Below are 52474 nucleotides of genomic sequence, written 5' to 3' on the forward strand. Positions count from 1 at the left end.
TCCACCTCGAAATTGGTGGACACCTATGCTCCTCGCTCCAGTCGATCACCGCCAGACGTCAAAGATGGACGGCTTACAATTATTCAGAAATCCCGTGGCGATGCCATCGTCGTTAGCACGATGGGTGCAATGAACGCCATGGATAAGATTTCATCTGACCCGCTCAACGTTGCCTGCGTCCCCCTAATGGGTGGAGCGGCCTCCTTGGGGCTGGGCCTGGCCTTGGCGCAACCAGAGCGGCCCGTCTTCGTGCTCGACGGAGACGCGAGTCTGTTGATGGAGCTGGGGGGCTTGGTAACCGTCGCACAAGCAGCACCGGGCAAATACGTCCACTTCCTCCTCAACAACAGCACTCAATTCTCGGGCCTTGGCAATCTCGACACACCGGGCGCCCAGAAGGTGGACTTCGTTGGCCTCGCCAGCTCGGCGGGCTATCGGGCGTCATTGCGTATTGACAACCCGGAGGATTTCGAGAGTCAGATTAGCTCTATTCTGAGCGGTCCGTCGCCGGCCTTCGTTGAGTTGGTGGTAACGAAGGAGGCGCCTACGCTGGGTACTTCCAAGCCTTCCGTGGAGATGACCGATGCGCGATTCACTCGCATGGGTGACGAACTGCGCCGCATTCGCAGTCATCTCGTCTGAAGGTAAACGGATTCCCGTGGCGGGGCGTTATGCCCGCTACGGAGCCATGGTTCACCGTATGGCACTGGACACATCGATCCGGTTCTGACCGAGCTACCTTTTGCGCCCCATTTGTAACGCTGCGGCGAGGAGAGGACGTCGAATCGTTGTCGCAGTGTGATGCGGCGCACGCTCCCTTCCGGCCGCGGTCTGCCATCCATCCCGTGAATCGGCGGCAAAGCTGAGCATGAAAAGCGTCGCGAAGGACGTGCAAAAACAACTAAACAAAGGCCCCGATTGGTCTGAGCAAACGCGACAAATTAGTCGCTACGAGGCTCTCCGCTTTGGAGAGCCTCGACTTCGAACGCTTCTTATTTTTTATCTGCGCGCGGGGAAGAGCCGTTCACGTTCTTGATTGATGAGCCCACTGGCAGAGGACCTTGAACGCTCAGCGAAAACTCGTAGTTTTCCGGGCGGATGTAGAACGAAGTGCGCTCCCTCAACACACCGTCGTTTCCAAAAGACTCGCGCTCCATGACGAGAAGGGGCGCCTTGGCAGATAGTCCCAACAAGTGTCCCACGGACGCGCCCGCCGAGCGCGCGCGAATGCGTACTTCCGCCTTCGTCACGGGCATGTTCAGGACATTCTCGAGCAGCACGTAAATGGGATTGCGATTCACCTGCTCCCAGGTCAGGCCGCTTGCCTCCGGCGGGAGTGTCGATACGACAAGGGCTATCGGTTCGTCGTCGACCAGGTACAGACGCTTCAGTTGGAAGCAATCGGCATCGGTCGCCCCGAACGCTTGTCTTACGGCCTCCGATGCAGATGCAGGCGTGAACTCGAGCAATTTCGTCTTCGGCTCGACGCCTTGCGCGATGAGCGCGTCGTAGAAGCCTCGCATCGGCTTTAGGTCATGCAAGAGCTTTTGCCGGGACACGAACGTGCCTTTGCCTTGTTTGCTGACAACGTAGCCTTCAGCCAGCAACTGCGCAATGGCCTGCCGGACTGTGACGCGGCTAACGCCAAAGCGGTGGGTGAGCTCGTTCTCCGCGGGCAGCTTGCTGTCGGTCGCGAAAACTCCCGAGTCGATGTCCGTGCGCAGCAAGTCGGCAATCTGCATATAGAGCGCCGTCGCGCTTTCGCGATTGAGAAGCGCCTCGCTAGCCATGGTTCGAGATCGATTTTCAGCGACTGCCGTAATGCCATTCTCGATCGACTCCGTTGCCGGAGGTGGTAGGGCCGTGCGTCGCCGCGAAGCACCGCGCTTTTCAGAGTTTCCCTGCATCAAGGTCCGTCCCAGAAAGGTCAAACGACACGCTTTTTCAGTTCAAAAAAGCATCTTCAGACTCAGATTCCAGCCCGAAGCGCTTTTTCGCTTGCACCGTGTCAGGCGCCATTGTATCAATATGGTAAGACATCTGCATACAAGTTGCAAATGCACAGCGCTCACCCAGACGCGAGCGAAATTAGGAGACACGGCAGCATGCAAACATTCGACTACGTCATCGTCGGCGCCGGCTCGGCCGGCTCTGTCCTTGCAAATCGGCTCAGCGAAAACGGCAAATTTACTGTATGCCTGCTGGAGGCTGGACCGAAAGACCGCTATCCGTGGATTCATATTCCCATCGGCTATGCGAAGACAATGCAGCACCCCAAGTACAACTGGCGGTTCTACACTGAGCCCGAACCGGAACTCGCGAACCGGAAAATCTATCAGCCGCGCGGTCGGACGCTGGGTGGTAGCAGTTCCATCAACGGCCTCATTTACATCCGTGGACAAAAGCGTGACTACGATGAGTGGCGCGACCTTGGAAATCCGGGCTGGGGTTGGAACGATGTTCTGCCGTACTTTCGGAAGCTTGAGACGAACGACTTGGGGGCCTCGGCAACCCGCGGTGACAGCGGACCGATGCATGCGACAAGCGTACCGCCTGAGCACGAACTGGTGGACGCGTTCATTGGTGCGTCGGAGAACCTTGGTGTGCCTCGCACCAATGATTTCAATGACGGGCGCCAAGAAGGCGTGGGCTATTTCCAGGTCAGTACGAAGAACGGCTTTCGTTGCTCGACAGCAGTTGGCTACCTGAAGCCGGCGAGAAGCCGCGCGAATCTCCACATAGAGACACTCGCGCAGGCAACGAAGGTTTTGTTCGAGGGAAAACGCGCGACTGGCGTCAGATACATCCGAGAGGGCCGCACGCTCGAAGTCAACGCTGCGCGCGAAGTCCTGTTGTGCGCCGGTGCTATCCAGTCACCGCAGCTGCTGCAATTGTCTGGTGTCGGCCCCGCGTCGCTGCTTTCCGAGTTTGGCATCAAGCCGGTTCACATCTGTCCGGGAGTCGGCGAGAACCTTCAGGATCACCTGCAGGTGCGACTGATGTACGAAGTAACGAAGCCGATTACAACCAATGACGCGGTCCGCAGCCTGACGGGACGTGCGAAGATGGGGCTGCAATGGCTTTTGCGCCGCAGCGGCCCGCTGGCAGTCGGTATCAATCACGGTGGAATGTTCTGCCGCGCGCTGCCGGAAGAAAATCCGACCCCTGACATTCAGTTCCACTTCGCGGCGCTGTCTGCTGATAGCACGGCAGGCGACGTTCATGATTTTCCTGGTTGCACTTACTCTATTTGCCAGCTCCGCCCTGAGTCGCGCGGCTTTGTCAGAATTCGCTCGCTCGAAGCTTTGGAAGCGCCTCGCATTCAATGCAACTACCTCTCGACTGAAACGGACCGACGCACGACTGTCGCCGGTGTGAAGTTCGCGCGCAAGGTTGCCGCGACTGAGCCGATGGCCTCATACATGAAGCGCGAATATCGACCCGGCCCGAACGTGCGCACGGACGACGAAATTCTGCAGTTCTGCCGGGAGTACGCGACCACGATTTTCCATCCTTCTGGGACGGCAAAGATGGGGCCGGCCGATGATCCGATGGCGGTGGTTGACGAGGAGTTGAAGGTCCGGGGCCTGGAGGGTTTGCGAGTGGTTGACTGCTCGATCATGCCGACGCTCATCTCCGGCAATACGAACATTCCAACGGTCATGATTGCGGAGAAGGCCGCCGACATGATTCTCAACGGCGAGCGCCGTCGCGCCGAGCCTTCTTACTTCGTCGACAAAGTGAAGATTAATAAACTCGGCAAACGAGAAGTGCACCAGAGTTGACTGGCTAATCAGTCGGTAAATCAGGGAGGTGCTGCAACGACGGCACCCCATTGAGCAGAACGCGGGCAATCGTGACTCGCGTCAGTCCTTTCATGAAGTGGAGACATCATGAATCCCAGCAAGCAAGCCCTTAGGCGTGTCGCAGCAGCCAGTGTCATCGGCGCCATCATTGAGTGGTATGACTTCTTCCTTTATGGGGTGGTCGCCAGCATCGTCATCAATAAACTCTATTTTCCGGTCGGTGACCCGGCGACTTCAACGCTGCTTGCCTACGCAACCTTCGCAGTTGGTTTCGTGGCGCGGCCGTTGGGCGGTGTCGTCTTCGGTCACTTTGGTGACAGAGTCGGCAGAAAGAGCATGCTGGTCATCACCTTGATGATTATGGGCATCTCCACCGTCGCAATCGGCTTGGTCCCGACATATGCCATGATTGGTTACTGGGCACCGGCACTGCTTCTCTTATTGCGCGTGATTCAGGGCATCGGTCTGGGCGGCGAATGGGGAGGAGCTGTGCTGATGGCATACGAGTACGCGCCCCCCGAGAGTAAGGGCTTTTATACGAGCCTGCCGCAAATCGGTCTGTCCGTCGGTGTGCTGTTGTCAGCAGCCATCATCGCGTCTCTCTCGGCCGTCTTGACCGACGCACAATTTATGGCTTGGGGATGGCGCCTTGCGTTCGGGCTTTCGTTTCTCTTTGTGATGTTCGGGCTGTGGGTCCGTCTCAACGTGATGGAAACGCCGGAGTTTGCGAAGGTCAAAAGCACCCACGGCGAGACGAAGGTGCCGTTCTTCGATATGTGCAAGCGCTTCCCGGGGAATATGCTCCTGGGTCTGGGTGCTCGTCACATTGACGGGGTGTTCTTTAATATCTTCAGCGTCTTCACCATCAGTTACCTGACGGGCCACATTGGCATCAGCCGGAACGAAGCCCTGGTTGGGGTGATGATCGGTGGCGTCGTGCTCACCATTTTCATCCCGATTTTCGGTCGCATTTCGGACTGGCTCGGTCGCCCGCGGCTGTACGCACTGGCTTCACTGATTACCGCAGCATCTGTCTATCCTGCTTTCTGGGTTTTCACGCACGCAGCTGGCAACACGATGTTGCTTTGGGCGGCAATCGCGATTCCCTACGGCATCTTTTATGCAGCAGTCTATGGCACGGTATCTGTTTTCTTGTGCGAGTTGTTTGACGCAAAGGTGCGCTACACCGGGATCTCGTTTGTCTATCAGTTCTCCAGCGTCACGGCAGGTGGTCTCACGCCGATTATCGCAACAGTTCTCGTAACACTCGCAGGTGGAAGCCCTTGGTTGGTTTGCGCCTATGTGGCCGGGTCGGGAGTCATGTCGTCTGTGTGTGCGGTCATCATCGGTCGCCGTGCCGCATTAGCAAATCGTGAGCATCAAAACGAGGAGAGCGTGAGCCGCCGTCGCCAGCTTTCGTAGATATTGCACGGTATTTAAAGTCCCGCTCCTCCTTAAATCCCCTCGAGTCGCGGAAAGAAGGGCACGGTTAGCTGGCCGTTGTCCTTCTCGTTCGCCTGTGCGACCGCATCTGTAGGCTCATTCGAAAATTGCGTCAATTTCCAGGAGCTTCTGTGTATCCCGAGCTATTTCTGTATATCAACGGCGAATTTATCGGTATCGATGGACAGCGCAAGTCTGAAAGCGTGACCAATCCGGCTTCGCGTGAGGTACTGGGACGTTTGCCTCACGCGAGCGCTGCAGACCTTGAACACGCTGTGGCTACGTCACAAGCGGCCTTCCTGAAATGGAAGAAGAGTTCGCCGCTCCAACGTTCGGAAATTTTGCGTCGTGCTGCAGTGATCGCTCGGGACCGTGCTGACGAAATCGCGAAAGCGATTACGTTGGACCAAGGTAAGCCTTTGGCGGAGGCGCGCGCTGAGGTCATCACATGCGCAGACCACGCCGATTGGCACGCAGAAGAGTGCCGTCGCATCTACGGACGGGTCATTCCTTCGCGCGATTCCGCTGTTCGGCAGGTGGTCGTGCGTGAACCTGTCGGGGTTTGTGCCGCGTTCACGCCGTGGAATTTCCCGTTCAACCAGGCGATCAGGAAAATCTCGGCCGCAATCGGTGCGGGTTGCACGATTATCCTGAAAGGTCCGGAGGATTCGCCCAGTGCGGTCGTAGCGCTGGCAAGGCTCTTTCACGATGCTGGATTACCCCCCGGAGTGTTAAACGTCGTGTGGGGCGTACCGCATGAAGTCTCCGACTACCTTATCAAGCATCCGTTGGTCCGAAAGGTGTCATTCACCGGCTCCGTCGATGTAGGTAAGAAGCTTGCCGCGCTTGCCGGACTTCACATGAAGCGTGTGACGATGGAACTCGGAGGTCACGCCCCCGTGGTTGTCTGTGACGATGCCGACGTAGATTCGGCCGTACAGACAACGATGCGGATGAAGCTGCGAAATGCGGGTCAAGTGTGCGTGGCCCCCACGCGGCTGTTCGTTCAATCTGGCATATACGACACGTTTCGCGACCAGATGGTCGCCGCCTTCGAGACGACCAAGCTCGGTCCCGGCATCGATGCAGCGACCACGATGGGGCCTCTCGCCCATGAGCGACGTGTTTCCGAAATGGAGAGGTTTGTTGCAGACGCGAAATCGAGGGGGGGCAACATCCTAACAGGTGGATTCGCACCAGACCTCGGAGGGAGCTTTTTCGCACCGACTTTGGTCGACAATCTCGATGACAGTGCGGACCTGATGCGGTTGGAGCCCTTTGGACCGATCGCGCCGCTCGCGAAATTCGACACCCTGGAAGAGGTCATCGTCCGAGCCAACAGCCTGCCGTTTGGACTTGCCGCATTTGCGTTCACCGAAGGTGCCAAATCGGCTCACCGCCTCGCGACCGAGCTCGAAGCAGGCATGGTGAATATCAATCACGCAGGTATGGCACTCCCCGAGACACCGTTTGGCGGCATCAAGGATAGCGGTATGGGTAGCGAGGGTGGCATGGAAACGTTCGACGGCTACCTTACGACGAAATTTGTCACCCAAATCTAGCCGCGGATTTCGCTTACACGTCTGCGAGGAATCGTCCTTCATGTTGATAAGCCCTGGCCCGTGCCAGGGCTTCGGCTGCCCGGTTCGTTCTGATCGAAGGAGATATTCGATGGAAAACGCGTTCAACCCTGCGCTGGTGCAGTTCTATGTCGATCGTTGTCTCGCACTCGGCACGCGGAACCAGGCGGGCGAGGATGTTTCCGAGACCCTTAAGGAAACTGTCGACGAGGCGTTTGCGCATTTCGACAATCGAGGCGTAGCGACGCCTGTCGAACATAAGCGGCGATTCGCTGTTCAACTTCGCACCATCGCTGGCCTCCTCGGCCAGTCCATGCCTCTGCAGGCCAAGATTCTCATGGACGCATACGTGCGCGCATCCGCCAAATTGACGCAAACCTGAACTCGCCTGCGCTCAGGACCTCGCACACGACTCAACATCATGAGAATCTTGATAGCAGAAGACGATACTGTCATCGCTGATGCGCTCGTGCGAGCGCTACGTCAAAATGGTTACGCGGTCGATTGGGTCGCCTGCGGGAGTGATGCGGACACCGCATTAGCGTCTGTCGAGACGTTCGACCTGCTCATTCTGGATATTGGACTTCCCAAGATGTCCGGCTTGCAGGTCTTGACACGGTTGCGTAACCGGAACTCACATCTTCCGGTGTTGATTCTCAGCGCCGCGGAGAGCACTGAAAGTCGCGTTCGAGGTCTGGATCTCGGCGCTGATGACTTCGTGGCGAAACCCTTCGCATTGGATGAGCTTATGGCACGGGTGCGCGCCCTCACTCGAAGGGGTGTTGGAGGCGGTCCGTCATTAGTCAGGATTGGCTTGCTCGCGTTCGACACAGTCGGACGGGTGGCCAGGGTGAACGATCACGTGCTCGCTTTGTCTTCACGTGAGGTTGAAATTCTCGAAATCTTGATTCAGCGAATTGGACGTCTCGTATCGAAGGACCAACTCATAAGTCACCTATGCGGTTGGGGAGAGGACGTCAGTCCGAACGCTATCGAAGTCTATATGCACCGTTTGCGTAACAAGCTCAAAGGGAGCGGCGCAAAGGTCGTTACGCTAAGAGGCCTGGGTTACTGCCTCGAGGCCGATACAGCAGACATTGCTGCCTGCACCGAGCATGGCAGCCGCGCCAAGTTCGATGCGATGACACAGTCGGCATCTTGAGCCATCGCACCGGACCGACTTTTCCAAGTGCGGCGCGTTGAAGCGATCTAGCTCAGGCGAGTTCTCATTCTTGCCGGTCTATCGAGTCCTCACGGGCATGTGATGGCACCGACTCGTCGGACAATCCCGCGAAAACCTTGTCTTTTTCCTTTCCGACGACGCGCCGGTGAGGTTACGCAGTGCCTCCCGCTTCTTTCTTGCCTCACCCATAGGTGGATTCCCTGAATTCGCCGTGCTTTCCCTTGACCCCCTCCACCGCTGGTGACACGATTCAATGTGCCATTAATTGGAACGCGTGTCCCATAAATCAGGACGCAAAAATGGATGTCGCCGCGGGCGGGAAAGATTGGACCTAGAGCGCGAGGCACCGGAGACAACGAATCAGGCGAGGCTACTCATGCAGACATATGACTACATCGTGGTTGGTGCGGGATCGGCGGGGTGCGTACTAGCGAACCGGTTGAGCGAATCGGGCAAGCATTCGGTACTGCTGCTGGAAGGCGGCCCGGTCGATGATTCGTTTTGGTTGCGCATGCCGCTCGGCTATGGCAAGACGATTTACGAAACGCAATTTGCCCGGCACTTCTATACCGACCCCGAGCCCACGATGGGCAATCGCGAGATATTCTGGCCGCGCGGCGTCGTGCTCGGCGGATCGAGCTCGATCAACGGGCTGATCTTCATTCGCGGTCAGCACGAGGACTACGACGCCTGGGCAGATGCAGGTTGCACGGGCTGGAGCTTCAAGGACGTGTTGCCGTATTTCCGCAAATCGGAGCACAACACGCGTGGCGAAAGCACCTGGCACGGGGCGAACGGCCCGCTCTGGTGCTCGGACATCAACGAGCGTTTCGAGCTGATGGAAGCATTCTTCGATGCAGGGGCGGAACTCGGCATCCCGCGCAATCCCGACTTCAACGGCGCACAACAGGAAGGCTGCGGCTATTACCAGATGTTCATCAAGGAAGGGAAGCGCTGCAGCACCGCAGTGGCTTATCTGCGTCCGGCGATGAACCGCGCCAATCTGCGCGTGGAGACGCAGGCTCACGTCGAGCGTGTGGTATTCGAGGGCAAGCGCGCGAGCGGTGTGGAGTTCACGCAGAATGGCGCGAAGTTCCATATCGCGGCGCGGCGCGAGGTGATTCTGTCGGCGGGCGCGCTGCAAAGCCCGCAGCTTCTCCAACTGTCGGGCATCGGCGCGGCAGGGCTGCTGCGCAGGCATGGCATCGATCTGGTGAGCGATCTTCCTGGCGTCGGCGAAAACCTGCAGGATCATCTCCAGTTGCGCTCGATCTATCGCGTCACGAAACCCATCACGATCAACGACGGCATGCGCACGAAGGCGGGCCGCCTCGGACTCGGCCTGAACTATCTGCTGCGCAAGCGCGGACCGCTCGCCTACACTGCGACGCCCGGCGGCATGTTTGCGCGCGTGCTGCCGGAATCGAAGACGCCCGACGTACAGTTTCATTTCGGCGCGATCTCGGCAGAAAAAACGCGCACCGATCCGCACAAATTCTCCGGATGCACATTCTCGGTGTGCCAGTTGCGGCCCGAATCACGCGGCCGGCTCGCGATCAAATCTGCGGATTCGCGCGAGTCGCCTTCCATTGTCGCGAACTACCTCACGGCGGAAGTAGATCAGCGATGCGCGATCGAAGGGCTGCGCCTCATCCAGCGGCTCGCCGACACGCGGGCCATGAAGCCGTATCTGCGCGACACGTTCTCGCCGAAGGCGCCACTGGCGACGGATGACGAACTGCTCGCGTTCGCGCGCGAAACCGGCGGCACGATCTTCCATCCGTCCGGCACCTGCAAGATGGGCGTTGACGACATGTCCGTGGTCGATCCCGAACTGCGTGTCCGAGGCGTGGGCGGGCTGCGCGTGGTCGATTGCTCGATCATGCCCCTGCTGGTGTCGGGCAACACGAATTCCCCGACGGTGATGATCGCGGAAAAGGCCGCAGATATGATTCTGGCCGCCGCGTCGCGCGGCGATGCATCTTCGGTTGGATTTGACAACGACGTCGAGCGCTCCACTGCCACGATGTCCTGAAGTCGCACATCGAAAACGCCGGCCCCGACGATGAGTCGGGCCGGCGTAGCAACTGCGACAGCACAATCCGCTCGTCACGCGACGCGCGCCATTCCCGCCTCCCTGATCGACGCCGCGAGCGCCTGCGCTTGTCCACCCGCGAGGCGCGCATTGATATCCATCGACGTGGTCCAGAAGTAGGCGCCTGTCGCGAGACTGCCGATCAGTGAGACACGCCGTTCTACGACGCCGCGCGCCGTTACGAGACAGCCGGTATCGAACTCAAGCGCGACGCCGCCGGCGGCATCTTCTCGGGCGAGGCCACGCTGCACCAGCATGCGTATCAACGGGTCGCGTGTCTCGCGAATCGACGTGCTGAAGCTCGTCGCGTTGACGACCCAGTCGCATTCGAGCGTGTCGAAGCCGCCGGCGTTGCGCGAGCGGCGCACATTGAACGGTCCGTCCTTGCACGGACGATAAAGCCCCGCGAAGCCATCGACGATCGACAACTGACCGGAGGCGAGCCGCTCGTGAATCTGCTCGGCGTTGCGCAGCGGAAAGGTCGCGCGGCGCGCCATCCAGAGTGAGCGGAAGTCGCGCAGAAAGCGCTGCCGCTCGAGGTCGCCGAGCGCGTGCCACAAATGCTCGATGCACTCGTTCGTCGATGCCGCGACGGCCTGCCACAGCCGTGGCCCCGAACGTGCGCGCGCGAGCTCGTCGGTGAGCGCGGCGAGCGCATCGCCGTCGCGCAGGCCGATGACATCGGCGGGATCATATGCGCCGCCGGCGGCGACGAGCGCGCTGTGCAACATCGCGCCGAGCGCTTCGAGCGTTGCCCCGTCTTCGCCTTCGAGCACGCTATCGAGCGCAGCCGGACACAACGCAGTCAGCGACAAAGACGGGTTGTGCGGACTTTTGACGGACGGCAGACGGCCGTTGCGCGACACTGCAACGATCCGTCCACGATGGCCGCCGCGAGCAAGCGCGACGATCGCGTCGACGGCGCTCAGGCTCGTCCCGACGATGCACACGCTATCGTCACGCCCGATCCGCGACGTGAGTTCGCTGACGGGATAGGGCGAGTTGAAATAGCGTGCGTCGCCGTGCAGATCCGCGAACGCGACGGACGGCAGATTGCCGTTGCATAGCACGACGCGCTGCGCGACATAACCGTTGCCGGACTCCGTGACGACGCGCACAGTCGTCCCGGATGCAGGCGCTTCGATATCGCAGACGCGCGCGCGCACGTGTTCGAGCGCCACGCCGAGCTCGCGCGCCTTGCGCTGACAGCGGCGGTAGACGTCACGCAGATAGGCGCCGAACAACGGACGCGGAAAGACGTCTTTGGGGTCGATCTCGCTCACGCCGAAGCTGGCGAGGTAGCTAGCCGAACGCGCGCGCAGCCATCGCACGAAGTCGTCTCGCTCGTTCGCGATCGCCGACATCGAGCTGGCGGGAATGTTGAGCAGATTGCTGTTCGCGTCGGTCTGATAAGCCTGGCCGGGACCGATGCTTTCGGAGGGCTCGAATACGAGCACGCGCAACGTGTGCCTCGGCGGCAACTCCAGCGCATGCAGCAACTGATACACAAACGACGTGGCGACCGAGCCGCCGCCGATGACGGCGATCGTCGAAATGGTTTCGTTCATCACAGGCTCCACGGAGTGCGGCAATACAAGGCGGACGGCGCGGCGCGCGAGATCGCGCCGCGCCCGATAGTGCATCAATCAGGTTTGCGTGACGAACTTCGTGTTCAGGTAGCCATCGAAGGTTTCCATGCCGCCTTCGCTGCCGAAGCCGCTGTCCTTGATGCCGCCGAAGGGCGTTTCCGGCAGCGCCATGCCCGAATGATTGATGTTGACCATGCCCGCTTCGAGTTCGGTCGCGAGCCGATGCGCGGTCTTCGCGTTTTCTGTGAACGCGTAAGAAGCGAGGCCGAAGGGCAAGCTGTTCGCGCGTTGCAGGACTTCGTCGAGGCTTTTGAAACGCGCGAGCGGCGCGATGGGACCGAACGGTTCGTGCGTCATCAGTTTCGCGTCGTCCGCAAGGCCGGCGACGAGCGTGGGCGCGAAGAAGCTGCCGCCCAGATCGGGTGCGTAGCCGCCGGTCAGGACGCTGCCGCCGCGCGCTTTCGCATCGTCGACGAAACCTTGCATTTCGGTCACGCGGCGATCGTGCGCGAGCGGGCCCATCGCGGTATCCGCGTCCATGCCGGCGCCGATCTTCACGCTTTCGAACGCAGCCACCATGCGATCGCGGAAGGCATCGAAGACCGCGTCGTGCACGAACAGACGCGTCGGCGCGACGCATACCTGGCCCGCGTTTCGCAGCTTGGCCTTCATCGTGACGAGCACGGCTGCGTCGAGGTCCGCGTCCTCGCACACGATCACGGGCGCGTGGCCGCCCAGTTCCATCGTCATGCGCTTCATGTGTGCGCTCGCCAGCGACGCCAGCTTCTTGCCCACCTCGACGGAACCGGTGAAAGAAATCTTGCGCACCGCGGGGTTCGCGATCAGGTGGCCGGATACTTCATGCGGCACGCCCCATACGATGTTCAGGACCCCGGGGGGAAGACCGGCATCATGAAACAGATGCGCCAGCGCAACCACCGCGCTCGGCGCATCCTCGGGCCCCTTGAGAACGATTGTGCAACCCGCGCCCACCGCTGCCACGATCTTGCGAATGGCCTGATTGAACGGGAAATTCCACGGGGTGAAGGCGGCACAGACACCGATCGGCTCGCGCAACACCATCTGCCGCACCGCCGGATCGCGCGACGGGATGACCCGTCCATAGATGCGACGGCATTCTTCGGCATGCCAGTCGGCGTGGTCCGCGCATCCGATCACTTCGGTTTTCGCCTCCGCGAGCGGCTTGCCCTGATCGAGCGTCAGCGCGCGAGCGATGTCATCGGCGCGTTCGCGAGCCAGAGCGCCGACGCGCCGCAGAATCTCCGAGCGCAACATGGGCGAACTCTTCTTCCACGACGCGAACGCCTTCTGCGCGGACGCCACCGCGTGATCGAGATCCTGCGGGCTCGCGTGGGGCAGGCGACCCAGAACCTCTCGCGTGGCGGGATTGATGACTTCCTCTGACCGGCGCGCACCGCTCGCGCCGATGAATTCGCCATTGATGTAGAGGAATAGTTCGGGGTACATGCGCGGCTCCTGAGTTTAAGAGATTGACTGGTTTATCGTCCTAAATTGCAGGACTTCACTCCCATTAAACGAAATGATCGCGCTTTGCACGCCGTGCTGTCAAGGCGAGTCGATGTCCGGTCGACGCGTGTGGTGCTCGGGATTTCCCGCAATGCGGGTTATTTCGCTTGCGGATTGCGCAGCCTGGTGCCAGCATGATCAAAACGCATATTGCGACATATGTCCTAAAGGATAGGACGGAAAATCAAAGTTGTTGTGTCGCAAAGCCGGGAAAGACTGGTCATTTCAAGAACGTCTGGAGACAACGATGAAATCTGCCATTCCCTTGTCACCCGATGACGCGCTGTTTCGCAAGATCACGCGGCGCATCGTCCCGTTTCTTTTCGTGTGTTACGTCATCAATTTCATCGATCGGGTGAATATTGGCTTCGCGAAGCTGCAGTTTCTGCAGGACCTGAAGCTGAACGACGCGGTTTATGGCATGGCCGCAGGCATCTTTTTCGTGAGCTATATGGCGTTCGAGGTGCCGAGCAACCTCATGCTCGCCCGCATCGGTGTGCGCAAGACACTTATGCGGATCATGTTTCTATGGGGCCTGTTTACCGTGATGCTGATGTTCACGAAGAGTGCGACGATGCTCTACGTGCTGCGTTTTCTGCTCGGCGCGGCGGAGGCAGGCTTCTTTCCCGGCATCATCCTGTACCTGACCTACTGGTTCCCCGATGCGCGGCGCGGGCGGGTGACGTCGCTCTTCGTCATTGCCATTCCGCTCGCAGGCGTCATTGGCGGGCCGCTCTCGGGCGGCATCATGAGTCATTTCGATACCGCCATGGGTTTGCGTGGCTGGCAATGGCTGTTTCTGATCGAAGGCGTGCCCGCGATGATGCTCGGCATCATGGCGCTGTTCTTTCTCGACGATCATCCGAAAGACGCGAAGTGGCTGACGCCCGCTGAACGGACGCGCGTGATGGCCGCGCTCGCCGCCGACAGCACCAATGGCGCAAAGGAAGGCGCGCACGGCAGCATGCGCGACGCATTGCGCAATCCTCGTCTCTATCTGCTCGCGTTCATCTACTTCACGATCTTCATGGGGCTCAATGCAGTCAGCTTCTGGATCCCGAGCATCATCCGGCAAGCCGGTGTGCAGAACATCGGCACGATCGGACTGATCAGTGGCGGCATCTCGGTTTGCACGGCGATCGGCACGCTGCTCGCTGGCTACAGTTCGGACCGGCACGGCGAACGTCGCTGGCACGTCGCAGGGTCGGGATTCGCGGTGGCGGCGGCGTTCCTGCTGCTTCCGGCGGCTGCGGGCAGCATCCCGTTGACCGTGTGCTGCCTTGCGGTGGCGTCGGTCGGTTTGTATGCCAACCTCGCCACTTTCTGGACGATTCCGCCGACCTATCTGCGAGGCGATTCCGCCGCCGGCGGGATTGCGATGATCACCGCGCTGGGTGCAATCGGTGGCGTGTTGAGCCCGAACATCGTCGGCATGCTCAAGGAAGCGACCGGAAGCCTATACAGCGGGCTCGCCGTGATTGCCTCGATCATCATCATCGGCATGATCACGCTGCTCTGCGCGCTGCCGTCACCGCAACGCGAAGCGGCTCGCGCTGCGCGTATGTCGGCGATGAAGTAGCGTGTCCGCGCCAGGAGCGTCCATGCAGATCGCCAATCAAATGGTATGGATCGAAGGCGGCATCTTCAGGATGGGCAGCGAGAAGCATCATCCCGAAGAAGCGCCCGTCCGACGCGTGCGCGTCGACGGATTCTGGATCGATCCGACACCCGTGACCAATGCGGCGTTCGCCGCGTTCGTCGACGCGACCGGCTATGTCACCGTGGCCGAGCGCGTCCCCGATCCCGCGCTTTATCCCGGCGCCGAGGCCAGTGCGTTGACGCCCGGCGCGCTCACCTTTCATCAACCGCCGGGTCCGGTCGACCGATACGATCCTTACGCGTGGTGGCGTTATACGCAAGGTGCCTCGTGGCGCAGCCCCTGTGGCGGCGCGAGCGGCATCGACGCGCTGGGCGATCATCCCGTCGTCCATGTCTCGTTCGAAGACGCGGCCGCCTATGCGCGATGGGCAGGCAAGGACCTGCCGACTGAAGCCGAGTGGGAATACGCGGCGCGCGGCGGGCTGGATCAGGCAGCGTTTGTCTGGGGCGACGACTTCATGCCGGAAGGCCGCATGATGGCCAATACGTGGCAAGGCGAATTCCCGTGGCAGAACCTTGCGCTCGACGGCTACGAGCGCACCTCGCCGGTCGGCGTGTTTCCACCCAACGGCTACGGATTGCACGACATGGCGGGCAATGTCTGGGAGTGGACCGAAGACTGGTACGTCGATCAGCCGCGCGCGCATTCGAAGCCCTGTTGTGTCGTCGGCAATCCTCGAGGGCCGGCGGCCGCAGCGAGTTTCGATCCGTCGCAACCCAATATTCCCATTCCCCGCAAGGTTGTGAAGGGCGGCTCGTTTCTGTGCGCGCCGTCTTACTGCGACCGTTATCGCCCGTCCGCGCGCCAGCCGCAAATGATCGATACCGCGTCATGCCACATTGGCTTTCGCTGTGTCGTGCGCGGCGCCGCAGTTATTGAACTCAAGGAGATCTAGATGGCAGAACGCAAAGCCTCAGACCGCAGTTCGCTTCCATTACCGGAGGAGCCGTTCGATGGAAAGGTCGGCAAGACCTGGGCCGATTCGAAGCAAAGCTTCCCGCAGCCTGTCAAGCCGCCAGCGGGCGCGCCGAACGTCGTGCTGATCCTGCTCGACGACGTCGGCTTCGGACATCCGAGCACCTTTGGCGGCCCCGTCGCGATGCCCACGCTCGATCGCCTCGCCACGCGCGGGCTGCGTTACAACCGCTTCCACACGACGGCGATGTGCACGCCAACGCGCGCCGCGCTCCTGACGGGGCGCAATCATCACAGCGTGGCGAACGGCGCGATCACCAATCTGGCGACAGGCTTTCCCGGCTACAACTCGATGTGGCCGCGCGATTCCGCATGCATTGCCGAGACCTTGCGCGCCAACGGCTACGCGACCGCCGCGCTCGGCAAGTGGCACAACACGCCCGAATGGGAAACGAGCCCGGTCGGACCGTTCGACCGCTGGCCGACAGGCCTCGGCTTCGAGTACTTCTACGGCTTTCTCGGCGCGGACGCGAACCAGTGGGATCCCGTGCTCGTGGAGAACACGCGGCCCGTGGTCCGGCGCGAGACGAAGAAAAAGGAACTGCATCTCGACGAAGACCTCGCCGATCACGCGATCTCGTGGATCAGGCTGCAACGCTCGGTGAATCCGGACCGGCCGTTCTTTCTGTACATCGCGCCGGGCACCGCGCATTCCCCGCATCACGCGCCGAAAGAATGGATCGAGCGCTATCGCGGTGCGTTCGATCACGGCTGGGACGAGCAGCGCAAGCGCACTTTCGAGCGGCAGCGCGAGCTCGGCGTCATTCCGCCCGATGCGCAACTCACGCCGCGCCCCGCCGAGATTCCCGCGTGGGGCGAATCGACCGATGACGAAAAGCGTCTCGGCGCACGGCTCATGGAAGCGTTCGCGGGCGCATTGTCGCATTGCGATCACCAGATCGGCCGCGTGATGGACGAACTGGCCGCGCAGGGTATCGATGACGATACGATGGTCATCTTCATCGCGGGCGACAACGGCCCGAGCGCTGAGGGCACGCTCAAGGGGCAGGTCAACAAGTGGGGCAATCTCAACGGCATGCCGCAGACGCTCGCCGAGCAGCTCGCGCGCATCGACGATATCGGCGGGCCGATGAGCTACACGAACTATCCGGTCGGCTGGGCGTGGGCCGGTTCCGCGCCGATGCAATGGGTCAAGCAGATCGCCTCGCACTTCGGCGGCACGCGCAACGGCATGGTGATGTCATGGCCCAAGCGCATCGCGGATCTCGGCGCATTGCGCGAACAGTTCCATCATTGCATCGACATCGTGCCGACAATACTCGAAGCCGCCGGCATTCCGATGCCCGAATCGGTGAACGGCGTCGGACAGAAGCCGATGGAAGGCGTATCGATGTCGTACAGCTTCAAGGAGCGCGATGCGGCATCGAAACGCCGAACGCAGTATTTTGAGCTGCTCGGCAACCGCGCGATCTATCACGAAGGCTGGGTCGCGGGCGCGCGTCATCGCGGGCGGCTGCCGTGGCAGATCGGCGGCGGCGGCGCGACGGGCGAGTTCGATTCGGACCCTTGGGAGCTGTATCACGTTGACGTCGATTTTTCGCAGGCTCGCGATCTCGCGGCCGAGCATCCGGAGAAGCTGCGCGAATTGCAGCAATTGTGGTGGGCCGAAGCGGAGCAACATAACGTGCTGCCGCTCGACGACCGCTACGGCGAGCGGTATCACCAGGGTCCGGCGCTTGCGCGGGGGCGTACGCACTTCGTCTATCACCAGGGCGTATACGGCATTCCCGAAGGCAGTGCGCCGAACCTGAAGGGACGCTCGCATCGCATCGAGGTCGAGCTGACGATGCCGGAAGAGGGCGCCTCGGGCATGCTCGTGACAGCCGGCGGACGCTTCGGTGGATACGCGCTGTACGTGAAGGATGGTCGCCTTTATTACGTGCACAACGTATCGGGTCTGGAGCGGCATACGGTCGTCTCCGATCGACCGCTCATGCCGGGGCGACAGCGCGTTCGCATGACGTTCGGCGTCGAACGGCCGAAGCTCGGCGCGGGTGGCGAAGTGCGTCTCTCGATCGACGGCGAAGACGCTGGTCACGGCACGATCGCGCGCACTGTGCCGATCCAGTACTCATATACCGAGACGTTCGATATCGGGCTCGACACCGGCACGCCGGTCGATGAAACCTACGCGTGTCCGTTCGAGTTTCCCGGCGAGATCCACAGCGTGACCATCGACGTTCTGGACGATCTCGACGAGCACGACCGCAAGCAGGAAAAGCTCGCCGTGGAGAAGGCGCGGCACGAAAACGAATGACATGGTCATCGCAATGAAAAAGGGGGAACCGCGCGGTTCCCCCTTTTTATTTCGTCTCGGCCGGCTTCAGTTCGTTGTCTGCTTCTCTTCGTAATAACCATCGGCGACGCGCTTTGCGAGCGTCTTGCGATCGACCTTGCCGACCGCCGTTTCCGGCAGCGAATCGACGAACACCACGTCGTGCGGCACATAGATGCGCGAGAGCCGTTTCCTCACGGCATCCTGCACACGCTCGGCGTTCGTCGTATTGGCATCTTTCGCCACGACGAATGCAACCGGCACTTCGCCGAGATCCTTGTCCGCGCGTCCCACGACGCAGCACGCGAGCACATCGCCTTGCGCGACGATCACGCTTTCGATCAGCAACGGCGACAGGTTCTCGCCGCCGCGAATGATCACGTCCTTGATACGGCCCGTCACGTAGAGATAGCCATCGTCATCGAAGCGGCCTAGGTCGCCGGTGCGCAGCCATCCATCGGTGACGGTGCGGGCCGTGGCATCGTCCGCGCCGAGATAGCCGGTCATCAGGTTCGGGCCTGCGATGCAGATTTCACCCTCGACGTTGGGCGCGTGGCTCATCGAGCCGTCAGCGACGCGCAGACCTACCGTCTGTCCCGGCAGCACCTTGCCGACCGAGCCGATGCGTCGCGCAGTCGGCGGATTCAGCGTGCTCGTGCATGTCGCTTCCGAGAGGCCGTACGAGATCACCAGCGGACAGCCGAGCTTCGCTTCGACCTCGCGATGCAGCGCTTCGGTGATCGGCGCCGAGCCGCATCGCGCCATGCGCAGAGTCGCGAGCACATTGGCATCGAAGTGCTGCGGGAGCATGCGCGAGTACATCGTCGGCACGCCGGTAATGATGGTCGGCCTGAAGCGCGCGATCAGTTCGGGCATGTCTTCCGCGCGGAATCGCGGGCAGAACGCGATCTTCGAGCCGGCCAGCAGCGGCGCGAACAACTGATTGTTGACGCCGTTCGTGTGATAGATCGGCATCACGTGCAGCAGGCAGTCGTCGCTCGACAGCGCGCTTTGCTCGAGCACGCCGAGCGCGTTGTTCAGGAGCGCCGCCTGCGTGAGCTGCACCACTTTCGGACGGCCAGTGCTGCCGGAGGTGAAGAGCAGAAGCGCGGGACAATCGGGTGCGACATCGACGGGAGGAAAGTACGCCGCCTGCGTCAAGCGCGCGAAATCGAGCGTCGTGGTGGTTTCGGGAATCGAGAGCGATTCGACGAACGCAGCATTGTCGGCGTCATGCACGAGGAAACGCGCGCGCGTTTCGATCAGCCGTACGCCGACTTCCTCGGGCGCCAGTTTGGGTTCGAACACGCAGGGACACAGACCTGCGCGGATCGCCGCGAGCAGCAGTACCACGGCATCCAGCGAGCGGGACATGATGATTGCGACGACATCGCCTGGTTGCGCATCGCGGCCCGAGAGGTTGGCCGCGACGGAGCCTGTCTCGCGCGCGAGATCGGCGTATGTCAACGTCCTTGCGCCGTCGTTAAGCGCGGGAAGGTCCTGCACGCCGCGCGCGTGCCAGTACCGATCGAACGCTTGCGCTAATGTCGTCGGCTTCGCGTCGAGATTCAAAGCGGTGGATATCTTCACAGTCGTTACCTGAGTCGGATGGCAGCATCTCGTTCGAATTGCCCTTGCGGGTCCAGCGTGGCGAGCGCTTCCCGTTCGCGCGCGGTGGGTAGGGCGGTGGGCACGGCATCGATGGCATCGAACGAAAATCCGGTACGCTCGCGCACTTCCTCCAGGCTCGATTCCGGATGCCACGATTGAAGCGCGAGCTTGCCGTCGCGCTTCACGAACACGGCGATAGGCGTGACGACGCCATGCATGCCGCCCCACGACGTGACGAAGTCGAGCTTGTCGACGAGCGTTCGCTTCGAATGCTCGGTGCGCCATGTGCAGGCGCGCTTCGCCGTGGGAAGCATGACCGCACCGCCGCCGCCGCCGGGCAGACGCACCTTCGGATGCGACCAGTCACCGATGCACGAGTTGTTCGCGTTGCCTTCGCCATCGAGCTGCGCCGCGCCGAGGAACGTCAGGTCCATGCGGCCGCGCGTGCAGAGATCGTAGAAGTCTTCGTTGGCGAAAATCGACGCCGAGCCTTGGGCGAGCAGCGGATCGGAGCTGGAAATCGGAATCGAAGAGGGCGACGGATCGACGCCGCCCGCGACGTTGATATAGACGAAGTCCCAGTCATACGCGCGTTTCGCGAGCAGACACGCGAGCATCGGCGGCGTCGAATTCACGCCGCTGAACGTGATCTCGTCCGGACGGATGAAGCGCGCAAGGTTGGTGACGATATACGAGAAACCGCTCCAGTTTTCAGCCATTTTGACGTGCCTCCGGCGCCGCGTCGATATGACGGGCGAGTGCGTCCGCGCCGTCTTCCAGATACGCTTCGACCGCGGGATAGTCGATCGCATACGACGGCCAGCACGAGCCCGGCCATGCGCCGTTCTTGACGATCGCGTAGTTCTGCACCATGAAATGCGGCACGACGGTGAGTTCGGGCTGATCGGCGAAGTTCTCGTCGGACACTTCCTCCGCGACGACGAGCACGCTCTTCGATGCGCGGCTCATGATGCGGTCCCAGTGATACGTGCCCGCAATGCGCACGTTGCCGAGCCGGTCCACGCTCGATGCGTGAATCACCGCGAAGTCGGGCGATATCGCCGGAATGACGTAGGTCTGCTGGCCGCTGCCGTAGGGATCGTCGATGCACTTCCAGTCGTTGACGCGAACGAGTTCGCTGCCGTGCACGCCGCCGCACGGCATGAAGGGCACGCCGAACGCGGCCGCGCGCAAACCGGCGGTGAGCGTCGCGCACGCGTGCTCTTCGAGCTTCAACCGGCCTTGTTCGATCGCGCGCCTGTACCACGGCGCGAGCCCGAAATTTCCTTCCATCGCGACGATGCCGCAACGCGCGCGCGACGCGACGCCGGCGCGGCACAGAATATCGATGTCGTAACCCGGCGACTGCTTGATGATCTCGATGTCGCGCTTTTCCTGGCGAATCAGTTCGCGCACGAACGCGAACGGCCCGCGATGCAGGAAGCTGCCGCCCAGCCCCAGTGACGCGCCGTTCGGCACGAGCGCCACCAGTTCGGCGAGCGAGCGTTCCTTGTCCTTGCTGGCAAATCCCGAACTCATGTCGATGTCTCCTACGCCTTCTTCGACGAGGCCAGATACGCCTCGATGCGCTTGTGAATGCCGGGCACGGTTGCCGAGCGCACGAGCGCGGCGAGGTCCGTGTCGGCCTGCTCGGTGTCGAGCGCTCGGCGCAGCAGGGCGCGGCTTTGCGCAGGCAACGCACTCACGCGCGCCAGCGCTTCCTCGATCACCGTGATGTGTTCTTCCGGACCCGCAACGCGTTCGATGAAACCGTTCGCGCTCGCGTGCTCGACATCGAAGGTCGCGGCCGTTTCGAGTATGCGCTGCGCCTCGCGCGTGCCGACGATGCGCGCGAAACGCGCCGAGCCGAGCACCAGACCGAACTTCAACCCAGGCATGCGGAACGTCGAACCAGGCGCTGCGACGCGCAGGTTGCACGCCGCGATCAAGTCGACGCCCGCGCCGAAGTTCCGTCCATGCGCGAGCGCCACCGTGAAGCACGACGAACTCGCGATCCTGTTCAGCAAGGTCTCGATGCGGATGAAGCGCAGCACGAGATCGCCTTCGCTCTGTGCTTCCACTTCGCTCATGTCGAAGCCCGCGCTGAAGCATCGGCCTTCGCCCTGAAGCGTGATAAGCGGCGTGTGCGCGGCTTCGGCTTCATCGAATGCCTGAATCAGTTCTTCTACGATACTCGCGGACAGCGCATTCAGCTTGTCCGGCCGATTGAGCGTGATTGCCCAATGCGTCGATTGCCTGTCGATGATGATATTGCTCACGCCTCGACCTCCGACTTCTTCAGCAATTCGGCGTTGTGCTCGCCGAGACCCGGCGGCCGCATGCGGATTTCAGGCGTCTGCCCGGAGAATTTCACGGGTGATGCGAACGTCTTCGTCTGCACGCCGTTGGGCAATTCGAGCGGCTGTACCCATTCCATATGCGCGACTTGCGTGTCCGCAAGCACTTGCGAATACGTGTTGATCGGCGCGCACGGCACGCCCGCTTCGCGGAAGCGCGCGATCCAGTGCTCTGCATCATGATTCGCGAAGATCGCTTCGAGCGTGTCGCGCAGTTCGACCTGATGCTGCGCGCGCAGCGTAGTGGACGTGTAACGTGCATCGCCTTCGAGCTCGGGACGCCCGACGACGCCGCACACCGATTTCCACAGCGCGTTGTTGCCCGCCGCCATGCCGAAATACGTGTCGCGCGCCTTGAACGCCTGATAAGGCGCGTTGCGCGGATGCGCGGAGCCGAGCTTCTGCGGATCACGGCCCGTGCCGAAGTATTCCGACGTCTGCAGTGCCGCGATGGCGAGCGTGGCGCCGAGCATCGGCACATCGATATGCGTGCCTTCGCCCGTTTGCGCGACGCCGCGCAGCGCGGACACCACCGAGAACGCCGCATAAAGGCCCGCCGAGAAATCCGCGAGCGGCACGCCGCATTTGACCGGTGCGCCGTCGGGTTCGCCTGTGATGCTCATGATGCCGCTCATGGCCTGTACGGTCAGATCGAAGCCGCCTTCCTGCGAGCGCGGACCCGTTTGCCCATACGCGGAGATCGAGCAATAGACGATGCCGGGCTTCATCGCGCGGATGGCGTCGTAGCCGAGACCGAGACGGTTCATCACGCCGGGACGATTGTTCTCGATCAGGACATCGGCGGTATTGATGAGCGCCTTCGCCTGCTCGATGTCATCGGGATTTTTCAGATCGAGCGTGACCGAGCGCTTGTTGCGATTGAGCGAAGCGAAGTTCTCGCTGTAGCCGTCGGTGATCGGCGGCCACGCGCGCAGCGTATCGCCGCCCTGGGGATGCTCCACCTTGATGACGTCCGCGCCCATGTCCGCGAGCAGCATGCCGCAATACGGCCCCGCGGCGACATTGCAGAACTCGATGACCCTGATTCCCTGAAGCGGCTGATTCATTCAATTCCTCCGGCAGTCTGTTGGTACGCGGCGGCGCATTCGCCCGACCTCGCTTGCGACCATTGTGACGCGCCGACACATGCATGTAAACCAAAAATTGGAACTTGCATCCTATAAAATAGGATATGAGTCTCCGTGAAAACACCGATTCCGCGGTTCGGGGTCAGTGGCGTGCGGTTCGTCGCGCAGGCAACCGAAGCCTGCAAAGCCAGTATTTGCGAGCCTTCCGCCGATTGGCCCAGTGTAGAATGAGCTTTTAATCCTAATTTTTAGGACCATGGACAAGACGTTGCTCAAGGGCCTGATGTTGCTGGAGGCGCTCGCCGACCAGAACGGCAAGCCGGTCACGATTCCGGTGCTGGCGGAACAAGTCGGGCTCACGAAAAGCAATACGCATCGGACTTTGCAGACGCTCGCGCACGCGGGTTACGCGACTCGGGACGAGTCCACCGGCAACTATCGCAGCACATTCAAGCTGTTCGAGCTGGGCGCCAAGCAGATGGCGACCGTCGATGTGCGGCAGTTCGCGGCGACCCATATGCGCGCGCTGGCCGATCTGACGCAGGAGACGGTGCATCTGTCCATCCTTGATGGCGCCTCGGTTGTGTACGTCGACAAGATCGACAGCGCGCAGCCCGTGCGCGCCTATTCCGTGCTCGGCGGTCATGCGCCCGCGTATTGCGTCGCGACCGGTAAGATCCTTCTCGCGCATCAGAGCCAGGACTATCTGACGCGCTATCTGACTCGCCTTGAAGCGCATACGAAGGCGACCATCACGGATCTGCCCTCGCTCAAGGCCGAGCTCGCGCGCGCGGTCGCCAACGGCTACGCGCTGAATCGCGGGGAATGGCGCGAGAGCGTGGGCGGTGTCGCGGCGCCTATCTTTGATGCTTTCGGAGTCGTCGTTGCCGCTATCGGCATATCGGGACCGCTGGAGCGGCTGAGCGCCAAGCGCATGAAGGAACTTGCGCCGGCGGTTCAGGAAGCGGCATCGAAGATTTCGCGCGCGATGGGCTATCGGAGGTAAGGGAGCGGAAGCAGGCGCTGCTCGCGCCTACGTTCATGAAACGGCCGGCGCGGATGTTTCGCCTGTCGGCTGCTTGTCCGCACGCACGATCACGAGCGTCGCGAGCAGCGCGAACAATGCGCCCATCACGAGCCATGCGCCGGGCATCGCCTTGTTCGACGTCGTGTGGATCAGCATCGTGCAGATGGCCGGCGTGAAGCCGCCGAAGACGGCTTGCGAAAGGCTATATGCAAGCGAGAAACCCGTGCCGCGCACGTTGGCCGGAATGATCTCGGTCAGCGTAACGACGAGCGCCGCCTGATACGACGCGTACAGAAACGCGAATCCCACTTCCACCAGCAGAAGGCTCATGAACGATGGCGCCGCGACAAGCCAGGTCATCGCGGGCCACGCGACGATCGCGATCGTCAGCGACGCGCCGACGAGCAGCGGCTTGCGACCGATGCGATCGGACAACGCCGCCATTACGGGGATCATTACGAAGGTGGTGAGCGCCACACACGTCGTGACATAGAAGGTGTCGATCGATTTCAAGCCGAGTTCCGCGCGTCCGAAAGTCGGCGTGTACGCGGTGATCAGATAGAACATGATGCTGGTCAGGCTGACGAGCATCGTCGACCACAGAATGATGCGCCAGTTGAGCGCGAGCGACCTGAAGATTTCCCTGACGCTCTGCGGCTTCTGCGCCTTGAATACATGCGATTCCGTGACCGAGCGGCGAATCCAGAACAGCACCGGCACGATCGAGCAGCCGAGCAGGAACGGAATGCGCCAGCCCCACGCATCCATCTGCTCGTTGGTCAGCGTGAAGCGCAGCGCGACGCCGAGCACGGCCGCGAGCAACACGGAAACCTGCTGACTCGCCGACTGCCATGAAACATAGAAGCCACGTCGTCCCGGCGGCGCGACTTCCGACAGATACACCGACACGCCGCCCGATTCCGCGCCCGCGGAGAAGCCTTGCAGCAGGCGCCCGACGATCACCAGGACCGGCGCCAGCACGCCGATGCTCGCGTATGTCGGCGTGAGCGCGATCATCAAGACGCCGATCGACATGAGCGACAGCGTGAGGATGAGGCCCGCGCGCCGTCCGTGACGATCCATGTACGAGCCGAGCACGATCGCGCCGAGCGGGCGCGCCAGAAAGCCCATGCCGAACGTGGCGAGCGAGAGCATCAGCGAGATGAACTCGTTGTCGCTCGGAAACATGGCCTTCGCGATCGACGATGCATAAAAGCCGTAGACCATGAAGTCGTACATCTCGAGGAAGTTGCCGCTCACGACGCGCACGACGTTCGTGGCGCTCGCCTGTCCCTTTGCCTCGCTACTCATTGCGCCTCCGGGCTTCCGCCAGTGTTTCATTGAATCCTATAAAATAGGATGCAACATTCAAAATATGGTTTAGCGGATGCTCGCACCGCGCGAAATTCCGGTCAAGACACTTTGAAAGAATCGAGGGAATTCCCTGAGGAGGGCTGGAAGCCGCCTCTGACGTGAAACTAGGGTCCTGAAAAATGGGATAGACTGAACGCGGGAAAACGGGCGCGTCGCCCGTGTGTCATGCGTTTCGACCGGCTTTCACTTCTGACTTTGGGACCCATGGATAAGACGCTATTAAAGGGCCTTGCTCTGCTTGAAGCACTCGCCGGACATGGCGGCAAACCGGTTCCCATTCCCGTCCTGGCGCAGCAGCTCGGGCTGACCAAGAGCAACGCGCATCGCACCTTGCAAACGCTCGCGCATGCGGGCTATGCGACGCTTGACGAAACCACGGGAAGCTATCGCAGCACGTTCAAGCTCTTCGAACTCGGCGCGCGGCAGATGGCGCAGATCGACGTGCGGCAGTTCGCGTCGAGCCATATGCGCGTGCTCGCCGATTTCACGAAGGAAACGGTGCATCTGTCCGTTCTGGATGGCGCGCATGTGGTGTACGTCGATCAGATCGAGAGCTTGCAGCCCGTGCGCGCGCATTCGATTCTCGGCACGCATGTTCCCGCGTATTGCATGGCCACAGGCAAGATTCTGCTCGCCTATCAAAGCGAGGATTACCTGGAACGGTATCTGACGAATCTCGTCGCGCATACGGCATCCACCATCACGGACCTCGCCGAACTCAAAGCGCAACTCGCCCGCGCGGCGATCAACGGCTATGCGATCAATCGCGGCGAATGGGAAGAGGGCGTCGGCGGTATCGCAGCGCCCATCTTCGATGCGTTCAGGTCGCCGGTTGCGGCCATCGGCATCTCGGGGCCGCTCGAACGTTTGTCGGTGAAGCGCATGAAGGAACTCACCTCCACTGTGCTTGACGCAGCCAACGGCATTTCGCGCGTGCTGGGCGTGCGCTGAGTCTTCACACGAGCACGCGCTTTACTTCGCCGTCCATCCCCGTCATCGAATTTGCCGGCACATCGCCGGCGCTTTCGCACGCCTAGGGATTCCCCTCGCCGACGACAAATCCGCTTGACGGTTCTCGTCGCGCGATGTCACGATTTGCGCATTAATTTGAGATGAGTGTCCTATAAAACAGGACATCATCTCATGGGTCACACGTGACACACCGAATCCAACAACAGCGGGAGACAACTGCATGGACCTGAATACAGGCGGGTTGGTGGAAGCATCGGACGACGGCTCTCGAGAACTCGTCGCGAATCCATCCGACGCGAAAGGCTTCGAGAGACTGGCCATCCGCATTTCGAACTGGATGGAGCGCTGGTTTCCGGACTCATTCGTCATCGCCATGCTCGCGGTGCTGGCGGTGGCGATCGGCGCGCTGCTGATCGGTGCGCCGACGACGGCGGTCGTCAAGTCATTCGGAGACGGCCTGTGGAAGCTCTTGCCGTTCTCGATGCAGATGGCGCTCGTGGTCGTGACGGGCTATACGCTCGCGGTGTCGCCGCCGATGCGCAAGCTCATCACATGGGTTGCGTCGGTGCCGCGCAATGGCAAATCGGCTGTCGCGTACGTCGTGCTGATCGCGAACCTCACCGCCTTGCTCAACTGGGGATTCGGCCTGATCTTCGCCGGGCTTCTGGTGCGGGCGCTCGCTCGCCGGCGCGACCTGAAGATGGACTACCGCGCGGCCAGCGCCGCGGCGTTCATGGGTATCGGCGCGGTCGACCATCTCGGGTTGTCATCATCCGCAGCGCTGCTGCACGCTACGCCTGCCAGCCTTCCCAAGGAACTCTTCGCGATCTCGGGCCTCATTCCGTTCAGCGAAACCATCTTCACGTGGCAGAACCTCGTCGTCATTTCGGTGATGACGGCCGTCGCGATGCTGGTCGCTTACGTCACCGCACCGACCGGAAAGCACTGCCGCACTGCCGCCGATCTGAACATTGCCGTGGGCGACGAAGTGAAGACGCGCCTCAGCACGCGTCCGGGCGATTGGCTTGAGAACAGTCCGCTGCTGGTCATTCTCGTGGGAGGCATGCTACTCGGCTGGCTCGCGATGCAAGGCATGAGCAAGGGCTGGATGGCCATGACCTCCGATCTGAACTCCTACCTGATTCTGGTGCTCGCGCTGTCGCTGCTGGCGCAGTGGCGTCCGGCGCGCTTTCTTAAAGCGGTCAGCGATTCCGTGCCGTCCGTCGGCGGCGTGATCGTGCAGTTCCCGATCTACGCGGGCGTTGCAGCCATTCTCACCACGGCGATGAACGTATCGGGTCATCCGCTTTCGCACTATATTTCCGAGTTTTTCATCGGAATGAGTGGGGAGCACGGCTTGCCGGTGATCGTCTCCGTGTACTCGATTTTCATGGGATTCGTCGTGCCCTCCGCCGGAGCCAAGTGGGTACTGGAAGCGCCGTACATTCTCAGCGCCGGCAATGCGGTGCATAGCAACCTCGCGTGGCTCGTGAACACCTATAACGGCTCGGAGGCGCTGGCCAACCTGATCAATCCGTTCTGGATGGTGCCGCTATTGGGCATCGTCGGCCTGAAGGCGCGCAACATCATCACGTTCACGCTTCTTCAGTTCGTGTTTCTGGTGCCAGTGACGATTCTCACCTTCTGGCTTCTTTCCTTCACGATGCCGTGGCATCCGCCTGTCTTTCCTTGAGGGGCGAAGTTGAGATGATCTGCGATGGAGCGCGCGCGGTCGATGAATTCATCAGAATGCCGCGCTTCATTTTTCGTCATCGGTAAGCATCCAAAAGTTCGGCATGACGCTCGACGAGAACCCGGACACGAACGCCTTCACGTTGCCCGTTACCTCCTCATACACATGACGCCGAACGCGTCCGATATTCGCGCCGTAGACGTGGATGCTGATCGACACGCGGTCGTCATACAGGTTGCGCACTCGATGCACGTCGCCGACTGTCGGCGACACGCAATCGATATCGCCGACGTCGAGCACGCACGATTCACCGGCGAGCATCGGCACGTCGGCTCCGCGCGTTTCAAATCGAGTCGATTCCTCGGCGCCGCGCAACATGCCGATCATGCCCCACACGGTGTGATCGTGGATTGGCGTGCATTGCCCCGGCCCCCACACGAAGCTCACGACTGAAAAGCGCTGCTTCGGATCGCAATGCAGCAAGTATTGCTGATAGTGCTCTGCATGCGGCGCGGCGAATGCGTCCGGCAGCCAGTCATCGTGCGCGATCAGGCGCGACATCGGCGCGCGCAGGTCATCGAGGATGACGGTTTCGTGCACGCCGTCGCGCACGATGTCCGTGAGTTCGCCGACAAAATCACGCAAGCGCGCAATGCTCATGATGTTCTTCCGCCCTTTGATTAAATCCTAATTTATAGGATGCAAAAATCACAATTTGGTTTACACGATGCTCGCATCGTCGCAGAATGCGGTCAAGCGCAAGTGCGTTTGCACCCGCGGCGAACCAAGAGCCTCGCGAAAGAGGCCGGGCATGAAATGCATCCAATGGAGACGAATCATGCAGTCAGGGACATCCGGCAAGACGCGAGAGTCATCCGCGCGCACGATCCTGCGCGTCACGAGCGGCAATTTCCTGGAGATGTACGACTTCTCGGTCTACGGCTTCTACGCGTTGTCGATTTCACACGCACTATTTCCGCGCGGCAACGAGTTCGTCTCGCTGATGCTGTCGTTCGCGACGTTCGGCGTGGGCTTCCTGATGCGGCCGATCGGCGCGCTGGTGCTCGGCTCGTACATCGACCGGCGCGGGCGCCGCGCGGGCCTGCTGCTCACGCTCGCGCTGATGGCCGTCGGCATGCTGATGATCACGTTCGTACCGGGTTACGACACGATCGGCATCGCGGCGCCGGTCATCGTTGTGCTCGGTCGTTTGCTACAAGGGTTTTCCGCCGGCGCTGAACTGGGCGGCGTGTCGGTCTATCTCGCGGAAATCGCGCCACCGGGGCGGCGTGGCTTCTTCGTGAGCTGGCAGTCGGCGAGTCAGCAGGCCGCCGTTGTGTTCGCGGCACTGCTCGGTGTGGGCCTGCGTTTCACGGTCACGCCCGAGCAGATGAATAGCTGGGGCTGGCGCATTCCGTTTCTGATCGGCTGTCTGATCATTCCGGTGCTGTTCGTGATTCGCAGGCGCCTGCGTGAAACGAAGGAGTTCGAATCGCGCACGAGGCATCCGTCGAGCAGGGAGATTTTTGCCTCGCTTAAGGACAATGCGCGGATCATCGGCGGCGCGATCATGCTCGTGACGCTCACTGCGGTCATGTTCAATCTCATCACCGCCTACACGCCGACGTTCGGTTCGCGCGTGCTGAAGCTGCCAGCGATCGATTCGTTTCTCGTTACGATGGCAGTGGGTATCGTCAACTTCACGATGCTGCCGATAGTCGGCGCGATATCCGACAAGGTAGGGCGGCGCGCGGTGCTCACGGTGTGCGCGGTGCTCGTGATTCTCACCGCTTATCCGGCGATGCTGTGGCTCGTGCAGGCGCCGAGCTTCACGCGCCTGCTCATGGTGGAAGTGTGGTACGCGATGATCTACGGCTCGTATCAGGCCGGCATGGTGGTGGCGCTCACGGAGATCATGCCCGCGAACATTCGCGGCACGGGCTTTTCGCTCGTATGGAGTCTCGCACAGGCGATCTTCGGCGGCTTCACGCCGTTTATCTGCACGGCGCTCATTCAGTTCACGCAGAACCGTGCGGTGCCCGCGTTATGGTTGTCGTTCGCGGCGCTCATCGCCTTGCTCGCGACATTCCGCATGTTCGCGAAGCCGACGCCCGAGACGCGCGCGGCCTACTGATCGTCAGACGCCTGGCCGCTCGAATTCGCTCGTTTCCATCGCGAGCGATGCGACCGCGGCCACGACAGGATCGGTCGCCGTATGCCGGTGCAGCGCGACGAATTCCACCGGCCCGAGTTGCGGCGCGGTGTCGATCACGCGCAACTTGCCCGCCGCGATCTCCGCCTGATACGACATGTGCGGCAGAAGGCTCACGCCGAGTCCCGTCACGGTGAGATCGGCGAGCACGCGCACGTTGTTGCACGAGATGACCGGGCGATATTCGGCGCCGGCATCGCGGAACCAGCGCTCGATCACAGGATAGTGATGCGATTGCGACGACAGCCCGAGCACCGGCCATGCCGCGAGTTCGGCGGGCGTGAGCTTGCGCGAGGGAACGTCCAGCGCGGGCGCGCACATCCACACAAACTGATCGAAGCCGAGCGATATGGCTTGCAGTCCGCTTTCCACCACAGGACCCGTCACGAGCGCGAGATCGAGATCGCCGCTGCGCAGCTTGTCGACGAGCTGCGCGGTGAGACCCATGTCGAGCACGACGGCGAGATTCGGATAACGATCGCGCAACGTGCTCATCAGCTTCGGTAGCCAGGTGATGGCAACGAGATTGACGACGCCGAGCCGCACCGTGCCTGTCAGCGCGTCCTTGTCGCCGATCCGGTGACGCACGTTCGAAGCAAGCCTGACGATCTCGCGCGCGGCTGCGACGAGGTCTTGCCCTTTCGCGGTCAGACGAGCGCGGTGCTGACTGCGATCGAATAGCTCGATGCCGAGAGACCGTTCCAGCTCGCGAATGCGCGCGGACACGGTCGATTGCGTGGCATGGAGCGTTTGCGCGGCCGCGCCGAAACTTCCCGTGTCGACGATGCGAAGAAACGTCTCGAGTTGCCGAATGTCCATTGCGCGTTGTCGTGTGAGGATGCGCGGCTTCATCGACGCATTCGATGAGTCACGATCGGAATGTCTCGCTATCTTGCCGCATGAGTTGAGTCGTAGACTGGTTTTCATCGGGACACACCGGAATGCGAACCAGGAGACGACATGCAAGATCAGGCGATGATACTGGAAGAACCCCTGCACGAATCGAGTGAACCGGTGCGCATGACGCCGTTCACCGGACCGATTGCGTGGACGCGTGCTTCGCTGTCGCCGGACGATGGCATCGTGAAGATCAGCGAGGCGTGCCGTCGCGAACTGGACGAAGTAGTCGCGACGTTGCGCGCCAATCCGCTGCCGACCGCGCTATTGCGTACCGACGATTTCTCGCTCGAACGCTGCCGCGAGATGATGCGAGAGGCATCGCAACTGTTGACCGATGGACCGGGGTTCGTAATCGTCGATCGCCTGCCGATGGATCTGTGGACCAAGCAGGAGGCGACCGCGGTCTACTGGCTGCTCGCGCAGATGGTGTCGCGTCCGGTCGCGCAGAGCTGGGACGGCAAGATGATCTACGACGTGCGCGATCTCGGCAAACCGCCGGGCAACGGCGTGCGTCCCGACATCACCAGCGCGGAGCAGAATTTTCACACCGACAACAGCTACAACATCTGTCCGCCGGACTATGTCGCCCTGTTGTGTCTGCGGCCCGCGAAGCAGGGCGGCGTGAGCAGCATCGTGAGTTTCTATACGGTCTATAACCAGATGATCGAGCGTTATCCGCATCTGCTCGCGCGCCTTTTCAGGCCGTATGTCTTCGACCGCCAGCGCGAGCATGCGCCCGGCGACGCAACGCTCATCAGCCATCCGCTGTTTCAGAACGAAGGCGGACGCATGGTGTGCAGGCTGTCGCATCGCCATGTGATCGCGGGCTATGAGATGGCGGATCGCGACATGGATGAGGAAACGCGCGACGCGCTGCAAACGCTCGAAGCTGTGATGCTCGAACCGCAATGGACGCGCGATTTCTTCTTCGAGCCGGGGCAGATCCAGATCGTCGATAACCAGCGCTGCGGACATCGACGCACGCAATTCGTCGACTTCGACGAGGAAGACCGCAAGCGCCATCTGGTGCGATTGTGGCTGCGCGATGCGCATCGGCGCTTTTATAACGGCTGACGCGCCCGCTTCATTCCACCAGGTCCCTCAACCTCGACATATCGAGCTCGCGGGAATACACGAACGCTTCGAGCGCGAGCCAGATCGCGGCCATGTCGTTGGTCACGGTCGACGGCACGACGGGTATGCCAGTGTCTTCGGTGAAGGCTTCGCGCACGCCTTGCAGATAGCCTTCCGAATGTCCGACTTCGCCCGCCAGAAAAACCGCCTCCGGGTCCGCGACAGCGGCAACCGCACGTAACGCCAGTCCGAGATGCCGGCCGGCGGCGCGTAGCACCTCACTGGCCTTCGCATCATGCGATGCAGCCTGCGCCACCATGTTTTCGAGCAGACGCGCATGGGCGATCTCGTGCTTCGGCGTGCGCTCGTCGCCGGGCACGAGGTTCAGTTGCTGCAGAATCGCATGCCCCGACGCGAGCGTATCGAGACAGCCCACGCGTCCGCAGACACAGCGCAGGGTACTGCCGCTCATGCGCAAATGCCCGATTTGCCCCGCGCGATTGGCGCGGCCGCGCGCCATGCGTCCGTCGATCATCACGGCCCCACCGATGCCGAGCGCCGGCAGCACGAGCGCCGCGTTCGACATGTTGCGCGCCGCGCCGATGCGCTTCTCGACGCGCAGCAGCGCCATCGATCTGCCGTCGATCGTCACGGGCAGGTCGAGTTCCGCTTCCACCATGCGCGCAAGTGGCACGCGCGACCATCCGAGATTGGGCGACTCTGTCAACTCGCCGTTGTCGGGATCGACCGTGCCCGCGACCGTCACGCCGATGCCGAGCAGCCGAGAACGATCGATGCCCGTCGATTCGATCAGCCGCCGCGCCTCTTGCGCCGCGCTCGCGACGACCGAAGCGGGATCGTCGCTGTCGGGCAGGGCGATCTGATGCTTCGCGCGAATGTCCCCCCGCATGTCCGCGATGCAAACCCACTTGTTGTCGGCGCTGATGTTGATGCCGATCACATACGCGCCGTCGCCGCACAGACGCAGCGCGACGACGGGCCTGCCGGGCCGCAACCCGCCGCCGTTGCTCGCGATTTCTTCGATGAGGCGCGTATCGACCAGCTCGCGCGTGATGCGCGAAATAGCCGGCTCGGTCAGGCCCGCGATACGGGCGATCTCATTGCGCGCGACCGGTTCGTGTTCGCGTAGCAGTTCCAGCACGCGGCGTCGGTTGTCGCGGCGGATGTCCTGGGTCGAACCCACGGAGTTGTCCATGTTCTGTGCCTCGTACCGGAGGATCTAGTGGATTTCCCTTGATTACTTGTCGATGGAAATTATATCGCTTAAAGTAAATTACCGACGGCAATAAATCAACGAAAAGGCCGCGCGAATCGTCTGGCGAAGTCACTCAGGAGAAGAAATTCATGTCTTTCGAAGTGGACTACATCGTTGTCGGAGCGGGTTCGGCCGGATGCGTGCTGGCCAACCGGCTGAGCGCCGATCCCGCCAACCGCGTGCTGCTGCTCGAAGCCGGCGGACCGGACAACGATCCGTGGATTCACATTCCCGTCGGCTACTTCAAGACGATGCACAACCCGCGTTTCGACTGGTGCTATCGCACGGAGCCGGACCCGGGCATCGCGGGGCGGCAACTGCAATGGCCGCGCGGCAAGGTGCTGGGCGGATCGAGTTCGCTGAACGGTCTGCTCTACGTGCGCGGACAGCGCGAGGACTATGACGACTGGGCCGCGCTCGGCAACCGAGGCTGGAGCTACGCCGATGTATTGCCTTACTTCAGGAAGTCGGAAGATCAGGAAAGAGGCGCGAGCGCGTATCACGGTGTGGGCGGGCCGCTCAAAGTGTCCGATCTGAGGCTGCGCAGGCGTATCGCGGAGCGGTTCATCGCGGCGGCGCGCGATATCGGCATTCCGGCCAACGACGACTACAACGGCGCGCGTCAGGAAGGTGTCGGGTATTTTCAGCAGACTGCCTTTAAAGGCATGCGCTGGAGCACGGCGAAAGGTTTCCTCAAGCCGGTGCGGCATCGCGAGAATCTCATCGTCGTGACCGGCGCGCAAACGACACGCGTCGTGTTCGAGGAAGGCGATGCCGTGGGCGTCGACTATATCGAGAACGGCGTGCCGCAGCGGGCGCGCGCACGGGCCGAAGTCGTGCTGGCCGCGGGTGCGATCGGATCGCCGCAGATTCTTCAGCAGTCGGGCGTGGGTCCGGGCGCGTTGCTGCAGCAGGCCGGCGTGCGCGTGCTGCACGACCTTCCGGGCGTCGGCATGAATCTTCAGGATCATCTTCAGGTGCGGCTCGTCTTCAAGACACGCGAACGCACGCTGAACGACGAGGTCAACAATCCGCTCATCAAGACGTGGATCGGTCTGCAATACGCACTGAGCCGCACCGGACCGCTCACGTTAGCCGCCAGTCAAGTCGCGATCTTCACGCGCTCGGGCGAGCACATCACGCGCCCCGATATCCAGTTCCACATGCAGCCGCTGAGCGCGGACAAGCCGGGCGAGGGCGCGCACCGGTTCTCGGCATTCACGTCGTCGGTGTGTCAGTTGCGGCCGTATAGCCGCGGGCGCGTCGAGATTCGCTCGAACGATCCGCTCGCCTATCCGGCCATCCACCCGAACTATCTCTCCGACGAGCGCGATCATCCGGTCGTGATCGGCGGCATCAAGGTGGCGCGGCGGATCGCGCAGGCGCCATCGCTCGCGCCTTACATCACGTCCGAGTTCGTTCCGGGCGCGCAGTTTCAAACCGACGACGAACTGCTCGACGCGGCCCGCCGCTACAGCCAGACGATCTATCACCCCGCCGGCACCTGCAAGATGGGTCGCGACGCGATGGCGGTCGTCGATGAACGCCTGCGCGTTCGCGGCCTGGGACGCCTGCGCGTAGTCGATGCGTCGATCATGCCGGTCATCGTGTCGGGCAATACCAATGCGCCCGTCGTGATGATCGCGGAGAAGGCCGCCGACATGATCCTCGCGGACAAGACCGCGCTTTCGAGCGCGACCGTGCTGAAGGAGGTGGTCTAGCGGTCCGCCGCCCATCGCTTCGAATCACGCTGCATCACGCCATTCAAAACATCAGGAGACAGGAAATGCTCGCGCGTCTTTTCACTCTATGTTTGTTCCTTGCGTGCGCCGTGGCCGGAACGCCCGCGCATGCCGACGAAGACAAGTGGCCCGACAAGCCGGTCACGATCATCGTGCCGTGGCCGGCGGGCGGCGTGGCGGATTTCGTCGCGCGCATCGTGGGCCAGAAGATTTCGACGGATCTCGGCCAGGCGGTCATCGTCGAGAACCGTCCGGGCGCGGGCACCAATATCGGCTCCGACTACGTGGCCAAAGCAAAGCCCGATGGCTACACGCTCTTGCTTTCCAGCAGCAACAACGCGGTCAACACGTTTCTGTTCCGCAACATGCCGTATGACCCGGTGAAGAGCTTCGTGTCCGTGTCGCTGCTGGTGAACGTGCCGAATGTGCTCGTCGTTCATCCATCGGTGCCGGCGAAGACGCTGCCCGAACTGATCGCCTATGCAAAGCAGCATCCCGACGATCTCACTTACGCATCGGCCGGAAATGGTAGCCCCGCGCATCTCGCTGCCGAAAAGTTCAAGACAATGGCAGGCGTGCAGATTCGCAACATCACGTACAAGGGCGCGGCGCCCGCCGTGACCGACGTGATGGCGGGACGCGTCTCGATGATGTTTACGAATCTCCCCGCGTCGCTGAGCGCGATTCAGGCGGGCAAGCTGCGCGCGCTCGCCATCGGCAGCACGGCGCGCATGCCAGCCGCGCCCAACATCCCGACGCTCGCCGAATCCGGGGTGCCCAACTACGAAGCCAGCGCATGGTACGGCCTGATGGCGCCCGCGGGGACCCCGGCCCCGGTCGTCGCGCGGTTGCAGAAAGCGCTCGACGCCGCGCGCACGCCGGCTGCGCTGGATGCGCTGCGTCAGCGCGGCACCGACCCGAGGATTTCATCGCCGCAGGTATTGCAGCAGCAACTGCAAGCGGATCTGCAGACCTATGGTCCGTTGATCAAGTCTGCCGGCATCACTCTTGAATAAGCGAGGACAAGTCCCATGCGTCGCCCGAACATCATCCTTCTGATGGCGGACCAACTGACCGTGTTCGCACTCCAGAACTACGGCAACCGGATCGTCAAAGCGCCCCATATTGCCGCGTTAAGCGAGAACGGCGTCACGTTCGACAGCGCCTACTGCAACTTCCCGATTTGCGCGCCGTCGCGCTATTCGATGCTCACGGGACGGCTGCCGCACGCGATCGAAGCCTTCGATAACGCGAGCGAGCTCGCCGCCGCGCAGCCGACGCTTTTGCACTATCTGAGGCGGCTCGGCTACAGCACTACGTTGAGCGGCAAGATGCACTTCGTCGGCCCCGATCAGTTGCACGGCTATGGCGAGCGTCTCAACACCGACATCTATCCCGCCGATTTCGCCTGGGTGCCCGACTGGAAGGCGGGGCCGCGCAACGCCCCGACCGGCATCAGCATGCGCGCAGTGGTCGAAGCGGGGCCATGCATCCGCAGCCTGCAACTCGACTACGACGACGAGACCGCGTTCCTCGCGCGGCAGAAGATTTACGATCTCGCGCGCGGCGACCGCAATCGACCGTTCTTTCTGACGGTTTCGTTTTCGCATCCGCATTCGCCGTACACCGCGCCGCAGGAATACTGGGGCCGTTATCGTCACGACGACATCGACATGCCGCGCACCGGCCCGATCCCATTGGACGAACTGGACACGCACAGCCGCTGGCTGTACTACTCGCATGGCCGCGATCGCATCGAGGTCACCGACGAGCACGTCCGCAATGCGCGCCACGCCTACTACGGCATGGTGAGTTACGTCGACGACAAGATCGGCGAACTGATGAGCACGCTGAAGCAGGTCGGTTTGCTCGACGACTCCATCGTGATCTTCACGAGCGATCACGGCGAGATGCTCGGCGAGCGCGGCATGTGGTACAAGCAGACCTTCTTCGAAAGCGCCGCCCGCGTGCCGCTGATCATGAGCGGACCGGGCATCGGACAGGGACATCGCGTGCAACGCAACGTCTCTCTCGTCGATTTGATGCCCACGGTGCTCGCCTTTGCCGACGACGGCAATGTGAACGTCAACACACCGCTCGACGGCGCCGATCTGACGTCGCTCGCGTGCGGCGGGACCATGCAAGGCCCTGATCGCGTCGTCTCCGAATACAGCGACATGGGCGTGTGCGCGCCTTGCCGGATGATTCGCGAAGGCAGCTACAAATACATCTACGTCCACGGTCACGAGCCGATGCTCTTCGACCTGAGCCGCGATCCGCTCGAGCACGACAACCTCGCCGGCCGCGCGGAAGTCGCGGATATCGAGGAACGGCTGCGCGTCTCGCTGCTCAGCGACTGGACTCCCGACGCGATCCATCGACGCATCCTCGAAAGTCAGGCTGGCCGCGAGACCATCTGGTCGGTCATGCGGGACACGAGCAAACGGGACAACTGGTCGCACGAAGTGCGCAAGGGCGACAAGGAGCGATACGTACGCGGCGGCGGCGACGCCGAAGGCACGGTCGCGGTCAAGGGGCGCGCGCGCTTTCCCTATGTCGCGCCGGTCGCGCAGACAAGCGTCAGCGACCTCGCCATTCAGCCCGATGCGGTGTAGGCGGCTCAGTAGCCCATCCAGGAGAGCAGGAGATGAACAGCTTTTTGCGAATCAGGAAGGATCACATAGGCGGCACGCTGCTGACGCTGACCGGGCTCGTCTGCGTCAGCTCCGGCCTGCAGTATCACACCGGCTCGCTGAGCCGCATGGGTCCCGGCTTCTTTCCCGTCGCGCTCGGTGCGCTACTGGCTTTCGTCGGCGCGCTCATCGCGATCACGGCGAGCGGACAGGGCGCATCCGACGACGCCGCGAAGGAGCACGGCCACCGGCTGCCCGAATGGCGCGGCGCGCTGTGCATCGTGGTTTCGGTGATCGCGTTCGTACTCGTCGGGAAGTTTGGCGGCCTGATTCCGGCGACGTTCGCGATCGTCTTCATCGCATCGCTCGGCGACCGCACGAACACGATCAAGCATGCCGTGCTGCTCTCGCTCGCGATGTGCGTGGTGGCGGCCATCGTGTTTTCGTGGGCGCTGAAGCTGCAGTTGCCGCTCTTTGCATGGGGAGCCTGAACATCATGGACATGACCGCTCTTCACGATCTCTGGTTCGGCTTCGGCGTCGCGCTGCAAGGCTCCAATCTGCTCTGGTCACTGTTCGGCGTGCTGGTGGGCAACCTGATCGGCGTGTTGCCGGGCATGGGCGCGCTCTCGGCGATCTCGATCCTGATGCCGCTCACCTACGTGATGCATCCGGTGCCCGCCATCCTGATGCTGGCCGGCATCTTCTATGGCTCGCAATACGGCGGCGCGATCGGCGCGATTCTGCTCAACCTGCCTTCGCATCCGCCGCATGCCGTCACGTGTCTCGACGGTTATCCGATGACGCGCGCCGGAAAAGGCGGCACCGCGCTCGGCATCACGATGATCTGCTCGTTCTTCGCGGCATCGGTCGGCATTCTGGTGATGATCTTCGCGTCGCCGCTGCTCACGACGATCTCGTTCAAGTTCGGTCCGGCGGAACTCTTTTCGATCATGCTGCTGGGCCTGCTGGCGGGTTCAACGATGTCGCGCGGCTCGCCGCTCAAGGGCGTGGCGATGACCGTGTTCGGCATGCTGTGCGGCATCGTCGGCACCGATCCGAACAGCGGCACGTTCCGTTTCACGATGGGCGTGCCCGAACTCAGCGACGGCCTCGAACTCGTGGCGATCGCGATGGGCCTCTTCGGCGTGGCGGACTTTCTGCTCAACGTGAACCGGCTGGTCATCGTCGGCAACAGCGCGAAGCTGCGCGTGCGCGACATGTTCCCCACGCGCGGCGAGCTCAAAAAAGCGTTCTGGCCAATGGTGCGCGGCACGGGCGTCGGCACGCTGTTCGGCGCGATGCCGGGCACGGGGCCGACCATCACCACGTTCATCGCCTATGCGCTGGAACGCAAGATTTCGAGAAACCCCGAGAAGTTCGGCACGGGGATGATCGCGGGCGTGGCGGCGCCGGAGGCATCGGCGCATTCGAAGACCCAGGTGGATTTCATCCCGACGATGAGCCTCGGCATTCCCGGCGACGCCGTCATGGCGCTGATCCTCGGCGCGCTGCTGGTGCAGGGCATCACGCCGGGGCCGCAACTGATCGGCGAGCATCCGGACATCTTCTGGGGACTCGTTGCGAGCTTCTGGATCGGCAATGTGCTGCTGATGGTGCTCAACATTCCGTTGATCGGCGTATGGGTGAAGATGCTGCGCGTGCCGTATCGTTTCATGTTTCCGTGCGCGATGTTCTTCATCGCGGTGGGCGTGTTCAGCACGCAGAACAGCCTCTTTCATGTGTGGGAAGTGCTGGCGTTCGGCGTGCTCGGCGCGCTGCTGATGTGCCTGGGCTTTTCCGTCGCGCCGATTCTGCTCGGCTTCGTGCTCGGGCCGATGGTCGAAGAGAACTTTCGCCGGGCCTTGCTGTTGTCGCGCGGGGATGTGTCGGTGTTCGTGCAGCGTCCGATCAGCGCGGCGTTCATTGCTGCATCGACGATCCTGCTGCTCGCGGTGATGGTCTCGGCGTGGCGGAATCGGCGAGACAGGCAAGCGACGGCGCACGGACCGGATCACGATCCGGAGCAGACGGCGCGCGTGAGTGTCTCGTCGGAATCGGGCGGTGTCTGAAGTGAACCGGGGCGCGTGAGCGCCCCAATTTTCGTGCGAGGCAGCGCCACAAACCTGCGCTCAAAGCATCATTTCCATCTCATGCCAGGTCATGCCGCCATGATCGGAACTCGACGGTCTGACATAGCGATACCCCAGCTTTTCATAAAGCGCGACGTGACGCTCCTTGCACATGAGATGAATGGTCTCCTTCCCCATCGCCGTCATCTGCGAGACGAAGGTTCGCATCATCAGCGACGCATAGCCGCGCCCCTGATACGCCGGGTCGATTACCACTGACATGATCACGACGTTCGGCGCGGCGGGATCGTGTCCGATGAGTTCCTTGAACGCCTCATCGGACATGACCACGTCATAGGCGCATCCGCCATTGATGAAGCCGACGATCCGGCCATCCAGTTCCATCACGAGAAATCCCTGAGGATACTGCGCGATTCGCGTCGCGATTTTCTCGCGCGTCGCCGCTTCATCGCCTTCGTATGCGGATATTTCGATTTCGAAGCAGCGGTCGGTATCCGAAGGCACCGCTTGACGGAAAGTGGGCGTACTCATCTGCGTGGTTCGGGAAAGGTAAAGAGCAAGATAATAAAACCAATGCTAAATTGCACGTACTGCAATTTCTTCAGCCGATGCTGCACATCATGCATGATCTCCTCAGACGAGTCGATCTCAACCTTCTCCTCGTCTTCGACGCTCTCTCTCGGCATCGAAGCGTAGCCGCGGCTGCGGATGAACTCGCGTTGAGTTCATCCGCGTGCAGTCACGCACTTTCGCGCCTGCGCGACACACTGGAGGACGAACTTTTCGTGCGCTACGGCAATGGCATGCAGCCGACCGCGCGTGCCGAGCAGCTGGCGCCGGGAATTGAGGAAGCGCTGCGCACGCTCACTGGAGCTCTGGAAGATGTCGGCTCATTTGATCCATCGACAAGCCATCAGCTCTTCACTTTCGCCGCAACCGATTTCACGGCGTTCGCGATGCTGCCATCGCTCATTGCCGCGCTGGAGCGCTGCGCGCCTCACCTACGCGTCCGAGTGGTGTATTCCACGCATCGCGAATCAATTGATGAACTCGCGTCCGGGCGGGTTCAATTCGCCCTCGGTTTTTCCGATGAAAGTGAAGGTGCGCAGGCGGGACTGGAGTCGCTCGATTGTTTTGCGGACGATTACGTCGTCGCATTCAGGCAAGGACACCCGCGAATCGGGAAGAAGCTTTCGTTGGAACAGTACCTCGCCGAGCGTCATGTCGTGGTGACACCGTGGAACACGGAAGGAAGTGTCATCGATGCAGCGTTATTGCGGCTCGGACTGGAGCGGGATGTTTCCGTGCAGTTGCCAAGCGTGATGGCTGCGCCATTCATCGTTGCGAACTCAGATCATCTGATCACATTGCCTCGCCGGGTCGTTCAACAACTCGCTGCCGCCGTTCCGATTACCTTCCGTACCACGCCGTTCGATGTCCCGCGTTACGTGCTCAAAGCGTATTTTCATCGACGGCACTCGGCGGCACTCTCACATCGCTGGATGCGTCAGCAGATGCTTTGGGCATCGCGAGTGGTATCGGAAGAGACTGCGACAAGACAGTCATGAGCCGGTTCGTGTGAGTCTGCCCGCGCTTAGCAGAAAATTGCGAGCGCAGAGACTGCGCTGAATCGCGAGCTTCGCGGAGCAGGTCAGCAGTCCGTGGACTCGTCGAGTCGCGAAAAGCCTGGCGATCGGTGCTCGCGTGCGAACTTCCTACATTCGCGCATCATGCAGGCTTGTTTGTCGAGCTGCTGATTATCCGAAACCCGTCGTTGACCATTTGATGGTGTGACCGTCCGCTTTGGGTCGACTACGGGGCGCGGCGGTGACGTCTGGACCATCGCGCGTGCTGCGAGATTGTGCTACCCACGATGCCTCGCGCGCCTGCCAGGCTCCGGCGCGCTTCTCGGAGATAGCCTTGCTCTCAGCCCCCGTGACGCCGGATCACATCTACTGAGAAAGTTCCAGTCGCCGCCTTAGTGTACGGGGTTGCGAGCAGACACCTCAGTGGGACGAGCCATCACTCGTGCCTGCGAGAAGACCAACGCACCGTTTCCAGCAGGAACGCTGATGCAGCAGTCGACCGCTTTACCTCACCCACCGATTGCATCAATGGAGACGGGGCCGAACGAATCTTTATTTGAACCAACCCCATAGGCGAGGTAGACTGCCTATACGGAACTGCCAGTGGTGGATGCTGGAGCATACGCAGCCGACTTTGCCGATGCAGGGTGGGCTATCTCGACGGGGTAACGCATCATTGCAGGGACGGCGGCGGCCCTTCTAAAGCCGTCGATGTGAGAACGCCTCCACCCAAAAACTCGGCGAAACCGATCTCATGTGTTTCAACGGGCCTATATTTTGAAGAGCTTTGCAACGCTCACGCAAATCACAGTCTTCGTGCGTATCGGCGAACTCGGCAGCCTCTCCGCGGCGGCACGGGAACTTAATCTTTCCCCGTCGGCGGTTAGCAAAAGCCTTGCGCAATTGGAGGAGCGGCTAGGCGTTTTATTGGTGAAACGCACGACACGAAGCCTGACGCTCACCGAGACCGGTCGCATCATGTTCGAGCGGGCAAACGCGATTCTCTCAGAGATCGATACTACGCTCGACGAGGCACGCCAGTCCCAAAGAATTAAAGGTACCTTGCGGCTAACTTGCTCAATAGCATTTGGAAGCAGGCAACTCACGCCGATTCTGAGCCGCTACCTAGACGTCCAGTCCGAGGTGGATGCGAACATTTCGCTAGATGATCATTGCGTCAATCTTGCCGAAGAAAACTTCGACGTCGCCATTAGAATAACAAGCAACACGGATTCCACTTATGCCGCGCGTAAGCTCGCGATGATTCATTGGGCATATTGCGCATCTCCCGACTACCTCTCTAGTCACGGTGCGATCGAAGAACCTGATGATCTATAGAAGCATCGTTGCCTCGTTTACCCGGCAATGACTATGAACGGTGCCTGGACGTTCAGTCGCGGCGACCTATCAAGACAGGTCGCCGTGAAGGCATGCTTGACGTCCAATTCAAGCGTTGCGTTGCGTGAAGCCGCCCTTGGTGGTTTTGGCGTCGCATGCCTTCCCACCTATCTGGTGGCGGATGACATTGTCAACGGTAAGCTTATTCTTGTTCTGCCGGAGTTCCGCGCGGCAATCTCCCACACTCTCTATGCGATGTACTACCGATCTAAATATGCGAACGCACTGATTCGTAGTTTCATCGACTTTATCGTCGCTGAGATCGGAGAGATCCCATCTTGGGACCGGGCATTGCAAGATCCGACCGGCGTGTCAGCAACTGACTCAGCATGACCGCTTCAGTCGCGAGCGCGGACATCAATGAATGGTGTCCGCGTGTGACAAAACGCCGGCCTACTTCGAAAGCTTTATGCGCCGAATTGATCAAAGGCTTCCAGGACTCGTGTCGAGTAGACGAATGCTGCGCCTGCATTCAGGGAAATAGCGGTTCCCAAAGCGTCCGCAACTTCCTGTTTTGATGCCCCGGCCTTTTGCGCAGCTTGAGCGTGTGCTGCTATGCAGCCATCACAACGCGTTGTAACGGCTACAGCCAGGGCAATTAGCTCCCTCGTTTTCTCGTCCAGTGACGATTCCTGGGAAGTCGACCGGTTCAGGTCGGTGAAGGCCTTGACTATGGCTGGGGTGGCCTGAGCCAACTTGGTCGCGCCCGATCGAACATCTCCGAATATCTGCTTCCAATCACTCATGGTCGTACCTTCTCCTGTGCTAGAAAATGATCCCTTCAAATGTGCCACGCTGACTTCAATGCTCCAAAAGCTTGAAAAACGGTGATGCAACCAAGAGCAGGCCAAACAGAAAGACAAGTACCGAACTCGGCGTCCGAAGCTGCTTCAGAGCAGGTACTCGCCAGATGAGGCAGCATGGAATCAGACACGAGACGACGCCGAAGACAGGCACCGTGATCTGCATGAGAGACATTGCCGAAATTCCAAACACTACCCAAGCAACGAGCAGTCCGATTGTTCCAGCGGCGATGCAAAGCGGAAGTATCTTGTTGAACGTCTCGCTACGCACGATGACCCGATCAATTGCATTGACGACGATGCCTTTTAAAGCATCGTGGAACCCTAGATAAATTCCGAAGAATGCCGTAAAGATGGCCACGACATTGAGCAACGTCGACAGTATCCTTACAACATCGCCAGACATGACCTTTGCTGCCAGTGCTAAGGCGGAGATATTATTGTCCAACGCATACCGGGCTTCGGCAGGGGTAATCGACAGAAGAAACGAGAATCCGAAGAAAATAACGCAGACCACGAGAACGGTGTATGCATACCTGCTAGCTCGAAGAGCTCTGAAAGTTGCAATCCGTCGGTCTGACTCTCTCTTCCGAAAAGCGACGTTCATTGGGTTCAGGATCTGGACGAACAGGATCGAGAACATTGAGAACGGTAGGGTAAGCAGAAGGTCGCGAAGGAAACTCAGCGCGTTGGGAAAGTTAATGATGCCCAGATGCCGTATGTCCCAATATGGAATCATGGAAACGCCCAGAAATACGACAATCGATAGCTTCACCACGATCAAGGGACCGGAGATCCGAAACAGGAGCCGCTCACCTCGCGACGCGATGAGAACCATCGCGCCTATCAATAACGAGATATACCAGACCGAACTGCCCAGCGAGTGATGGGTTACGCCGTAGGTCTGAAGGTACGAGGCGCTATCCTTGGTGATTGCGGATGCGTAAGCGAGCATCCCCTTCAACAGCATGATGAAGTACGCAACTCCTAATGCGGCACCCCAGTTCTTTCCAAGATACTGAGTGACAATATTGGCATAATCATCACAGCTTTCGGTGGCGGAGAGCGATTGGAGATAAACCTTGGACATGCAGTAAACCGCTGGATACGCGATCATTAGCGATGTGATGGAAACCCAAAATCCCTTCACGCCCATTTGTATCGGAAGAAAGATTATCCCTGACCCGATCGCCATCCCAATGCAAAGCACAATCCAGCCCACGTCGTAGGCCCCAAGCTTGGGATATGAATTCACATTATCATTTGCGTTCAGAAATGCACCTGTTGTGGTCTTCATCGCAAATTCTCCAATACCTTCCACATTTCAGTCTCCGTAATTTTTGGGTAATCAAACAGCCGGAGAGAGTGCTCCTCCGGCGTTGTTCGATTTAAGCAAGTGTCCTTTGTTGTTGGAAGCGCGACTTCTTCATCGCACTTGTGAATTTTGCGAAAGAATTTAGTGGTTCGCTTGTGGGGTTACGCGCTTTGTGCGCCACGCACGCGCCATGCTGGAAGCAAGGCGATCGCGAGCGCAGCAGTTGCGACTGGAAAAAATGCAACGATGCAAACTGCTACCCATCCATGTGTAGAAAGCAGGCCGCCAGAAGCAAAAGATCCAATAACCAACGACCCGAATACTACGAAGTCGTTGACGGATTGGACGCGAGTCCGTTCCTCGGGGGAATGACACTCAAGCACAAGCGCCGATGACCCCAGGAACCCGAAATTCCATCCAATGCCGAGGAGTATCAGCGATGTCCAAAAATGAGCCACATCAAGTCCTGAAAGTCCGGCGAATGCGGCGAGTGCAATGAACGCAAGTCCGGATAACACGATTCGTGGAGCGCCAAAACGCGAAATAAGACGTCCCGTGAAGAAGCTAGGGGCGTACATCGCCACGATGTGCCACTGAATCCCCATGTTGGATGCCGCGCGCGTGATTCCGCAGAGATCCATTGCAAGAGGCGCGGAGGTCATGAGGAAGTTCATCATCATGTAACTCACCATTCCACTAAGCATTGCCGTCAAGAGCCGCGGCTGGCACAGTATCTCGCTTAGCGTCCGCCCTCCGGTTACGACTTCCGGCGTATGAAAGCTAAATTTGACTCCCCGAAGCACGACTGCCGAGAGGGCAGCGACTACGGCTGCTGCAATGTAAGTCACCGCGAAGGCATGTGGGGGCCAGAGGTTCATCGTTATGTTGGCGAGTTGCGGCCCTAGAACACCGGCGAGTACCCCACCCACCATCACGGTAGAAAGCGCTCGTGCCCGTTTCTCCAAAGGAACGCAGTCCGCGACTGCGAATCGGAAGGTCAGCACAATTGCTGCATAAGCGCCACCGAACAACATCCCGACGCAAAACAGCCAGAACGACGCCAGCAAAATCCCGGCTGCTGCTAGTAACCCGACTGCAACCCCACAAGCATTGCCAGTCATGAAGGCGACCCGCCGACCATACCTGCGGGCGATAATGCCAGCAGGTATGGTCGCCATTGCCATGCCCGCAACGAAGATCGATATCGGCATTGTTGCAAGCGATGGGCTTGGCGCGAGTTCGTTTCCGATGATGGCGCCAGTAGCATAGACCACCGCCGAGTTCGCACCTGCGAAGGCCTGGGCCATAGACAAACGCAGCACATTTTGATCGATGCGCATGCTTTTCATATCTCCTGCTCCATTTCCGCGACTGGCACACCGTGGTCACGCAGCGCGTTCGAAAGCCGATCGAGCGCTTCATCGATAATCGCGCGGGGGCAGCCAAGGTTGATTCGCATGAAGCCCGAACCACCTTCGCCAAACTTCGTTCCTCGATCAAGCCACACACGTGCGCGGCGAAGGAGGAAGTCATTCAACGCAACATCGTCCAATCCGAGCCGCCGAAAATCGAGCCACGCGAGGTAAAGCGACTCGGTCGGCGTGACTGCGAATGGAAGGTTGCGCTCGACGACTCCGGCGGCGAAATGCGCATGATTTCCTTGAATGTAGTTAAGCATCGCATCTGCCCACGGCTCCCCGTATCGGTACGCTGCCTCGCATGCAGCTGTGCCAATGGTATTATTGAGAGTCAATCCGGACTTTTCACACTGAGCTCGAAACGCTGCGCGCAGGCGATCGTTCGGGATAAAAACATTCGCGCATTGCAGCCCTGCTAGATTGAACGTTTTACTTGGTGCAGTACACGTTATTGAGTGCTGTGCCATCCTCTCATCAAGACTTGCATACGGCACGTGTCGCCTACCGAAAACGAAATCCGCATGCACTTCGTCCGAAATAACCACAATGCCGCGACGTTCGCAAATCTCCGCCATAGTACGAAGTTCTGCGGGAGTCCAGACGTTGCCGGTCGGATTATGGGGATGACAAAGGATGAATAGCTTCGTTTCCGTGGGAAGAGAGGACTCGAACGCGTGAGGATCAAATCGGTATCGTCCGCCCTCTAGTTGAAGAGGGACCTGAATCAGGCGTCGACCATTGATCACTACGTCATGGTGAAAGTGAACGTAAACGGGAGTCAGGGTGGCTACGTGGTCGCCTGGTTGGGAAAAAGCTTGCATTGCCATGTTGATAGCGTTCACAACACCTGGCGATTGGGTGAGCCACTCAGCTTTCGTCTGCCAGCCATAGCGGCGAGCATGCCATTGCATCACCGCATCGACATATGAGTCCGGCGTACTTCCATACCCGAAAATCCCATGATCCAGCTCGCGTTGAATGGCATCCCGGATCGGCTGGGCAATCCGGAAATCCATGTCGGCAACCCACATTGGTAGAGGATCTGCGGCGTATTGCTCGGGAGTCAGCCGTTTTCGGGCTCCGGCCCACTTGTTCGAGTTCGAATTACGGCGGTCAATGAGTTCGTCGAAGTCGTACATGGTCAACGCTCGTGAGATGGGGAAGTAGCATTGTGTTCCTGGCGAACGCCCCGCAAAAGCGCGATATACGACGAGCACCTTTGAATTTTGGTCACAAATGGAGCCGCAGCGGCTCGGTGGCGAGCAGGTCCTGCGGAGTTGTCAACCAGTCCAGCACATCCGAATACAGATCGATTTGTTCCATTAACCGGCCGTCTCGATGGCAACAACCCAAATATCAACTCGAGTGCATACGGGGGCGGCGCCAATTCGTCACGCGGCGGAGCTTCGCTCGAGTCAATGAATACGGGTCCACGGGAATCCAATCCACTACTAATCGAAAGCGACCTTGCAAACGGCGGTCGTGCCCCCGGATGGCGGGACATTCCGACGTAGGTACTATGACAGCGAGGAATCGGTTAGGACGTCGTGCGAGTTGATGACGGCGATGTTTGAAGGCGACTGGTAAAATTAGGCATCTGATTTCAGGCACGCACGATGGGATTCGAACAGTTCGCCGCGTTCAAGGCGCAGCTGAACCAAGGCACGAACCGCAAAGAGGTTGCTTCACGCTTGACGTCATCGCCAGTGGACGTCACCCGGGAGCTCAAGGACCATTGAAGCCTCCGCAGAACGTCTGCTGACGCAGCCGCGCGCGCAGTCACCACAATGCAACGACATTTCGCGCACGCGTTTCCGCACAGTCCCGCATCAAAGGTGCCCCTCAAGGCTGGGATTCTCAAGAACGTGCGTGCCCGAGCGGCCTCGCTGGGACTCGAGACAGCTCCAATAGCGTTGACCGCGGCACCGTCGAAGGCAATGTGCGCTTGGATCTGACCGGCGCAATCACTGGCGTTGTCACCGCTGTCGAAGCAGCGTACGGCAGGAGTCAGGAGAAGACTCGGCTCGCGCGCAGGCGGAAGCAGATTAAGAGCGAGCGTCGTGCTTGCGCAGAGTACATTTGATATAACTAAACTGATCGAATTGTCGTTTGCATTCCTGATTTCAGGGCTCGACCGTAGCGATTAATGTCAAAACAGTGGCTCGCCCTCGTTAGATTTGGTGCGAAATACGTTGTACTATAGGTGCGTTCCCTGCTCCTTTGCGTCCATGTCCGACGTTCTCTCCGATGAAACCCGCCTCGCGGCCGATATCGAGCGCCTCAAGGTCGAGTTCCCCAAGACGCGCGAGCTCTATCGCGAGGTCTGTGCGCTGCTGTTTTTCCGCTTCGGCGTGCCGCCCACGGCCAATCGCCTTTACAACCTGGTCCGGCGCGGCACCATGAGCACGCCCGCGTCGGTGCTGAGCGAGTTCTGGGCGGAGTTGCGCGAGAAAAGCCGGGTGCGCATCGAGCATCCCGACTTGCCGAAGGATCTGAGCGACGCCGCGGGCGAACTAATCGGCACGCTGTGGACGCGCGCGACGACCTCGGCGCACGCTAACCTGACTGCGCTGCGCGATGAGGTCGAAGCACAGCGCGCCGACGCGCAGCAAAAAGTGGTTGCGGCCCGAGAAGAACTGGGCCGTACAGAAACGGCGCTGGAGCAGCGCACCGCAGTGTTGCTGGCAGCGCAGGTGGAAATCCGTGAGTTTGAGCGGCAGCGGGCTGAAGTCGGCCACGCGCAAAGCGCTCGAGGCGGAGATCAAGCGTCTCGGTGAAGAGGCCCTCGCACGCGAGCGAGAACTGGAGACGGTCCGTCACACTTTCTCGCGCGATCTGGAGAAGCTCCGCGAGACGGCCGGCCGTGCCGAGGAGCGCTTACGCGCATCCGAAAAGCGGGCGCTGCTGGAAATCGATCGGGAACGCAGCGCCACGGCAAAGGTTCAGAAAGAATTAGCCGATGCGGCTAAGCGGGCAGAGAAGCGAGAGGCCGAGCATCGTCGCACCGTCGAAGCGCTGCAGGAGCAGCAGGGCGACGCCCGCCATCAGACCGGCGTGCTCCAGGGCAAGCTCGCTGCGCTCGAAGCAGCACACAAGTCACTTCAGGAGCAGTTGAAGTCGCTGCGCGGAACAACGACGCGGCCCGCGGAGCGGCGCGCGCAGCCGGCCGAATCCAGTCCGCCAGTCAGACGAGTAGCCCGAAAGGCCGCCGTGGGCAAAACGGCGAGGGCGAAAGCTCGAACGTAGATAGTGACCGGGTGGCGCCAGTGAGTGGCGCAATCCATGCCATTTGGCGCCCTAGACCCGCCGACGGCGAAAGGAGTGAACGGATGAGAAGATCGGCGGAAAACAAATTGCGGGTCGTGGCGGTGCGCATCGACCCCGTCATCGAGCAGCGGTTGCGGGTGCTGGCAGAGGCCACGGGGCGCAAGCAGTCGTTCTTCATGCAGCGGATGATCGAGGAAGGCATCGACGCGATGGAACAGATCTGGCTGTCGCCGGAGACGCTAACCAAGGTTCGAAATGGCGATTTGCCCGAGCTGCTCGCCGCGCACAACACGACCTCGGATCTGTTCGACCTTGATGCGACCGATGCATCCTCGTAGAAGCGGCGGTCGGCTGTTTTCGTAGCGGTTCGGTAAGATCGCGTTTGTTTTCAATAGAGAGGAAGAGACTTCAATGAACAAGCAGGAACTGATCGACGCGGTTGCGTCGGAGTCGGGTACGAGCAAAGTCGCCGCAGAAGAGACCATCAATGCCGTGTTTGAGACAATTTCGAAAGCCGTGGCCGCGGGAGACGCCGTTCAACTGATCGGCTTTGGATCATTCGGGACCGGCGAACGCGCCGCCCGGACCGGTCGGAATCCGCAGACCGGTGCGACGATTGAGATCGCGGCGGCCAAGACTGTCAAGTTCACGGCAGGTAAGGCCTTCAAGGACGCCGTCAATCAGTCGTGAGCGAAGGCGGGATTCAGTCATCGCCGCCACGTCAGAAGAGTTGATCGTCCAACGGTCGTAGGTTGTTCAGCTTGACTGCCGTGAGACGTTCGGTGCCGTCCGCGTGGATCGATCGGATCATGATGCGCTGCCCACGGGCTTCACCCAACACCTCGACGATGCGGTCTTCATAGCGCACGAGGGTCCCGCGTGGCGGTTTGCGTTTCATTCGGCGGAGACCGGTCGTTGAGGGCATGGGCGGGCAAAAGCGGCTGCGTCGTTCGCATTATGCCAAGCCGCGGCGCCCGCGCCACCGTGTCGTTAGATCGTCACTTCACAGCCACAGAGAAGAGTAGAGGCATGCGCCGCATCGTTGTACGTTCTTCGCCCGTCCATGGACGCGGCGTCTTTGCGCTCACCCGGATCCGGGCGGGGGAAAAAATCCTCGAGTACAAGGGCAAGCTCGTGTCGTGGCAAGAAGCACAGCGTCAATACGCGCGATCGGCGGCCGAAGACGGACACACGTTTTTCTTTGATCTCGACGACGGGCGGGTGATCGACGGCGCGCAGGGCGGCAACTCGGCACGCTGGATCAACCACAGCTGTGCGCCGAACTGTGAGTCCGAGCAAGAAGGCAGTCGTGTCTTCATTCACGCACTCCGTGACATTGAGCCGGGTAGTGAAGTCTTTATCGACTACCTGCTCTTTGTGGAGGGCCGCCAGAGCGCGGCGTTGAAGCAGCTGTATGCCTGCCGCTGCAAGGCTTCGCAATGTCGTGGGACCATGCTGGCCCCGCGTCGCTGACCGCCGTCCTGCTTCGTTGATCAATGATCTGAGATTTGACATTCCGATCCGGTGCCGACGGGATAGCCTGCGCGTATTCGACCTGGCGATCGAGGCTGGCATCATGACCTTCCCCGGCACGACAAAATGGACTAATCTGGCCCATCTTCACGATCAAGTTGACTGAGCGCGATGACGGTACCGCAGACGATGCAGCAACTCGATATCTTCGCCGACAGCCGTGACGTGATGTTGCGTAACGACGTGCTGGAGCATCTGCAGCGGCGCACGGCGGGCGCGGCACAAACGGCGCTCCGTCTTCTGGCCGATGAATTTCCGAATGATGGCGCGTTGTCCGCGATGACGGTGCTGACTGGCGAATTAGAGCCCGCATCGACCGCACCCTTGACTGACCATGCGGCCCTGTCCATTGCCCGTCGCCACCTTGAGGACGTGGTGGCGACGGCCGCCCGGCGCGTCTTACCCGCGCAGCGCGTCCACGCATGGCTGGCACCGAGCTGGCGAACGCTCGCCCAGCGGGCCACCGGGCTGGTCTATCGCGGCGCCGACCCTGAGCACCACGCCGCGCCGCTTTGGCTTCTCGCTGGCGACTGGCGGGCGGCGCGTGAATCGGTCGAATCGATTGAATCCTGGTGGCGAATCCCGGCGCCGCTCGCGTGGATGACGGAGGCGTACTACCGCGCCGATGGTCTGGATGCGGCGTGGCCGCTCATCGCAGAACTGGCGTGGCTGGCACCAGCACGGATCGCCGCACTACTGGCCCGACTGGGCGACGCGTCACTGGACGGGTTACGCCGGCGCTTCGATGCGGAATTTCCTGGCAGCGGCGAGGTGGGCGATTACGCTTGGTTTCCGACTTGGCTCCTACTGGTTAAGCCAGCACTCGCTGGCCGGCTCGAATCGGCGCGTGTGCAGCGAGATCACGTGGCATCGCGCGCGATGGTCCTGTTGGCAGAGATTCAGCGCCGGGAACACGAAGGCGACCAGC

The 52474-nt window shown here is 60.9% G+C and carries 43 protein-coding genes and 2 pseudogenes; 27 read left to right on the forward strand and 18 right to left on the reverse strand.

Annotation, left to right across the window (positions count from 1 at the left end; translation table 11 throughout):
* Positions 1-642 (forward strand): thiamine pyrophosphate-dependent enzyme (locus AWB78_RS31565; protein WP_332460124.1); only part of this gene is annotated, 642 nt, incomplete at its 5' end.
* Positions 643-992: 350 nt separating this feature from the next.
* Here the strand turns inward: AWB78_RS31565 and AWB78_RS31570 are convergent.
* Positions 993-1790 (reverse strand): GntR family transcriptional regulator, encoded by a 798-nt coding sequence (locus AWB78_RS31570; RefSeq protein ID WP_062610557.1) that lies wholly within the window; start codon positions 1788-1790, stop codon positions 993-995.
* Between the two features lie 315 nt (positions 1791-2105).
* Here AWB78_RS31570 and AWB78_RS31575 point away from each other — a divergent pair, with 315 nt between their 5' ends.
* The 6 genes from AWB78_RS31575 (at position 2106) to AWB78_RS31600 (ending at position 10047) form a co-directional block, all read left to right on the forward strand.
* Positions 2106-3785 (forward strand): GMC family oxidoreductase, encoded by a 1680-nt coding sequence (locus AWB78_RS31575; RefSeq protein WP_062610558.1) that lies wholly within the window; start codon positions 2106-2108, stop codon positions 3783-3785.
* 105 nt (positions 3786-3890) lie between these two features.
* Positions 3891-5228: an MFS transporter gene (locus AWB78_RS31580; RefSeq protein WP_198399393.1), complete on the forward strand. Its 1338-nt coding sequence runs from the start codon at positions 3891-3893 to the stop codon at positions 5226-5228.
* A 152-nt stretch (positions 5229-5380) separates the two neighbouring features.
* The gene (locus AWB78_RS31585; RefSeq protein ID WP_062610560.1) at positions 5381-6811 is read left to right on the forward strand and encodes an NAD-dependent succinate-semialdehyde dehydrogenase; all 1431 of its coding nucleotides are present in this window, start codon (positions 5381-5383) and stop codon (positions 6809-6811) included.
* Between the two features lie 109 nt (positions 6812-6920).
* Entirely contained in the window at positions 6921-7211 is a 291-nt protein-coding gene (locus AWB78_RS31590) for a hypothetical protein (protein WP_062610561.1), read from the forward strand.
* A gap of 39 nt (positions 7212-7250) precedes the next feature.
* Positions 7251-7991, forward strand: a complete 741-nt coding sequence (locus AWB78_RS31595; RefSeq protein ID WP_082883489.1) for a response regulator transcription factor — start codon at positions 7251-7253, stop codon at positions 7989-7991.
* Between the two features lie 397 nt (positions 7992-8388).
* Positions 8389-10047, forward strand: a complete 1659-nt coding sequence (locus AWB78_RS31600) for a GMC family oxidoreductase (protein ID WP_062610562.1) — start codon at positions 8389-8391, stop codon at positions 10045-10047.
* 74 nt (positions 10048-10121) lie between these two features.
* Here the strand turns inward: AWB78_RS31600 and AWB78_RS31605 are convergent, their stop codons facing one another.
* Together AWB78_RS31605 and AWB78_RS31610 are read right to left on the reverse strand one after the other, a co-directional pair.
* Positions 10122-11675: an FAD/NAD(P)-binding protein gene (locus tag AWB78_RS31605; RefSeq protein WP_157697680.1), complete on the reverse strand. Its 1554-nt coding sequence runs from the start codon at positions 11673-11675 to the stop codon at positions 10122-10124.
* Between the two features lie 78 nt (positions 11676-11753).
* Positions 11754-13184 (reverse strand): NAD-dependent succinate-semialdehyde dehydrogenase, encoded by a 1431-nt coding sequence (locus tag AWB78_RS31610; RefSeq protein ID WP_062610564.1) that lies wholly within the window; start codon positions 13182-13184, stop codon positions 11754-11756.
* A gap of 307 nt (positions 13185-13491) precedes the next feature.
* Here AWB78_RS31610 and AWB78_RS31615 point away from each other — a divergent pair, with 307 nt between their 5' ends.
* Genes AWB78_RS31615 through AWB78_RS31625 form a run of 3 tightly spaced genes read left to right on the forward strand, consistent with a single transcriptional unit; the run spans position 13492 to position 18157 of the window.
* On the forward strand, positions 13492-14823 hold the full coding sequence (locus tag AWB78_RS31615) for an MFS transporter (protein ID WP_062610565.1): 1332 nt from the start codon (positions 13492-13494) through the stop codon (positions 14821-14823).
* Positions 14824-14845: 22 nt separating this feature from the next.
* Complete coding sequence (locus AWB78_RS31620; protein WP_198399390.1) at positions 14846-15799, forward strand: formylglycine-generating enzyme family protein; 954 nt, start codon at positions 14846-14848, stop codon at positions 15797-15799.
* The gene (locus AWB78_RS31625; protein ID WP_063959055.1) at positions 15800-18157 is read left to right on the forward strand and encodes an arylsulfatase; all 2358 of its coding nucleotides are present in this window, start codon (positions 15800-15802) and stop codon (positions 18155-18157) included.
* Positions 18158-18223: 66 nt separating this feature from the next.
* Here the strand turns inward: AWB78_RS31625 and AWB78_RS31630 are convergent, their stop codons facing one another.
* Genes AWB78_RS31630 through AWB78_RS31650 form a run of 5 tightly spaced genes read right to left on the reverse strand, consistent with a single transcriptional unit; the run spans position 18224 to position 23210 of the window.
* Positions 18224-19765: a class I adenylate-forming enzyme family protein gene (locus AWB78_RS31630; protein ID WP_232477953.1), complete on the reverse strand. Its 1542-nt coding sequence runs from the start codon at positions 19763-19765 to the stop codon at positions 18224-18226.
* Positions 19766-19770: 5 nt separating this feature from the next.
* Complete coding sequence (locus tag AWB78_RS31635) at positions 19771-20505, reverse strand: CoA-transferase subunit beta (RefSeq protein ID WP_062610566.1); 735 nt, start codon at positions 20503-20505, stop codon at positions 19771-19773.
* Positions 20498-21325 carry a CoA transferase subunit A gene (locus tag AWB78_RS31640; RefSeq protein WP_062610567.1) on the reverse strand — a complete coding sequence of 276 codons (828 nt, stop codon included), beginning with the start codon at positions 21323-21325 and terminating at the stop codon, positions 20498-20500. Before AWB78_RS31640 ends, AWB78_RS31635 begins: the two co-directional genes overlap by 8 nt.
* A gap of 11 nt (positions 21326-21336) precedes the next feature.
* The gene (locus AWB78_RS31645) at positions 21337-22065 is read right to left on the reverse strand and encodes an enoyl-CoA hydratase/isomerase family protein (RefSeq protein ID WP_062610568.1); all 729 of its coding nucleotides are present in this window, start codon (positions 22063-22065) and stop codon (positions 21337-21339) included.
* On the reverse strand, positions 22062-23210 hold the full coding sequence (locus AWB78_RS31650; protein WP_062610569.1) for a CaiB/BaiF CoA transferase family protein: 1149 nt from the start codon (positions 23208-23210) through the stop codon (positions 22062-22064). Before AWB78_RS31650 ends, AWB78_RS31645 begins: the two co-directional genes overlap by 4 nt.
* A 277-nt stretch (positions 23211-23487) precedes the next feature.
* Between AWB78_RS31650 and AWB78_RS31655 the strand changes: the two genes are divergently transcribed.
* The gene (locus AWB78_RS31655) at positions 23488-24237 is read left to right on the forward strand and encodes an IclR family transcriptional regulator (protein WP_062610570.1); all 750 of its coding nucleotides are present in this window, start codon (positions 23488-23490) and stop codon (positions 24235-24237) included.
* 33 nt (positions 24238-24270) lie between these two features.
* Here the strand turns inward: AWB78_RS31655 and AWB78_RS31660 are convergent, their stop codons facing one another.
* Positions 24271-25569, reverse strand: coding sequence for an MFS transporter (locus tag AWB78_RS31660; RefSeq protein WP_062610571.1), 1299 nt, complete (start codon positions 25567-25569; stop codon positions 24271-24273).
* 267 nt (positions 25570-25836) lie between these two features.
* On the opposite strand from AWB78_RS31660, the gene AWB78_RS31665 reads away from it, so the two are divergent.
* Together AWB78_RS31665 and AWB78_RS31670 are read left to right on the forward strand one after the other, a co-directional pair.
* Positions 25837-26583: an IclR family transcriptional regulator gene (locus AWB78_RS31665; protein ID WP_062610572.1), complete on the forward strand. Its 747-nt coding sequence runs from the start codon at positions 25837-25839 to the stop codon at positions 26581-26583.
* A 241-nt stretch (positions 26584-26824) separates the two neighbouring features.
* Complete coding sequence (locus AWB78_RS31670; protein ID WP_082883490.1) at positions 26825-28297, forward strand: short-chain fatty acid transporter; 1473 nt, start codon at positions 26825-26827, stop codon at positions 28295-28297.
* Between the two features lie 66 nt (positions 28298-28363).
* On the opposite strand, the gene AWB78_RS31675 is transcribed toward AWB78_RS31670, so the two are convergent.
* Entirely contained in the window at positions 28364-28957 is a 594-nt protein-coding gene (locus AWB78_RS31675; protein WP_062610573.1) for a cysteine dioxygenase family protein, read from the reverse strand.
* 178 nt (positions 28958-29135) lie between these two features.
* Between AWB78_RS31675 and AWB78_RS31680 the strand changes: the two genes are divergently transcribed.
* Positions 29136-30431, forward strand: coding sequence for an MFS transporter (locus AWB78_RS31680; protein WP_062610574.1), 1296 nt, complete (start codon positions 29136-29138; stop codon positions 30429-30431).
* Positions 30432-30434: 3 nt separating this feature from the next.
* On the opposite strand, the gene AWB78_RS31685 is transcribed toward AWB78_RS31680, so the two are convergent.
* Positions 30435-31328 carry a LysR family transcriptional regulator gene (locus tag AWB78_RS31685; RefSeq protein ID WP_198399391.1) on the reverse strand — a complete coding sequence of 298 codons (894 nt, stop codon included), beginning with the start codon at positions 31326-31328 and terminating at the stop codon, positions 30435-30437.
* 141 nt (positions 31329-31469) lie between these two features.
* On the opposite strand from AWB78_RS31685, the gene AWB78_RS31690 reads away from it, so the two are divergent.
* Positions 31470-32483 (forward strand): TauD/TfdA family dioxygenase, encoded by a 1014-nt coding sequence (locus tag AWB78_RS31690; protein ID WP_062610576.1) that lies wholly within the window; start codon positions 31470-31472, stop codon positions 32481-32483.
* 10 nt (positions 32484-32493) lie between these two features.
* On the opposite strand, the gene AWB78_RS31695 is transcribed toward AWB78_RS31690, so the two are convergent.
* The gene (locus AWB78_RS31695) at positions 32494-33699 is read right to left on the reverse strand and encodes an ROK family transcriptional regulator (RefSeq protein WP_062610577.1); all 1206 of its coding nucleotides are present in this window, start codon (positions 33697-33699) and stop codon (positions 32494-32496) included.
* A 149-nt stretch (positions 33700-33848) separates the two neighbouring features.
* On the opposite strand from AWB78_RS31695, the gene AWB78_RS31700 reads away from it, so the two are divergent.
* The 5 genes from AWB78_RS31700 (at position 33849) to AWB78_RS31720 (ending at position 40205) form a co-directional block, all read left to right on the forward strand.
* The gene (locus tag AWB78_RS31700; RefSeq protein ID WP_062610578.1) at positions 33849-35480 is read left to right on the forward strand and encodes a GMC family oxidoreductase; all 1632 of its coding nucleotides are present in this window, start codon (positions 33849-33851) and stop codon (positions 35478-35480) included.
* 65 nt (positions 35481-35545) lie between these two features.
* Entirely contained in the window at positions 35546-36517 is a 972-nt protein-coding gene (locus tag AWB78_RS31705) for a Bug family tripartite tricarboxylate transporter substrate binding protein (RefSeq protein ID WP_062610579.1), read from the forward strand.
* 15 nt (positions 36518-36532) lie between these two features.
* Positions 36533-38116, forward strand: a complete 1584-nt coding sequence (gene betC, locus AWB78_RS31710; protein ID WP_062610580.1) for a choline-sulfatase — start codon at positions 36533-36535, stop codon at positions 38114-38116.
* Positions 38117-38148: 32 nt separating this feature from the next.
* On the forward strand, positions 38149-38625 hold the full coding sequence (locus AWB78_RS31715) for a tripartite tricarboxylate transporter TctB family protein (protein WP_062610581.1): 477 nt from the start codon (positions 38149-38151) through the stop codon (positions 38623-38625).
* A 5-nt stretch (positions 38626-38630) separates the two neighbouring features.
* Positions 38631-40205: a tripartite tricarboxylate transporter permease gene (locus AWB78_RS31720; RefSeq protein ID WP_082883494.1), complete on the forward strand. Its 1575-nt coding sequence runs from the start codon at positions 38631-38633 to the stop codon at positions 40203-40205.
* A 60-nt stretch (positions 40206-40265) separates the two neighbouring features.
* On the opposite strand, the gene AWB78_RS31725 is transcribed toward AWB78_RS31720, so the two are convergent.
* Positions 40266-40757 carry a GNAT family N-acetyltransferase gene (locus AWB78_RS31725; RefSeq protein WP_062610582.1) on the reverse strand — a complete coding sequence of 164 codons (492 nt, stop codon included), beginning with the start codon at positions 40755-40757 and terminating at the stop codon, positions 40266-40268.
* Between the two features lie 89 nt (positions 40758-40846).
* Between AWB78_RS31725 and AWB78_RS31730 the strand changes: the two genes are divergently transcribed.
* A complete protein-coding gene (locus AWB78_RS31730; protein ID WP_198399392.1) occupies positions 40847-41794 on the forward strand; it encodes a LysR family transcriptional regulator in 948 nt (315 codons plus the stop codon).
* Between the two features lie 774 nt (positions 41795-42568).
* Positions 42569-43543 (forward strand): annotated as a pseudogene (locus AWB78_RS31735) (LysR family transcriptional regulator).
* Between the two features lie 74 nt (positions 43544-43617).
* Here the strand turns inward: AWB78_RS31735 and AWB78_RS31740 are convergent.
* The 4 genes from AWB78_RS31740 to AWB78_RS31755 all read right to left on the reverse strand — a co-directional run bounded on the left by AWB78_RS31740 (position 43618) and on the right by AWB78_RS31755 (position 47885).
* The gene (locus AWB78_RS31740) at positions 43618-43956 is read right to left on the reverse strand and encodes a carboxymuconolactone decarboxylase family protein (protein WP_082883492.1); all 339 of its coding nucleotides are present in this window, start codon (positions 43954-43956) and stop codon (positions 43618-43620) included.
* A gap of 55 nt (positions 43957-44011) precedes the next feature.
* The gene (locus AWB78_RS31745; protein ID WP_062610584.1) at positions 44012-45310 is read right to left on the reverse strand and encodes an amino acid permease; all 1299 of its coding nucleotides are present in this window, start codon (positions 45308-45310) and stop codon (positions 44012-44014) included.
* 179 nt (positions 45311-45489) lie between these two features.
* The gene (locus tag AWB78_RS31750; RefSeq protein WP_062610585.1) at positions 45490-46677 is read right to left on the reverse strand and encodes an MFS transporter; all 1188 of its coding nucleotides are present in this window, start codon (positions 46675-46677) and stop codon (positions 45490-45492) included.
* On the reverse strand, positions 46674-47885 hold the full coding sequence (locus tag AWB78_RS31755; RefSeq protein ID WP_062610586.1) for a MalY/PatB family protein: 1212 nt from the start codon (positions 47883-47885) through the stop codon (positions 46674-46676). Before AWB78_RS31755 ends, AWB78_RS31750 begins: the two co-directional genes overlap by 4 nt.
* Positions 47886-48974: 1089 nt before the next feature.
* Between AWB78_RS31755 and AWB78_RS31760 the strand changes: the two are divergent.
* The 3 genes and pseudogenes from AWB78_RS31760 (at position 48975) to AWB78_RS31770 (ending at position 50703) form a co-directional block, all read left to right on the forward strand.
* Positions 48975-49992, forward strand: a pseudogene (locus AWB78_RS31760) (DNA-binding protein).
* 83 nt (positions 49993-50075) lie between these two features.
* Complete coding sequence (locus AWB78_RS31765; protein WP_062610587.1) at positions 50076-50351, forward strand: YlcI/YnfO family protein; 276 nt, start codon at positions 50076-50078, stop codon at positions 50349-50351.
* Between the two features lie 73 nt (positions 50352-50424).
* Positions 50425-50703: an HU family DNA-binding protein gene (locus AWB78_RS31770; protein ID WP_062610588.1), complete on the forward strand. Its 279-nt coding sequence runs from the start codon at positions 50425-50427 to the stop codon at positions 50701-50703.
* A 31-nt stretch (positions 50704-50734) separates the two neighbouring features.
* Here AWB78_RS31770 and AWB78_RS31775 read toward each other — a convergent pair whose 3' ends face one another.
* On the reverse strand, positions 50735-50911 hold the full coding sequence (locus AWB78_RS31775) for a hypothetical protein (protein WP_232477954.1): 177 nt from the start codon (positions 50909-50911) through the stop codon (positions 50735-50737).
* A gap of 131 nt (positions 50912-51042) precedes the next feature.
* Here AWB78_RS31775 and AWB78_RS31780 point away from each other — a divergent pair, with 131 nt between their 5' ends.
* Together AWB78_RS31780 and AWB78_RS31785 are read left to right on the forward strand one after the other, a co-directional pair.
* Positions 51043-51486, forward strand: coding sequence for an SET domain-containing protein (locus AWB78_RS31780; protein WP_082883495.1), 444 nt, complete (start codon positions 51043-51045; stop codon positions 51484-51486).
* Positions 51487-51675: 189 nt separating this feature from the next.
* A partial coding sequence (locus AWB78_RS31785; protein ID WP_232477955.1) for a hypothetical protein occupies positions 51676-52474 on the forward strand: 799 nt, incomplete at its 3' end.

Origin of the sequence: Caballeronia calidae (genome assembly GCF_900044055.2) — a bacterium.
Classification (GTDB): domain Bacteria; phylum Pseudomonadota; class Gammaproteobacteria; order Burkholderiales; family Burkholderiaceae; genus Caballeronia; species Caballeronia calidae.

Excerpts from the sequence above, each read along its gene's own strand:
- AWB78_RS31570 (WP_062610557.1), bottom strand. The coding sequence starts at position 1,790 with ATGGCTAGCGAGGCGCTTCTCAATCGCGAAAGCGCGACGGCGCTCTAT.
- AWB78_RS31575 (WP_062610558.1), top strand. The coding sequence starts at position 2,106 with ATGCAAACATTCGACTACGTCATCGTCGGCGCCGGCTCGGCCGGCTCT.
- AWB78_RS31590 (WP_062610561.1), top strand. The coding sequence starts at position 6,921 with ATGGAAAACGCGTTCAACCCTGCGCTGGTGCAGTTCTATGTCGATCGT.
- AWB78_RS31595 (WP_082883489.1), top strand. The coding sequence starts at position 7,251 with ATGAGAATCTTGATAGCAGAAGACGATACTGTCATCGCTGATGCGCTC.
- AWB78_RS31600 (WP_062610562.1), top strand. The coding sequence starts at position 8,389 with ATGCAGACATATGACTACATCGTGGTTGGTGCGGGATCGGCGGGGTGC.
- AWB78_RS31605 (WP_157697680.1), bottom strand. The coding sequence starts at position 11,675 with ATGAACGAAACCATTTCGACGATCGCCGTCATCGGCGGCGGCTCGGTC.
- AWB78_RS31610 (WP_062610564.1), bottom strand. The coding sequence starts at position 13,184 with ATGTACCCCGAACTATTCCTCTACATCAATGGCGAATTCATCGGCGCG.
- AWB78_RS31615 (WP_062610565.1), top strand. The coding sequence starts at position 13,492 with ATGAAATCTGCCATTCCCTTGTCACCCGATGACGCGCTGTTTCGCAAG.
- AWB78_RS31620 (WP_198399390.1), top strand. The coding sequence starts at position 14,846 with ATGCAGATCGCCAATCAAATGGTATGGATCGAAGGCGGCATCTTCAGG.
- AWB78_RS31625 (WP_063959055.1), top strand. The coding sequence starts at position 15,800 with ATGGCAGAACGCAAAGCCTCAGACCGCAGTTCGCTTCCATTACCGGAG.
- AWB78_RS31635 (WP_062610566.1), bottom strand. The coding sequence starts at position 20,505 with ATGGCTGAAAACTGGAGCGGTTTCTCGTATATCGTCACCAACCTTGCG.
- AWB78_RS31640 (WP_062610567.1), bottom strand. The coding sequence starts at position 21,325 with ATGAGTTCGGGATTTGCCAGCAAGGACAAGGAACGCTCGCTCGCCGAA.
- AWB78_RS31650 (WP_062610569.1), bottom strand. The coding sequence starts at position 23,210 with ATGAATCAGCCGCTTCAGGGAATCAGGGTCATCGAGTTCTGCAATGTC.
- AWB78_RS31655 (WP_062610570.1), top strand. The coding sequence starts at position 23,488 with ATGGACAAGACGTTGCTCAAGGGCCTGATGTTGCTGGAGGCGCTCGCC.
- AWB78_RS31660 (WP_062610571.1), bottom strand. The coding sequence starts at position 25,569 with ATGAGTAGCGAGGCAAAGGGACAGGCGAGCGCCACGAACGTCGTGCGC.
- AWB78_RS31665 (WP_062610572.1), top strand. The coding sequence starts at position 25,837 with ATGGATAAGACGCTATTAAAGGGCCTTGCTCTGCTTGAAGCACTCGCC.
- AWB78_RS31670 (WP_082883490.1), top strand. The coding sequence starts at position 26,825 with ATGGACCTGAATACAGGCGGGTTGGTGGAAGCATCGGACGACGGCTCT.
- AWB78_RS31675 (WP_062610573.1), bottom strand. The coding sequence starts at position 28,957 with ATGAGCATTGCGCGCTTGCGTGATTTTGTCGGCGAACTCACGGACATC.
- AWB78_RS31680 (WP_062610574.1), top strand. The coding sequence starts at position 29,136 with ATGCAGTCAGGGACATCCGGCAAGACGCGAGAGTCATCCGCGCGCACG.
- AWB78_RS31685 (WP_198399391.1), bottom strand. The coding sequence starts at position 31,328 with ATGGACATTCGGCAACTCGAGACGTTTCTTCGCATCGTCGACACGGGA.
- AWB78_RS31690 (WP_062610576.1), top strand. The coding sequence starts at position 31,470 with ATGCAAGATCAGGCGATGATACTGGAAGAACCCCTGCACGAATCGAGT.
- AWB78_RS31695 (WP_062610577.1), bottom strand. The coding sequence starts at position 33,699 with ATGGACAACTCCGTGGGTTCGACCCAGGACATCCGCCGCGACAACCGA.
- AWB78_RS31700 (WP_062610578.1), top strand. The coding sequence starts at position 33,849 with ATGTCTTTCGAAGTGGACTACATCGTTGTCGGAGCGGGTTCGGCCGGA.
- AWB78_RS31705 (WP_062610579.1), top strand. The coding sequence starts at position 35,546 with ATGCTCGCGCGTCTTTTCACTCTATGTTTGTTCCTTGCGTGCGCCGTG.
- betC (WP_062610580.1), top strand. The coding sequence starts at position 36,533 with ATGCGTCGCCCGAACATCATCCTTCTGATGGCGGACCAACTGACCGTG.
- AWB78_RS31715 (WP_062610581.1), top strand. The coding sequence starts at position 38,149 with ATGAACAGCTTTTTGCGAATCAGGAAGGATCACATAGGCGGCACGCTG.
- AWB78_RS31720 (WP_082883494.1), top strand. The coding sequence starts at position 38,631 with ATGGACATGACCGCTCTTCACGATCTCTGGTTCGGCTTCGGCGTCGCG.
- AWB78_RS31725 (WP_062610582.1), bottom strand. The coding sequence starts at position 40,757 with ATGAGTACGCCCACTTTCCGTCAAGCGGTGCCTTCGGATACCGACCGC.
- AWB78_RS31730 (WP_198399392.1), top strand. The coding sequence starts at position 40,847 with ATGCATGATCTCCTCAGACGAGTCGATCTCAACCTTCTCCTCGTCTTC.
- AWB78_RS31740 (WP_082883492.1), bottom strand. The coding sequence starts at position 43,956 with ATGAGTGATTGGAAGCAGATATTCGGAGATGTTCGATCGGGCGCGACC.
- AWB78_RS31745 (WP_062610584.1), bottom strand. The coding sequence starts at position 45,310 with ATGAAGACCACAACAGGTGCATTTCTGAACGCAAATGATAATGTGAAT.
- AWB78_RS31750 (WP_062610585.1), bottom strand. The coding sequence starts at position 46,677 with ATGAAAAGCATGCGCATCGATCAAAATGTGCTGCGTTTGTCTATGGCC.
- AWB78_RS31755 (WP_062610586.1), bottom strand. The coding sequence starts at position 47,885 with ATGTACGACTTCGACGAACTCATTGACCGCCGTAATTCGAACTCGAAC.
- AWB78_RS31765 (WP_062610587.1), top strand. The coding sequence starts at position 50,076 with ATGAGAAGATCGGCGGAAAACAAATTGCGGGTCGTGGCGGTGCGCATC.
- AWB78_RS31770 (WP_062610588.1), top strand. The coding sequence starts at position 50,425 with ATGAACAAGCAGGAACTGATCGACGCGGTTGCGTCGGAGTCGGGTACG.
- AWB78_RS31775 (WP_232477954.1), bottom strand. The coding sequence starts at position 50,911 with ATGAAACGCAAACCGCCACGCGGGACCCTCGTGCGCTATGAAGACCGC.
- AWB78_RS31780 (WP_082883495.1), top strand. The coding sequence starts at position 51,043 with ATGCGCCGCATCGTTGTACGTTCTTCGCCCGTCCATGGACGCGGCGTC.